The organism is Streptomyces sp. SAI-135 (genome assembly GCF_029893805.1).
Taxonomy (GTDB): domain Bacteria; phylum Actinomycetota; class Actinomycetes; order Streptomycetales; family Streptomycetaceae; genus Streptomyces.
In genome coordinates this window covers 4855664-4911442 of record NZ_JARXYP010000002.1, presented here as the reverse complement: position 1 = coordinate 4911442, position 55779 = coordinate 4855664, and the positions used below count along the sequence as shown (strand labels likewise).

Below are 55779 nucleotides of genomic sequence, written 5' to 3'. Positions count from 1 at the left end.
GCCTCCGCCGGGCAGACCCCGACATGGGTTCGGCGGCGCGGGCTGCCCGCCGACTCGGGGAACCAGGCGTGTTGAGCGGGTGAAGCCTGTGCCCGTGTCCGTGTCCCGGGGCATGCATGAAGCTCCCCGCCGTATCCGGACGAGTCGGCGGACACGACGCGCTGGAGGCGAGTGATGAACCAGAGAGCTGCCCAGGCCGGCCCCGCGACGCACCGGGTCCCGGTCCTCATCGTCGGCGGTTCCCTCGTCGGCCTGTCCACCTCGGTGTTCCTGGGCCGGCTGGGCGTACCGCACACCCTGGTGGAGCGCCACGCGGGCACCTCCATCCACCCCCGAGGCCGCGGCAACAACGTGCGCACGATGGAACTGTTCCGCACGGCCGGCCTCGAACCGATGATCCGTCAGGCGGCCGCCACGCTGGCCGACAACCACGGCATCCTGCAGACCCCCACCCTCGTCGGCGACGCGGGCGAGTGGCTGTTCAAGGAGATCGACGCGGGCGGCGGACTGGCCCGCTTCAGCCCCAGCTCATGGTGTCTGTGCAGCCAGAACGACCTGGAGCCGGTGCTGCTCGACCACGCCGGCCGGCTCGGCGGCGATCTGCGGTACGCCACCGAACTGCTGTCGTTCGAGAGTGACAGCTCGGGCGTCACCGCGGTCCTCAAGAGCCGGGAGACCGGCGAGCACACCACCGTCCTCGCGGACTACCTGGTCGCCGCCGACGGCCCCCGCAGCCCCGTCCGCGAGCAGCTCGGCATCGGCCAGAGCGGTCCCGGTGAGCTGTTCAGCAACGTCAGCATCACCTTCCGCTCCCGCCGCCTGGCCGACGTCGTGGGCGAGCGCCGTTTCATCGTCTGCTATCTGACCGACCCGGCGGCCGACGGCGCCCTGCTGCCCGTGGACAACCGTGAGAACTGGGTCTTCCACGCGCCCTGGCACCCCGAACGCGGCGAAACGCTGGAGGAGTTCACCGACGAGCGGTGCGTCGCCCACATCCGCCGCGCGATCGGTGTCGCCGATCTGGACGTGGAGATCACCGGCCGGGCCCCCTGGCACGCCGCCCAGCGCGTCGCGCGCAGCTACCGGTCGGGGCGCGTCTTCCTGGCCGGCGACTCGGCCCACGAGATGTCCCCCACCGGGGCGTTCGGCTCCAACACCGGTATCCAGGACGCGCACAACCTCGCCTGGAAGCTCGCGGCGGTCCTCGGGGGGTGGGCCGGGGAAGGGCTCCTCGACTCCTACGACGCGGAGCGGCGCCCGGTGGCGGAGGCGACCAGCGCCCGCGCCGCCGCCCGTTCGGCCGAGCACAGCCACCCCGGTTACGCCCCGGCCCCCGGCACCGGCGGCGGCCCGCAGCGCGGCATCCTCAACGTGGCCCTCGGCTACCGCTATCCGCAGGGCGCCGTCGTGGGCGCCGACCCCGCCGGCCCGGTCGTCCCGGACCGCCTGGACCTGTCCGGTGAACCCGGCAGCAGGGCACCCCACATGGCGGTACGTCAGCAGGGTGAGCGGATCTCCACCCTGGACCTCTACGAACGCTCGCTCGTCCTGCTCAGCGGAGCCGGATCGGCCAGTGGCTGGCACGAGGCCGCCGTCCGCCTCGCCGAGGAGACGTCCGTCCCGCTGGTCTCGTACCGGCTGGGCGCGGGACCGCACGCCGAGCTGACGCCCGAGGACGGCACCGACTGGTCGGCCGCGCACGGAACGACGCCCGAGGGCGCCGTGCTCGTGCGGCCCGACGGGTTCGTGGCCTGGCGTTCGCCGGGACCGGTCCCGGACGCGCGGTCGGCGCTGCGTCAGGTCCTGAAGGCCGTGCTGAAGTCCCTCTGACGCGCGCTCGATCCGGGTGGGTTTCACCCGGGTGAACGCCTTGAGTGGTGGTGAACGCCCGCCTGACTGACGGTGGATCACGTCGGGGGCGGGCCATCCCAGCTGACGAAGCACCAGCTGCCCGGCCGTCGACGGAAGGAACATCACATGCGTTCTGCTCGCATCCTCCTGACCACGGCGGCGGCCTCGGCCGTCCTCGTTCTCGGCGCTCCCGGCGCCCACGCGGCCGGGGACGACTGGGACTCGTCGGGCTCCTCCTGGAGCAAGGAGCACAACAACCCCAAGTACGACCCGGAGACCTACAAGGACAAGGACAGTGAGGGCCGGGAGTCCGGCGGCGGCAAGCACGAGGGTGGCGGCTGGAGCGGCAGCCACGAGAAGCCCAGCGGCGGGATGCACACCGGCGGCGGCGGGCTGGCCTCCCCGGCGGTGACCACGGGCGGCCTCGCGATGCTGGGCGTCGCCGCAGCCGGACTGTACGCGGCACGCCGGAAGAGGACCGTCGGAAGCATGGCCTGACCATGCCGGGCGCGATAGCCGCGGCCGCCACGCGCGTGGCGCGTGGCGGCCCGGCCGTCCCTCCCCGTGCCCCGTCCGCCCCGATCGCTGCCATGTCCTGGAGAGGTGGTGTCCGATGGCAGTCAGTCCTTCTCCTCCCCCAGACAGTCCCGGCCCCGACGAACCCGCCCCGTCCGGGGAGGGGTCCCACACCAAGCTGATGCTGGGCGCCGCGGCGATCCTGGTGCTCGCCGTCAGCCTGTTCGGCGGGAACGACGGGGCGTCGGAGATCTCCCGGCCGCCCCTGGCCGCACCCGCCTCGGTGCCGGCCGCGTCGGCTCCCCCGCCCGGACAGGCGGCCGGACAGCCGGCGGGCAGACAGCTCCCGCGTTCCCGACCCGTCCGGCTGCTCGTGCCGAAGATCTCGGTCGACGCCCCCTTCACGGACCTGGCCATCGGTCCCACGGGCCGTCTCGAACCGCCTCCCGCCGACGACGTCAACCTCGTCGGCTGGCACGCCAAGGGCGTCTCCCCCGGCGAGCCGGGCACCGCGATCATCGCCGGGCACGTCGACACGGCCACGTCGGCGGCCGTGTTCGTGCGCCTCGGTGAGCTCGAGAAGGGCGACGTCTTCCACGTCGACCGGGCCGACGGACGCAGGGCGTCCTTCGTGGTCGACAGCGTGGAGACGTTCGAGAAGGACGACTTCCCCAGCCGGCGGGTGTACGACGACACGGCCCGGCCCGAGGTCCGGCTCATCACATGTGCGGGCGACTACGACCGTTCGGCCAAGGACTACACGGACAACCTCGTGGTCTTCGCCCACCTCCTGTGAGTCCCGCCGGTCACCCCCACGGTGCATACGAGTCGCGCGCTTCCCGGGGCGGGCTGACGATCGAGGAACGCCGACGTCACGCCCCGTGGCCGACGTTCGCCCGCCTTAGTCCCCGAAGGAGATGTGCGCAGGATGACCACCACGTCCGAACGTGTTTCGAAAGCGCCTACGCAACAGGCGTCGCAGCGGGTCTCCCAGTCCGTGTTCGACGGCTCCAGGCTCCGTGTCGTCCTGCTGGTGGACGTCTACGACGGGGCCCAGCAGCAGTTCCTGGAGGCGTACGAAAGTCTGTGCAGCCAGGTCGCCTCGGTGCCCGGACATGTCAGCGACCAGCTCTGCCAGTCCATCGAGAACCCCTCCCAGTGGCTCATCACCAGTGAGTGGGAGAGCGCCCCGCCGTTCCTGACCTGGGTCAACAGCGAGGAACACGTACGGATGGTGGAGCCGCTGCACAGCTGCGTCCGGGACACCCGCTCGCTGCGCTTCCACATCGTCCGCGAGACCGGCGGACCGGCGGTGCAGAGCGGACCCGAGGAGCGCCGGCTCCAGGCGGCGCCCAGGATCGGTGACGGACTGATCCGCCACGCGCTCACCTTCACGGTCAAGCCGGGCAGCGAGGCCACCGTCGCCGAGATCCTCGCCGGCTACACCTCGCCGGAACCGCGGGTCGACGACACCACCCGGCTGTGCCGCACCTCGCTGTTCATGCACGGCAACCGGGTGGTCCGGGCCATCGAGGTGCGCGGCGACCTGCTCGCCGCCCTGCGCCACGTCGCCCGGCAGCCCGAGGTGCGGGCCGTCGAGGAGGCCATCAACCCCTATCTGGAGCAGGACCGGGACCTGAACGACCCCGAGTCGGCCCGCATGTTCTTCACCCGCGCGGCTCTGCCCGCCGTTCACCATGTGACGGCCGGTCAGGAAAGCCCGCAGGCCGAACGGCACGCGCTGTACTACCCGGCCCGCGAGGGATGCGGCCTGCAGCTGGCCGAGCTGCTCGCCCGCCAGGACGAGGCGGCGGCGGACGATCCGCGCGGACCGGTGCTGCGCAGCACGATCTTCCAGCGCGACGACGTCGTGATGCGGCTGGTCGACGTGCGTGGCCCGCTCGACAGCGACCCCGGTCCCGTGCTCGGTCTCACGGACCACGGCCGGGCCGCCGAACTGACGGCCCTGCTCGACGCCGCGGCCCTCGGGACGGACGGTCCGGCGCTGCGGGACAGCTCCCCCGCCGACCTCCTCGCGGTCTCCCGCATGGACCTCGTCACCGACCGCCGCGCACCCGGCGCCTGAACCACCGGCTCGGGCCGTGACCGGCCACGCCCTCATGTCGATGCAGCACATGTTCGGAGGAACGTCGTGATCAAACGTCATCCCGGAGTAGTGGATCTCAGCGAGGTCGAGCCCAACACCCGGCGCGGGGGCGATCTGCGCGCCATGCTCACCCCCGCCACGGTCGGCTCCACCAGCGGTTTCATGGGCGTGGCCATCGTGCAGCCCGGCGACCGCATCGCCGAGCACTACCACCCGTACTCCGAGGAGTTCATCTACGTGGTGTGCGGGCAGCTCGAGGTGGACCTGGACGGCGAGCCCCATGAACTGCGGCCCGAGCAGGGGCTCCTGATCCCGTCCCACATGCGGCACCGCTTCCGCAACGTCGGCAACGTGGAGGCCCGCATGGTCTTCCACCTCGGCCCGCTGGCCCCGAGCCCGCCGCTCGGGCACGTCGACACCGAGACCGCCGACGGCATGCCGATCCCGGAGGCGGTCCACGCCGGCGGGGCGGCCGAACGATCCGGGTTGCGCTCATGAGGAGGCGCGTGGCGGTCACCGGCATAGGAATCGTCGCCCCGGGCGGCATCGGTGTCCCGGCGTTCTGGGATCTGCTGACCAGCGGTCGTACGGCGACCCGCGGCATCACGTTCTTCGACCCGTCCGGGCTGCGTTCGCAGATCGCCGCCGAGTGCGACTTCGACCCGGCGGCGCACGGACTGGACGCGGAGCAGATCGCCCGGAGCGACCGGTACCTCCAGTTCGCCCTGGTCGCCGGCGAGGAGGCGATACGGGACTCCGGTCTCGACCTCGCCGCGGAGAACCCGTGGCGGGTCGGGGTCTCGCTGGGCACCGCGGTCGGCGGAACCACCCGGCTGGAGCACGACTACGTCCTGGTCAGCCATGGCGGGCAGCGCTGGGACGTGGACCCCGCGCAGGCCGGCGCGCATCTGCACCGGGCGTTCGCGCCCAGCACCCTCGCCTCGGCGGTCGCGGAGCGGTTCGAGGCCCGCGGGCCGGTGCAGACCGTCTCCACGGGCTGCACCTCGGGACTGGACGCGGTCGGGTACGCCTTCCACACGATCGAGGAGGGCCGGGCCGACGTGTGCATCGCGGGCGCCTCGGACTCCCCGATCTCCCCGATCACCATGGCCTGCTTCGACGCCATCAAGGCCACCTCCCCGAACAACGACGACCCCGCCCACGCCTCCCGTCCCTTCGACGCCCGGCGCAACGGGTTCGTCATGGGCGAGGGCGGCGCGGTGCTCGTCCTGGAGGAACTGGAACACGCCCGGGCCCGCGGCGCGCACGTGTACTGCGAGATAGGCGGCTACGCCACCTTCGGCAACGCCTACCACATGACCGGTCTGACCGGTGAGGGCCTGGAGATGGCCCGCGCCATCGAGGACGCCCTCGGCCAGGCCCGGCTCGACGCCACGGCGATCGACTACGTCAACGCGCACGGCTCGGGCACCGTCCAGAACGACCGGCACGAGACGGCCGCGGTCAAGCGGGCGCTGGGCGCACACGCCTACGACACGCCCATGAGTTCCATCAAGTCCATGGTGGGCCACTCCCTCGGCGCGATCGGGGCGATCGAGGTCGTCGCCTGCACGCTGGCCCTGGCCCACCAGGTGGTCCCGCCCACCGCCAACTACGAGACACCCGACCCCGAGTGCGACCTGGACTACGTGCCGCGGGTCGCCCGTGAGCGCAGGCTGCGCAGCGTGCTCTCGGTGGGCAGCGGGTTCGGCGGCTTCCAGTCCGCGGTGATCATGACCCTGCCGAGGGAGAGAACCGAATGAGCGCACCGCAGCCCCGACGCGCGGCCGTCACCGGAATCGGCGTGGTCGCGCCCAACGGAACCAACACCGAGGCCTTCTGGAAGGCCACCATGGAGGGCGTCGCGGTCCTGGACCGGATCACCCGTGACGGGTGCGAGCACCTGCCGCTGCGGGTCGCCGGGCAGATCCGGGACTTCGATCCGCCGTCCGCGATCGAGGAGCGCTACCTCGTCCAGACCGACCGCTTCACGCACTTCGCGATGGCCGCGGCCGACCTGGCCCTTGACGACGCCGGGCTCGGCCGGTCCGACACCGACGCCGCGCCGTTCTCGGTGGGCGTGGTCACCGCGGCCGGTTCCGGCGGCGGCGAGTTCGGCCAGCGCGAGCTCCAGCAACTGTGGGGCAAGGGCAGCCGGTTCGTCGGGCCGTACCAGTCCATCGCCTGGTTCTACGCCGCCAGCACCGGCCAGATCTCCATCCGGCGCGGCCTCAAGGGCCCCTGCGGGGTGGTCGCCTCCGACGAGGCCGGCGGTCTGGACGCCCTGGCGCACGCGGCGCGGGCGGTGCGGCGCGGCACCGACGTGATGGTGGCGGGCGCGACCGAGGCCCCGCTGGCCCCCTACTCGATGGTCTGCCAGCTCGGTTACGAGGAGCTGAGCACGGTCGCCGAACCGGACCGTGCCTACCGCCCGTTCACCTCCGCGGCCTGCGGGTTCGTGCCGGCCGAGGGCGGGGCCATGCTCGTCGTGGAGGCCGAGGGCGCGGCCCGGGATCGGGGCGTGCCGGTACGGGCCACCCTGGCCGGACACGCGGCGACCTTCACCGGCGCCTCCCGCTGGCAGGAGTCCCGCCAGGGGCTGGCCCAGGCGATCCGGGGCGCCCTGGACGAGGCGGGGTGCGCGCCGGAGGAGATCGACGTGGTCTTCGCCGACGCCCTCGGGGTCCCGGAGGCCGACCGTGCCGAGGCGCTGGCGATCGCGGACGCCCTCGGTGCGCACGCCGCCCGGGTGCCCGTCACGGCGCCGAAGACCGCCGTCGGCCGGGCCTACGGCGCGGCTCCCGTCCTGGACGTGGCCGCCGCGGTGCTCGCGATGGAGCACGGGCTGATCCCGCCCACCCCCAACGTCTTCGACATCTGCCACGACCTCGACCTCGTCACGGTGCGCGCGCGAGCCGCCGAGGTGCGCACGGCGCTGGTCCTCAGCCGGGGACTCATGGGGTCGAACGCGGCGCTGGTGCTACGGCGCGGTGCCGCCGGCGCCTCCTAGCGAGGCCTCGTGACCACCCATCACCACCGCACATCACGACCCAAGGAGAGGAACCCCATGAGTGACCGCATCACCGTGGAAGAGCTGGCCGAGCTCATGAAGAAGGCCGCCGGAGTCACCGTCGCCCCCGACGAGCTGCGGCAGCGCGACGACTCCGGCTTCGACACCTTCGGCCTCGACTCGCTCGGTCTGCTCGGCATCGTGGGCGAGCTGGAGAACCGGTACGGCACCCCGATGCCTCCCGACGCGGAGAAGTCCAAGAGCCCCCGGCAGTTCCTCGAACTCGTCAACAGCGCGCTGCTGGCAGGAGCCTGACATGAGCGGACACACGCAGAACGAGGTCACCATCGCGGCGCCGCTGGACCTGGTCTGGGAGATGACCAACGACGTCGAGAGCTGGCCGCGGCTGTTCAGCGAGTACGCCTCCGCCGAGATCCTGTCCCGGGAGGGCAACAGGACCACGTTCCGGCTCACCATGCACCCCGACCAGGACGGCAAGGTGTGGAGCTGGGTCTCGGAGCGGGAGCCGGACCCCGACACGCTCACCGTGCGGGCCCGCCGGGTCGAGACCGGGCCCTTCGCCTACATGAACATCGTGTGGCAGTACGAGAAGGTCCCCGAGGGCACCCGGATGGTGTGGACGCAGGACTTCGCGATGCGCCCGGACGCCCCGGTCGACGACGCCTGGATGACGGACAACATCAACCGGAACTCCAAGGTCCAGATGGCACTGATCCGGGACCGCATCGAGCAGGCCGCCGAAGAGCGCCGGCCCGTGCAGATGATGTCCGACTGAGCGGGACGGAGGACATGACGATGCACCAGACCCTGATCGTCGCCCGCATGGCCCCGGAGTCGGCCCTGGACATCGCCAAGGTGTTCGAGGAGTCGGACCGCGGCGAACTTCCGCACCTCGTGGGGGTCGCCCGGCGCAGCCTCTTCCAGTTCGACGACGTGTACCTGCACCTCATCGAGTCGGAGCAGGACCCCGGCCCCGCCATCGCGAAGGCGGCCGGACACCCCGAGTTCCGGGACGTCAGCGAGCGCCTCGCGGCGTACGTCAGCGCGTACGACCCGGCGACCTGGCGGTCGCCGAAGGACGCGATGGCGCGGTGCTTCTACCGCTGGGAACGCGACACCGCCTCCTGAACCGCCGTACGCCCGCCGTACGACCGCTGCTCGCCGGGCACGTGGACCACGTGCCCGGCGCGCGGCTGTCCGCGCGACCGCGCCCCGGTCAGGCGGGGACGGTGCAGTCGAACGCGTGCAGATAGGGGTTGACCGGGCGGACGTCCTCGATGACCAGGCCCGCCTCCGTCAGCCTGCCGGTCAGGCTCTCGGTGGTGTGCTTGGCCCCTCCGACGTTGAGGAGCAGCAGCAGGTCCATGGCGGTGCTGAACCGCATCGAGGGCGAGTCGTCGACGAGGTTCTCGATGACCACGACCCGCGCTCCGGGGCCGCCCGCCTCGATGACGTTGCGCAGGGTGCGGGACGTGCTGTCGTCGTCCCACTCCAGGATGTTCTTGATGACGTACACGTCGGCCTTGACCGGGACGGCGACGCGGCAGTCGCCGGGCACCAGGCGCATCCGGTCCGCGAGCGCGCCTCCCGGACGCAGCCGGGGGTCGGCGTTCTCCACGACGCGCGGCAGGTCGAGCAGGGTGCCGTGGAGCGCCGGGTACTTCTCCAGCAGGCTCGCCACCACATGCCCCTGGCCACCGCCGATGTCGGCGACCGACCCGCATCCCGACAGGTCCAGGAACTGCGCGACGTCCCGTGCGGACTGCACGCTGGAGGTCGTCATGGCGCGGTTGAAGACGTCCGCCGACTCCGGGGCGTCCTCGTTGAGGTACTGGAAGAACTCCTTGCCGTAGAGGTCCTCCACGACGTTGCGGCCGGAGCGCACCGCCTCGTCCAGCATCGGCCACGCGGCCCAGGTCCACGGCTCGGTGCACCACAGCGCGATGGCGCGCAGGCTGTTCGGGTCGTCCTCGCGCAGCAGCCGGGACATGTCGGTGTGCGCGAACCTCCCGTCCGGCTGCTCGGTGAAGATGCCGTGGCAGGACAGGGCGCGCAGGAGCCGTCGCAGGGTCCCGGGCTCGGTCTTCACCGCGGCCGCGAGGTCCTCCACGGCCGTCGGGCCGTCCTCGAGGGCGTCGGCGACGCCCAGCCGGGCGGCCGCGCGCAGGGCGGCCGCGCAGGCCGCGCCGAACACCAGCTCCCGGAGCCGCATGGACGGCGGCGGAGCGGTCTGAGCGGTCGTCATGGGCCGCCTTTCTTCGTCGAGTTCCTGGGTGACCATGGCCGGTCAGCACATCCCCGCGGGCTTGGAGGCCCGGCAGACGTTGTGTTCGAAGGTGTTGTCCTTGCCGGCGTCCGTGTTGACGATGTCGGCGGGGGCGTTGCCCTCCAGCGTGTTGTCGGTGATCCGGTTCCGCTCGCTGGTGGTGCCCACGAAGCTCTTGAACAGGACGATGCCGCCCGACAGCGGCGAGTTGCCGGTGTTGCCGATGACGCGGTTCTGCGTCACCAGGGTGTCCTCGGCGCCGGTCAGCACGATGCCGGAACCCTGGAGCGCGTCGAGCCGCGCGGTCTTGGGGCAGGACTTGTTGTTCTTCACGACGGTGTTGTCCCGCACGGTCAGCGCGCCGGCCCGCGGCTTGTTCTCGTCGCCCACGACGAAGACGCCCGCGCAGTTGCCGGTGAGGTGGTTGCCCGCGACGGTGAGGTTCCGCAGGCGCCGGACGGTGATGCCGATCCGGTTGCCCTCCAGGCGGTTGTGCTCGACCACCGTCCCCCGGGTGTCCGCGGCGCCCGCCTCCTCCTTGACGGTGTTGGCGAGGAACAGGCCGGCGTCGCCGTTGTCCCGGGCGGTGTTCTTCCGGAACACCCCGCGCACCGAACGCTCCTGGGCGATGCCCCACACCCCGTTGCGCACCGCGGTCACGTTCCGCACGGTGAGCCCGTCGGTGGCCATGGCGAACACGCCGCTGCCGGTGAACCCGGTGACGGTGAGGGAGGCGACGGTGACGCCCTCGACGTCGTGGTCCTTCGTCCCGATCACACAGATGCCGTTGCCGGCCTCGGCGCAGGGGCTGCCGGCCTTCGTCGTGGCCGGCTCGATGACGGTCTCGCGGCCCGTGCCGCTCAGGGTGATCCCGGGCGTGCTCACCTTGACGCTCTCGCGATAGGTGCCGGGGGTCACCAGGACGGTGTCACCGGGTTCGGCGGCGTCCACCGCCCGCTGGATCGACTGTCCGGGAAAGACCACGTGGGTCATCTGGTGGGCGGCGACGGGCGGGGCGGCCCCGAACACCGCCCCGATGATCGCCGCGAGGCATGCCAGGTGGGAGATATGAAATCTCATCATATTCGGTACGGTATGACCCGAGAGGTCGCACATGAGCGGTATGGGCCGTCCGGGGGCGTGTCACGGGCCCTCGGTTCCCGGTCCGTGGAGGTGATGCCGAGGGTGGTGGCGGGGGTCGTCGGGGTGGCGAGCGTCCGCGTCGACGGCTGTCCGCTCGCTACGGGTTGAGGACGACCTTTCCGGCGACGGTCCCGGACTCGGCCAGCCGCAGGGCCTCGGCGGCGCGGGCGAGCGGCAGCCGGGCGGCGATCTGGGCGGTGACCTCGCCGCGCTGGAGGGCGGCGAAGACCTCGGTGAGGTCGGCGCGCAGGCGGGCCCGGAAGCGGTTCTTGGCCAGGGCGCGCCCGGCCCACACGTTGTAGAAGAAGGCGCGGCGGCGGTTGGGCAGCGCGTTCCACAGCCACACCCGGCCCAGGAGCTTCAGCACGGGCCACTGCCGGGAGCCCTCGGCGTCACGGGTGGCGGCGCTGCCGTACGAGACGAGCGTGCCGCCGGGGGCGATCAGGCGCCAGGAGTCGACGATGCCGCGGCCGCCGACGTGGTCGAAGACGGCATGGACGCCCTCGCGCGGGGCGAGTGCGCGGATCCGGGCGGCGAGGTCGTCGGCGCGGTAGTCGACGGGCACGACGCCCTTCTCCCGCAGGGCGTCGTGGTGGCGGGGGGAGGCCGTACCGATCACGTGGGCGCCCGCGGCCCGGGCGAGCTGGACCAGGACCGAGCCGACGCCGCCGTTGGCGCCGTGCACGACGACCGTCTGCCCGGCGCGGACGCGGGCCTTGCGGTGCAGCATCTGCCAGGCGGTGATGCCGTTGACGACGAGGGTCTCGGCCTCCGCGGCGCCGATGCCGTCGGGCACCGGCACCACGTCCGCCGCGTCGACGAGGACGTGGCTGGCCCAGCCGCCGACCTTGACCAGGGCGGCGACGCGGGTGCCGGCCAGGTGCGGGTCGACGCCCTCACCCGTCGCGAGCACCGTGCCGACGAGGTCGTAGCCGGGGACGAAGGGGAACGGCGGCTGGTCGTAGTAGCGGCCGCGGCGCATCTGCTGCTCGGCGAAGGAGACGCCGGTCGCCTCCATCCGGATCACGACCTGGCCGGGGCCCGCGGCGGGCACCGCTCCGTGCCGGATCTGCAGCCCCTCGGGCTCGACCTTCCCCGGCAGGACGACCTCGACGAGTCCTTCGGTGTTCATGACGACCTCCACACAGACGATTGACTGCCGGCGTTGTTATGCGCCTTCGCTTTCGTTAGAAGTTATAACTACAGAGTACGGAAGTGTCAATAACTTCAGTGATACCCTCTAACCATGGTGAATCCGGAAGCGAAGACCCCGCGCGAGCGCTACCGCGCCCAGGTGCGCACGGAGATCAAGGCGCACGCGTGGGAGCAGATCGCCACGGCCGGCGCGTCGGCGCTCTCCCTCAACGCGATCGCCAAGCGGCTCGGCATGAGCGGACCCGCCCTGTACCGGTACTACGCGGGGCGCGACGAGCTGATCACCGAACTCATCAGGGACGCGTACCGCAGCCTCGCCGACACCTTCCGCGCCACCGCCGCCCGGCCCGGCGCCGACGTCAGCGCACTGGCGGGCGCCCTGCGGACCTGGGCCCTGGAGGACCCCCAGCGCTACTTCCTCCTCTTCGGCACACCGGTCCCCGGCTATCACGCGCCGGACGACATCACCGCGATCGCGTCCGAGGTCATGGCGGCCATCCTGGACGCCATCGCCGGGCAGCCGTCGGGCGGGCCGGTGACGCCGTTCGCCGCCCACCTCGAAGAACACCGGGACTGGGCGGGCGACCACCCCGCCCCCGCCGCGACCCTCCACCGGGCCCTGACCTTCTGGACCCGGCTGCACGGCACCCTGTCCCTGGAGCTCGCCGGCCACTTCACCGGGATGGGGTTCGACCCCGCGCTCTTCTACGCCGCCGAACTGGAGGAGCTGACCGGCGGGGCGGGCCACGAGGGGATGTGACATTCGTCGTGTCGGCGCACTTCCGGCGCGTGCGGGGCGGCGCCGTCCGCCACGCCGGCGACGACCGCGGATCCGCCGTCACCGGAGGTCACAGGGGTGCGGGCGGCCGGCGCGGGAGGTAGGCCGCACCCCGGGCATCGCAATATCTGTGCCCACCGAATGAGATATAGGGCAGGGGTCCGGCGAGTATTCCTGGAAACGCCGACCCACGCCAAATCATCACCCGCGCACGGCCGATCGCAGCGTGCTACTGTCGATCTCAGTTGCAGGTGTGGTTGCCAAAAGGTTCATTTCCGACGGGCTAATCAGCACGGCGACACGGAATTCACGCAGGGTGATTTCCGAAACCGCCTCCGAAGGAGATATGACATGGCTACTGGCACCGTGAAGTGGTTCAACGCGGAAAAGGGCTTCGGCTTCATCGAGCAGGACGGCGGCGGCGCCGACGTCTTCGCCCACTACTCCAACATCGCCGCCCAGGGCTTCCGTGAGCTGCTGGAAGGTCAGAAGGTGTCGTTCGAGATCGCGCAGGGCCAGAAGGGCCCGACGGCCGAGAACATCGTTCCCGCCTGACACCGGCACCGCCGCGCATAATTTCGCAGCTGGGGCCCGCACCTAGGGGTGCGGGCCCCAGCTCGCGCATTTTCGGGCGCATCACACATCACCTCCGGCTCGTTCTCGCGATTCTCAGCGCCGCTCATCGGCTGCGGGAATTCCTTGATACGTGCCGCATCAAGGAAGGCTCCGCAATGAATCGCACACGCTCAAATCCCACCCGAGGCCGCTCCGGCGGTTCGCACCGTGGTCCGAGGACCTACGGGAATCGGCAGACCGTGTCGGGCGAGTTCGCACCGCCCAGGACGACCACGCCCGCGCTGCCCGCGGTCGAGACGTTCGCCGACCTCGCCATGCCCGGACAGCTGCTGGCCACGCTGGGCCACGAGGGCGTGACCGTGCCGTTCCCGATCCAGGCGGCGACCCTGCCGAACTCCCTGGCCGGCCGTGACGTCCTCGGCCGCGGCCGCACCGGCTCGGGCAAGACCCTGGCCTTCGGCCTCGCCACCCTGGCCCGTACGGCGGGACGCCGTGCCGAGCCGCGGCAGCCGCTCGCGCTGGTCCTGGTCCCGACCCGCGAGCTCGCCCAGCAGGTCACCGACGCGCTCACCCCCTACGCCCGCTCCGTGAACCTGCGCCTGGCCACCGTCGTCGGCGGCATGTCCATCGGCCGGCAGGCCGGTGCGCTGCGCGCCGGGTGCGAGGTGGTCGTCGCGACGCCCGGGCGGCTCAAGGACCTCATCGACCGCGGCGACTGCCGCCTGGACGACGTGGCCGTCACGGTCCTCGACGAGGCCGACCAGATGGCCGACATGGGCTTCATGCCCCAGGTCACCGCCCTGCTCGACCAGGTACGGCCCGGCGGGCAGCGGATGCTGTTCTCGGCGACCCTGGACCGCAACGTCGACCGCCTGGTGCGCACCTACCTGCACGACCCCGTCGTCCACTCGGTCGACCCCTCCGCCGGCGCGGTCACCACGATGGAACACCACGTCCTCCATGTGCACGACGCGGACAAGCACCGGACGACCACCGAGATCGCGGCCCGGGACGGCCGGGTGATCATGTTCCTGGACACCAAGCACGCGGTGGACCGGCTGACCAAGCACCTGCTGAGCAGCGGCGTCCGCGCCGCGGCCCTGCACGGCGGCAAGTCCCAGCCGCAGCGCACCCGCACCCTCGCCCAGTTCAAGACCGGGCATGTGAGCGTGCTGGTGGCGACCAACGTGGCGGCGCGCGGGATCCACGTCGACAACCTCGACCTGGTCGTCAACGTCGATCCGCCCACCGACCACAAGGACTACCTGCACCGCGGCGGCCGCACCGCACGCGCCGGCGAGTCCGGCAGCGTCGTCACCCTGGTGACCCCCGGCCAGCGGCGCGGGATGAGCCGGCTGATGGCCGCGGCGGGCATCAGCCCCCGGATCGCCCAGGTGCGTTCGGGCGAGGAGGAGCTGAGCCGTATCACCGGGGCCCAGGCCCCGTCCGGTGTCCCGGTCGTCATCACCGCCCCGCAGCCGGAACGCCCCCGCCGCTCGGCCTCCTCGTCCCCGTCCCGGGGCCGTCGTGGGCGCCGAGGCCAGGCAAGTCAGGGCCGCCCCGTGGGCGAAGCGGCTCGCCGCGGCGCACCGAGGCGGACCGGCTTCGGCTCCGCCGCCTGACGCTGCGCCCCCCCCGGCCATGCACCACACCCCCCTTCCAGCAGGAGGCACCCATGACGCCGACCCGGACGCAGCACGCGGTCCTCGACAGGCAGGGGCCCGGACCCCGGGTCAGTGACGACATGACGGTCGAGGTGGCCCTGTCCCTGATGGCCGGTGCCCGTGTCGACCATCTCGTCCTGTGTGACGGGGACGAGCAGCACACGGGCCTGGTCACCCTGGCCGGGCTCGCCGTCTGGCGGGACAGCGCCGCCTACACGGACCGGCTCACGCTGCGGGACGTCGTCGGCCTCGCCGGCTGAGCCCTCTGGCTGCGGATCCTCCACCAGGCCCACGGGGCCCTGCCGACACTCGTCGGCAGGGCCCCGTCGTCGTTTGAGTTTGCGTTTTCCGAACACCAAAATCTCCTCTTGTCAGAGTAGACATTGGCCTCTGACAGGGTTACTGTTTTTCTCGTAGAGAAGGTCAAGCGAGACCCGGCAGACATGAACTGGCGGGTGGCAGTACCGCAGTACCCGTTCACAGGTAATCGGTTCGGAGCAAGGACGGAGGAGCAGACGCCATCAGGATCGCCCGGCCGAGGCAATCGGCCCGGGTACCGCAAGACCCCGGATTGGATGGTGGTCCCCGGTCACGCAGCCGCGATCCCCGCACCCCTCCCGTCACCGGGCCGGGTAGCGGACACAGAAGGTCGGCACAGCATGAGGGCCGACAGATGGTGTTGAATTCCCTTCGGGGCCCTGGTGCCGCACGGCATCGGGGCCCCTCGACGCGTTGCACAACGAGGTGACATGGCAGCAGATAATCCACTCGGCGATCGCCTGGACGACGACGACTACCCCGCGTACACGATGGGCCGGGCCGCGGAGATGCTCGGTACGACCCCGGGCTTCCTCCGAGCCATCGGCGAGGCCCGGCTGATCACTCCCCTGCGCTCGGAGGGCGGACACCGCCGGTACTCCCGTTATCAGTTGCGGATCGCCGCCCGTGCCCGCGAACTCGTCGACCGGGGCACCCCGATCGAGGCTGCCTGCCGCATCGTCATCCTCGAGGACCAGCTCGAGGAAGCACAGCGCATCAACGCCGAGTACCGCCGCGCCGCGAACGCCGCGGCCGACAACACCGGCTCCCGCGCCGGCTGACCCCGTCGACGGCCCGGCGGGGTGTCACCAGCTGATGGCGTCGTCCATCGACTGCTGCCAGTACGTGACCTTGAGCGAGTCGTCGACGTAGACGCCCTTCGCGGGCAGCGCCGGGTGGGCGCCCGTGCCGGTGCTCCCGTTGCCGGAGCGGCCCTGGAAGTACACGGTCAGGGACTTGGCGGTGCGGCCGTTCCCGGCGCTGCCGTCGGTGGCGGACAGGTTGACCGAGGCGTATCCGGACTCGCCCGGCGCGAGGGTGACCACCGCCTGCGGCTGCGAGGCTTCGATGACCGGGGGCACCGCCTGGGCCTCGCCGAAGCGGACGGCCGGGTAGCCGTACAGGTAGCAGCTCGTGCTGCCGGTGTTGGTCACCGTGAGCAGCATGTGGTTCACCGGGCGGGTCAGCGGGGCCGCGACCGTCCTCGTGGTGGAGCCCTCGCAGGTGACCGGCCTGGCGGCGGCGCCCGGGGTCTTCGAGACCGGGCTGGGCGGGGCGGACGGCGTGGCCCCGCCCACGGAGCCGGTTCCGGAGGAGCCCGTGGAGCCCGCCGGACCCGTGGCACCCGTCGAGGCCGGCCGGTCCGTACCGGCCGAGGGGGCCGGGGAGTGGGCGTCCGTGGCCGGAGAGGAGGCCGCGCGCCCCTCGTCCTGGGTGCCTGTGCCGTCGTTGCACGCGGTCAGCGAGAGCGCGGCGAGAACGGTGGTCGCGGCGGCGGCGACGAGACGGACGCGGGAGGTCTTGGACATGCTGCTGTACCCCTTCGGAGTTCGGGTGGCGGTGGTGATTGGATGACCGAAGCTTGTGAGGTGATCCGTCCCGACCGCCACGCCCAGCGGGCAGTTGGGGACGCTGGAACGCCGAAACGGGCTCTGAACAGGGGGAACGTGCCGACCCTGGAATGCGTGACCGGGATGCGCGGGGTGAGGGGAACGGGTGTCAGGGGCAACGGGGACCGAACGGACCGAGGCGTTCGCACGGCTGCTGCGGGAGCTCAAGGACCGGTCGGGGCTGAGCTACGGAACGCTCGCCAAGCGGCTGCACATGAGCACGTCGACGCTGCACCGCTACTGCAACGGCACCGCCGTGCCGGTCGAGTACGCCCCGGTGGAGCGACTCGCGCGGGTCTGCCGGGCCACACCGCAGGAGCTGGTGGAGCTGCACCGGCACTGGATCCTGGCGGACGCGGAACGGGGGCGCCGACCGGACCGGAGCGCGGCCGAGGACCCGGCGCTCGGGGCCGGTACGGACAAGGGCGGGACCGAGGGTGAGGGTGGGGGCGACACCGAGGCCGTCACCGGCACCGGCGAGCCGGAGGCCGAAGCGCCTCGTGCTTCCGCCGCCTGGCTCCGTCGTCGCCGCACCGCGCTGATCGCCTCCGTCGCTGTGGTCGCCGCACTGGGATCCGCCGTGTACGTCCTGCGTCCGATGGTCTTCCTGGCCGGGGACACCACCGTGCCGGCCGCCACCGGCACCCTGGACAGCCCGACCCCGGACACCGGTGTCGCCGGTCGGTCCTCCGCCACCCCGTCCGCCGACGGGAGCACACACGGACCGTCCGCGTCGGCCACCGGCTCCCGGCCCGCGACCGCCCGTCCCGGGGGCACCGGCACCGCGAACGGGGGCGGCAGGCAGGACGCGGACCGGCCCGCCGACGCCGTCCCGCTCACCGTCGGTGTCCGCCCCTACGTCTACGAGAATCCGTGCAGCCAGCACTTCCTCGTCGACAGCGAACCCGAGCAGGTCGGCCCGCCGGCGACCGAGCAGGACGCACGGCGCTGGGCCGGTGCGTACGGGGCGGTCTCCTCGGGCGAGCAGCGGATCGCGCTCACCGTCCAGGGCACGGGTGACGGGACCGTCGTCCTGAACGCCCTGCACGTCCGCTTCCTCACCAAGGGCGCGCCGCTCGCCTGGAACGACTACTCGATGGGCGTCGGCTGCGGGGGCGGGGTCGGCACCAAGTCGTTCGACATCGACCTGGACAACGGCAGCCCCACGGTCACCGTGAAGAACGGCCAGCGCGACTTCCCGTACAAGGTCAGCGAGTCCGACCCGGAGGTCTTCTACATCACCGCCCACAGCGCGGCGCACGACGTCCGCTGGGACCTCAGCCTCGACTGGTCCAGCGGCGGCCGCAGCGGCACCGTCCACATCGACGACGCGGGCCGGCCGTTCCGCACCAGCGCCGACGTGGGCCGCCCGGGCTACGACTATCCGCTGGGCGGCAGCGAGTGGATCGAGCGGGTGGGCGGCTGATCCGGACCTCCGCCGCGGTTCACAGCAGTTCGGGCTGCGGCTGCGGGGACCGCGTCGGCACGGTCGCCGGCTCCCACCGGGCGACGGTCCGCAGATAGCCGTAGATCACCGAGCCCATCGCCAGCAGGAGCAGCGGCCCGGCCAGCCAGGGGTACTCGGCCATCCGCACCGGCAGGAAGCGGTACGACACCAGGAGCGCGGCGAAGACCGCCGTGCCGTAGGCGGTCAGTTGGAGCCCGGACCGGTCCCAGCCGCGGTCGAAGGAGCGCACGCCCGCCTCGATGGTGAGGGTGAAGACCACACCGGCGACGAGGTCCACGCCGTAGTGGTAGCCGAAGCCCAGCGTGGCGGTCAGGGTGGCGATCAGCCAGAAGGTGCCCGCGTAGCGCAGGGCACGGGGGCCCGTGCGGGAGTGGATGAAGATCGCGACGGCCCACGCGGTGTGCAGGCTGGGCATGCAGTTGCGGGGGGTGATCCCGTCGAAGGGTATGGAGTGCGGGGCGGATATCGGCGGCGGGGTCTGCGGCCACAGGTTCGCCACCGCCCAGTGCCCGTCGCTGGGTATCTGCGGCGACCACAGGGCGATCGGCGCCCAGTGGTCGGTCCCGGTGCCGTAGGCGAAGACCGGCCCGACCACCGGGAAGATCATGTAGATGGCCGGTCCGAGGAGGCCGATCAGCAGGAACGTGCGCACGAGGTGGTGACGCGGGAAGCGGCGCTCCGCCGCCACGTCGCGCAGTTGGTACAGCGCGACGACCACCGCGGCCACCGCCAGCTGGCCGTAGATGGTGTCGAGGAAGTTGAAGCCGATCGCTCCGGTGGCCGTGACGATCCGGCCCATGATCCACGAGGGGTTGCCCAGGGCGTGGTCGGCGTTGGCCAGATAGGGGTCGAGGACCAGGTGGCGGCTCTTCGCGGTGATGAGGAGCCAGGTGTCACCGGTCTTGCGGCCGGCCACCAGCAGCAGGCCCAGGCCGACGCCCTTCAGCAGCAGGACGCGTTCCGGGCCGGTGCGGCGGGTGAGGGCGACGACCGCGCAGCCCACGATCACCCACAGCGCGCCGTTCCCGAAGGGGTGGCCGTGGGCGACCTCGATGTCGAACAGCCACCGGAACAGGGCGAAGGCCAGGTCGATGCCGATCGCGGTGCCGATCGCGACGAACCGCTGTCGCCAGGTCAGCACCACCATCATCAGCGCCAGGCCGGCGTACAGCAGGGGGCCCGACTTGGGCGGGCACACGAACTCCCGCGCCTGGACGGTGAGCGGCCCGGGCAGACCGTAGCCGCGCGCGACGCACTCCATCGCGACGAAGAACCCGAGGGCCACGACGGCCGCCACGGCCCAGAGTCTCGCCCGCGATCGAACCCGCGGTGGCATTTCCATCAATTTCAGCCAGTTTCACTAGATGCCCGTCAGAGAACCGCCCGCCCGACTGGGGAAGAGGGAAGGATCGCGGTCCGGGTTCCTGTGTCCCCCCTGAGACCCGGCTCACCGAAGATGCAGGGTATGACATGGCGGCGGTAATCGAACACCGCGCTGCGGTGGTGGGTTGGGTGCGCGTGTGGCGGATCACGATGCACGGCGGGGGTGATCCTCGGGAGCTTCGGGCGGATTCAGAAACCTGATGTCGTGGCGATATATTTTCTCACTTCTCGACGCCAGAACTGCACCCCTGCCGTATCGTCGTCCCGGAGGCCAGGCCTGTCGGGGCCCTCCGCCCGGACCCGTTCGGACGAGGAGACGCGCCGCGCGCCGGACGAATAACTGTCACGGCCGCGACAGAATCGCGGGCAGGGCGCGGCGAAGTTTTCGGGCCGGTCGCCGCCAGGATTCCGGACAGCGTAGATCCGCCCACCTACCGTGTGTTACCGTGATAAAAGTTGCAGTTTTGGTTTCCGGAGAATTTCTCTGAAGTTCCTCGGCGTCTTTCCGGGTCTTCCGGAGGGGAGTCCATCGCGGCGACTCGGGGTCCGTACAGTGCGGGTCCCGGCACTGCCCCCTAGGGAGATTCAATATGGCATCTGGCACCGTGAAGTGGTTCAACGCGGAAAAGGGCTTCGGCTTCATCGAGCAGGACGGCGGCGGCGCTGACGTGTTCGCGCACTACTCGAACATCGCCACCTCCGGCTTCCGCGAGCTTCAGGAAGGCCAGAAGGTTACCTTCGACGTCACGCAGGGCCAGAAGGGCCCGCAGGCCGAGAACATCGTTCCCGCCTGACGCTGACGCGTATCTTCACGGCTGGGGCCCGCACTCTTGGGGTGCGGGCCCTGTCCATTGCTCGGAAGCATCCGATTGACTCGAACAATCTGATTGTCTTCGTTTCTCCCCGGCTCTTTCTTGCGAATTCTCGTGCGGTTTCGCCGCGCCCCGGAGGAATTCCTCGACACGTGCCGCACGCATCGAGGAAGGGTTCCCCTCCCATGAATCGCACCCGCCGTACCGGGAACAACGGCACCACCACCGGCCGCCCGCGCTCCCGCGCCGTGAGCCACCAGCGCTCCCGCCCGGCCGCCGCGCCCCGCGGCGAGTTCACCCTCCCCACCACCCTCACCGAGGCCCTGCCCGCGGTGGAGGCGTTCACCGACCTCGACCTGCCCGCGCGCATGCAGGCCGCGCTGGTCGCCGAGGGAGTGACCACTCCCTTCCCCATCCAGGCGGCGACCCTGCCGAACTCCCTGGCCGGCCGTGACGTCCTCGGCCGCGGCCGCACCGGCTCGGGCAAGACGCTCGCCTTCGGTCTGCCGCTGCTGGCCCGCCTGGACGGACAGCGCGCCGAGCCCCGGCACCCGCTCGCCCTGGTCCTCGTCCCCACCCGCGAGCTCGCCCAGCAGGTCACCGACGCGCTCACCCCCTACGCGCGGGCGCTGCGCCTGCGCGCGGCCACCGTCGTCGGCGGCATGTCGATCGGCCGGCAGGCATCCGCACTGCGGGCCGGCGCCGAGGTCCTCGTGGCCACTCCCGGCCGGCTCAAGGACCTCATCGAGCGCGGCGACTGCAGCCTGAGCCAGGTCACCATGACCGTGCTCGACGAGGCGGACCAGATGACCGACATGGGCTTCATGCCCCAGGTCACCGCCCTGCTCGACCAGGTGCGCCCCGACGGCCAGCGGATGCTCTTCTCGGCCACCCTCGACCGCAACATCGACCGGCTGGTGCGCACCTACCTGCACGACCCGGTGGTGCACTCGGTCGACCCGTCCGCGGGCACCGTCACCACGATGGACCACCACCTCCTGCACGTCCGGGACGACGACAAGCACGCCACCGCCACCGAGATCGCCGCCCGCGACGGCCGCGTGATCATGTTCCTGGACACCAAGCACGCGGCGGAGCGCCTCGCCAAGCACCTGCTGTCGGTGGGTGTACGGGCCTCGGCGCTGCACGGCGGCAAGTCGCAGCCGCAGCGCACCCGCACCCTCGGCCAGTTCAAGGACGGCCAGGTGACCGTCCTGGTGGCCACCAACGTGGCGGCCCGCGGCATCCACGTCGACGACGTCGACCTCGTCGTCAACTTCGACCCGCCCGCCGATCACAAGGACTACCTGCACCGCGGCGGCCGGACCGCACGTGCCGGCGAGTCCGGCACGGTCGTCACCCTGGTCCTGCCGCACCAGCGGCGCGCGGTGGACCGTCTGATGTCCGACGCGGGCGTCACGGCGCGGATCACCCGGGTCCGTCCGGGCGAGGCCGAGCTGAACCGCATCACCGGCGCCCGCACCCCCTCCGGTGTGCCCGTCACCCTGCCCGCGCCCGCGCCCGCCGAGGCCCCGAAGCGCTCCGGGTCCGCGGGACGCAACCGCAGCAGCCGCTCCGCGCGGGGCCGCCGCCGCTCCACCCCCACCAGCCGATAGCCGTACGACCGACTGACGGGGCCGGTGGCCCGGCCGCCGGCGTCCCGTCGAGAAGGAGACGAGCAGGGCCGCACCCTGGCCGTTCTCACCGTCACGTCCCGACCGCTCCCCGTGGAGGCACCATGCGCATCGTCATCGCACGTTTTCCCTTCGACCTGACCATGAGCGAGGTCGAGAGGTCGATGGACGGCGTCCAGCCCGAACCCGCCACCGGCCTGTGCGTGACCGTCGGCCCCCACGTCTACCCGGTCAAGCAGGTCGGCCAGGTCATCACCCGGCAGGACCGCCGCGACTTCACGGCCAGCGAGGTCGGCCGGGCCCTGACCCGGCTCGGCTTCACCTGCCACGAGGTCCAGCCGCCCCGCCAGGAAGCCTTCAACGACCCGGCGGCCTCCCTCCCCTGGGCCGACACCCCGCTGGGCTGACGTCACCGGGCGCACGGCGGCGGTCGCGGCCACCGCTCCCGCCCGCCGCCGTGCGGTGCCCGGGATCATCCCGTTCCGCTGCCCGCGCCCGCCGCCTCGTGCAAGACTGCGGCTCCTCACGGCAGCGCCGCCGTGTTCCTCCCCTCATCGCGCGCCGGCGACCGCCGTCGCTCGTCATCGCTTGAGCGGGGAGCCGCGCGGCGCGACGCTGGGAACATGCACATCAGGGGCGGCACACCCGGAGGCACCGTGAAGGGACGCGTACCCGAGGACCTCGCGGTCGTCGTCGACGCCGACGGGACCATCGCGGTGTGGAGCGCGGGGGCGCATCAGCTGCTCGGGTACGAGGCCGAGGACGTCGTGGGACGCCGGGCCGCCGGACTGCTCGCCGCCGAGCTGCCCCTGTCCGCGCGCCGCCATGTCGCCGAGGGCCGGCGCTGGGCCACCGAGGTCGCGCTGCGGCACCGGGACGGCGGCCGGGTCGTCGTACGGCTGAAGGGGACACCGCTCGCGGACGGCGAGGGCAGGCGGCCGTGGCTGGTGACCGCCCCCGCCCCCGAGCACATGGCCGGGCCCGTCGAACCGGACGCGGAGGCCCTGTGGGACCTCACGCTCGCGCAGCTGCCCGTGCCGGTGGCGGTCTACGACACCGAGGCCCGGCTGGTGTCGGCCAACGAGGCCATGACCCTGGTGATGGGCCGCAGCGTGGCCGAGATGCGCGGACTGACCTTGTGGGAGATGGAGCCGAAGCCGCCCTTCGACGAGTACGACCGTCTCCAGCGGGAGGTGCTGCGCACCGGCGAGCCGATCTTCCACGAGAACTACGGACAGGCCCCCGGCGAGGTGCGGGGCCACGCCTGGTCGATGTTCCTGTCCCCGCTGAAGGACGCGAGCGGGGCGGTGCGGGGCTTGTCCGCGGCCGTCTTCGACACCACCGAGCAGTACTGGGCCCGCCGCCGACTCGCCGTCCTCAACGACGCGAGCCTGCGCATCGGCAGCACCCTGGACGTGACCCGGACCGCCGAGGAACTGGCCGAGGTGGCCGTGACGGGCTTCGCGGACTTCGTCACCGTGGACCTGCTGGAGTCGGTGGCGCTCGGCGAGGAACCGGAGCCGGTGCCGCCGGACCGGGCGGTCACGGTACGCCGTACGGCACAGCGGTCGGTCCTCGACGGCTGCCCGGAGTCGGTGGTCCCCACCGGTGAGCAGACGTTCTACCCGGTGGACACGCCCCCGATGCGGGCCCTCATCGGGGGTCGCGGCACCCGTCCGGCGGCCGGGGACCCCGGGATGCGGGAGTGGGTGGAGTCCTCCCCGGCCCGTGCCGAGACCGTCGCCAAGTACATGATCCACTCGGTGATGATGGTGCCGCTGCGGGCCCGAGGGGTCACCCTGGGCCTGGTGCACTTCCTGCGGCACCGCACGGCGGAGCCGTTCAGCGAGGACGACCTGCTGCTCGCGGAGGAGATCGTCGCGCGGGCCGCCGTCAGCGTGGACAACGCCCGCCGCTACACCCACGAACGCCGTACCGCCCTCACCCTCCAGCGCAGCCTGCTGCCCGAGCGGCCGCCGGACCTCGCGGCCATGGACGTGGCGTACCGCTATCTCCCGGCGGGCTCCGGGGCGGACGTGGGCGGGGACTGGTTCGACGTCATCCCGCTGTCCGGCGCCCGGGTCGCCCTGGTCGTGGGGGACGTGGTGGGCCACGGCATCCACGCCTCGGCGACGATGGGCCGCCTGCGCACGGCCGTACGGACCCTCGCGGACGTGGACCTCGCCCCCGACGAACTCCTCACCCAGCTCGACGACCTGGTCGTCCGGCTCGACCGGGAGGAGGGGCCGGACACCCGCGACCGGGCGGGGGAGGCCCCGGCACCCGGTGAGGTGGGGGCCACCTGCCTCTACGCGGTCTACGACCCGGTCTCCCGCCGGTGCACGATGGCCCGCGCCGGCCATCCGCCGCCGGCCGTGGTCACCCCGGACGGCGAGGTCCGTTTCCTGCACCTGCCGACCGGCCCGCCCCTCGGCCTCGGCGGCCTGCCGTTCGAGTCCGTCGAGGTGGAGCTGGCGGAGGGCAGCCTGCTCGCCCTCTACACCGACGGCCTGGTCGAGACGGCCGACCGCGACATCGAGGTCGGGCTGAACCTGCTGCGCGGGGCGCTGGCCGACAGGGCGGGTCCGCTGGAGGAGACCTGCGACGAGGTCCTGCGGGCGGTCCTCCCGGCCCGCCCCGCCGACGACATCGTCCTGATGCTGGCCCGCACCTCCGCCCTGGACGCCTCCCAGGTCCGCACCTGGGACCTCCGGCGCGATCCGGCGGCGGTGGCACGGGCCCGGAAGGCGGCGAGCGAGCAGGTTACGGCGTGGGGCCTCGGGGAGGCGTCCTTCGCGACGGAGCTGATCGTCAGCGAACTCGTCACGAACGCCGTCCGCTACGGCGAGGACCCGGTGGTCCTCCGGCTGATCCGTGACTCGGCGCTGATCTGCGAGGTCTCCGACGGCAGCAGTACCGCTCCGCACCTGCGACGGGCGCGGGCGTTCGACGAGGGCGGACGGGGACTGCTGCTGGTCGCGCAGATGGCGGAGCGGTGGGGGAGCCGGCAGACGGCCGGCGGCAAGACGATCTGGGCGGAGCTGGGGCTCGCGGACGATTAGCTCGTGCGGGTTGCCCGGTTCCCCGGGGCCGGCAAAACGGAACGGTGCATTCACCCGCCTGTGCGACGATGCGCCCGTGAACGCACCCTCCAGCCCTTCCGCCGGCGCGACCCCCACGGAGCCGGCCCCCAAGTCCCCCGGACTCACGGCGGAGTTCAAGGACGCCGTGACGTTCCGGGCCTTCGGCCTGGTCCTCGGCGGCCTGCTGGTCCAACTGGCCTTCATCCTCTCGTACGTCGGCGCCTTCCACTCCCCCGTCCCCCACCGCATCCCCGTGGCCGTCGTGGCCCCCCAGCAGGCGTCCGCGAAGATCGTCGCGCAGCTCAACGCGCTGGACGGCGACCCGGTGACGGCAACGGCGGCGGCCAGTGAGGCCGTTGCGCGCGAGTGGGTCATGACGCGGCGCACGGACGCGGCCTTCGTGTTCAACCCGAAGGGCACCGAGGACACCCTGCTCGTCGCCTCGGCGGGCGGCCCGTCGGTCTCCCAGACGGCCACTCAGATCGCCCAGAAGATCGAGGCCTCGGAGAAGCGCCGGATCACGGTGACGGACCTGCGCGCCCCCAACTCCGGCGACGGCCGCGGCATGACGTCCTTCTACCTGGTCCTCGGCTGGGTGATCGGCGGCTACCTCACCGCGACCATCATGGGCATGGCGTCCGGCTCCCGCCCGGCGAACCGTCCCCGCACCCTGATCCGGCTGGCGGTCCTGATCCCGTACGCGGTGGTGTCGGGCCTGGCCGGGGCGGTGATCGTGGGGCCGGTGTTCGACGCCCTGGGCGGCCACTTCTGGGCGCTGAGCGCCATCGGAACCCTGACCGTCCTGGCCTCGGCGACCACGGCACTGGCCCTGCAGACCCTGTTGGGCCTGCTCGGCACGGGTCTGGTCGTCCTCCTCTTCGTGGTCCTCGGCAACCCGAGCTCGGGCGGCGTCTACCCGGCCCCCCTCCTCCCCGCCTTCTGGAGCGCGATCGGCCAGGCCCTGCCGCCGGGCGCCGGCACCACCCTGGTCCGCAACACGGTGTACTTCTCGGGCCACGCGACGGCTTCGGCCCTTTGGGTGCTGGGCGCGTACGCGGTCGGGGGCGCCGTGCTGGCCTGGGGGGCGTCCTGGTGGCGGGAAGGACGGGGGGCTGCGGCGGGGGCGCAGCCGACGGTGACCGTCTGAGGGGCGGCACGGCTTTGGGCACGGGGTGCCGCGCATGACGGCATGCGCCGACACGCCGTCCGTCACCGGCACCGCGCGGCAGCGTCCCGCAGGCCCGTCCCCGGCGGTTCGGCGCGGACGCCTTCCCGTAGTCTCCAGGCGGCCCGGAGTCGAGTCGGATTGCGGCCGGGACGACGGCCGGCCCGTACAGGCCGTACGGGCGGTCAGTGCGGGCCGGGCTTATGTCGCCGTCGCCAGTGCCGGGCTCAGGGGCCTTGTCGGGTGGGCCCTTTTGAGGAACGGCTTTTCGATGGCGTAGTGCGACAGAAGGGCCATCAGCAGGGTCAGTACAGCCGTCGCCGCCAGTCGGCCCTCGTTGACGCCGAGGGAGGCGAGGAGGCGTACGACCGGGTAGTGCCAGAGATAGATGCCGTAGCTGAGGTTGCGGCCCACCCAGGACAGGGGGGTGAGGGCCAGCAGGCGGGACAGGCGGTCCTCGGGGCGCAGTTCGAGGGCTGTGACCAGGCCGGCGGAGAGGACGGCCACGGCGAGGAAGCCGATCGTGTACCACGCGGTCGTCCAGGCGCCGAGGTCCTCGGTGACCGGTACCTGCCAGGCCACCAGGCCCAGCAGGGCGAGGGCAGGCCAGGCGAGACGGGCTGACCAGGTGCGCAGGAGGGCCAGACGGGGGTCGTCGGCACGCAGGCGGGCCAGGGCCACGGCCACCAGGGCGCCCGCCAGGAGCTGGTCGGCGCGGGTGTCGGTGCCGTTGTAGATGCGGTGGGCCGCGTCCGGGTTCCACAGCACGCAGCGCCAGAGCAGCGGAAGCACGCACAGGGCCGCCGTGCACAGCAGGACCGTACGGGCCTTCAGGCGTCGCAGGAGCAGCAGCAGGACCAGCGGCCACAGCAGGTAGAACTGCTCCTCCACGCCCAGTGACCAGGTGTGCGCGAGCGGAGCGGTGAGCTCGGAGTAGGGGCCGGGTTCCATGGCCCGTACGACGTTGGTGAGGAAGGCGGCCGTGAGGCCGGCGGCCTGGAGGGAACCCCGGAAACCCCACAGGGTGGTCGTCGACGCGATCAGCACGCAGAACGCGCACACGGCCAGCATCGCGGGGACCAGTCGCAGCCATCGGCGGCGGTAGAAGGAGGTGAGGGAGATACCGCCGCGGCGCACGTACTCGGCGATCAGCAGCCGGGTGATGACGAAGCCGCTGATGGTGAAGAAGACGTCCACGGCGACCGCGCCGCCGGGCAGCAGGTCGGGCTCCACGTGGTGGACGACGACCAGCGCGACCGCGAGGGTGCGCAGTCCGTCCAGGCCGCTCACCCGTCCGGTGCGGGACACCGCGGACGGAAAGCCCCGGCTCGCACGGGGTGCGACCGGGGCGGGTGGTCTGCGGGCGCCTGCCTCCGGGTCCGCTCCTCCCTGTCCTTCCTGCTCCGTTTCCGCCGCGGCCGTCGAGTCCGGTGCCTTCGCCGTGAAAGAGATCTCTGCTCACCTGCCCGCTGAATCGAGTGATCCCGGTGCGCCTAACCGGAAATCACGCTCGCATGCGTCGCTGGGCGTCGGCTGTGCCGAATCACCGCTGGAGCACAGCGGGAACACAGGAGAACAGGGGCACCGGCCCCGGGCGGGTGGAGGAGCTAGGCCGCTTCCGGCCGCGGGAAGGTCTCGTCCTCGTCGTCCCCGAAGTCCGGGGCCTTGAAGGGGTTCGTGGTGGGGGGCGGCAGGGCCGCGGGGGTGTGCTGGGGCTGCCCCTCGGGGGCGGAGAACAGCGAGGTCAGATCGATGGGAGGGTCCTTTCTCCTACAGCTTGGTCATCTTCGAGTACGGGCTCAGGATCCGCATCTGCGACGAGCCGAAATCGACGAGCACCGCGATTCCGTCCTCGACGCCGATCACCCGGCCGAGTCCGTACATGTCGTGTGTGACCTGGTCGCCCACGGCGAAGTGCTTGGGAGCGGGTGCGACCGGTGCCTTGAAGGGGCTGGTGGGCAAGTGACGCTTCGGTGCAGCAGGCTTTGTCATCCTCCTCAGTATGCGCCTACGGCCGCCCGGCCCGCGCCGTCTGTCCAGGACCGATACGAACACGCAACGGGGCCGGAGGCCGCGGGACGCGTCGCGAAGATCGCCGTAGCGGGTCCGGCAAGGGGCACCGCCGGCGTCCCCCAGGGAGCCCGCTGATCAAGAGGCAGGTAAGAACCCGCTGGCCAGGGGCAACTTTCGGAGCGGGGGCGCGGTCCAACTCGCGGCCGGTCCCGATCAGGGGCCGGGGTCCTTCTGTCCCATGTGGGGGATGTCATGAGTTCTGTGTCCGTCGGGCGCGTGGTCGCGGGCGCGTTGGTTCTCGCCGGGCTGGGGAGCGGGGTCGCGGTGGCCGACGACGCGCCCGGTGACGGGCTGGAGATCCAGGCGCCGTACGAGCAGGCGGTCGTTCTCGCTCCCGGCGACGGCGGCGCGGCGCAGTACCGGTCGATGGCGCTCGGGCTCCAGCACTACAACAGCGACTACACCGTGACCGACGGGCGGCTGACCGTCGACGCCTCCGGGCTCGCCGGGGTCGCCGAGATCGCCTGGCCCGACAACTGCGCGCCCGACGCGGCCGGCACCGTCGCCGTCTGCGACACCGGTGACGTGCCGGTCCGCTACAGCCCGCAGGTGCAGCTGAGGCTGCGGGCCGCGGCCGGAGCCGCCGTGGGCGCGCAGGGCGCGATCGAGTACTCCGCCACGGCCACCGGCGGCCCCGCCGGCACGCTCACCGCCGAGAAGTACTCCGCGGAGACCTTCGTGACCGTCGGCTCCGGCCCCGACCTCGGCGTCAGCGCCCCGCAGGACGTCTCCCAGGTCACCCCCGGCACCGACCTCACCGTGCCGTTCTCCGTCACCAACACCGGCAACGAGACCGCGCACGGCTTCACCGTGCAGATGTGGGCGACGTACGGCCTCGACGTCACCACCCGCTACCCGCAGTGCACCTACACCGGCCCGGACGACGCCGACGCCCCGTACCCGTCGATGACGTACGTGACCTGCTCCTTCGGCACCGACGTGGCACCCGGCGCCAGCGTGGAGCTGCCCGAACCGCTGCGGCTCGCGGTCACCGGCCACGCGCTGCACGAGCGGTTCGACTACGACGTGGCGCCCGGCGGCGCGGCCACCGACCTGGACAGCTCGGACAACGGCCGCTCCTGGCACATCGACGCCGTCAACACCGCCGACTTCGCCGTGCACGGCACCGACCCGAGCGGCGCGCAGGGCGAGACCGTGGCGGCCGGGTTCCGCTTCGTCAACCGCGGGCCGGCCTGGGTCGCCGACGTCGCCTCGGGGGACCCGGTCCCCGCGATCGACTACTACCTCCCGCCGGGCACCACCGCCACCTCCGTGCCCGACACCTGCCGCACCGTCTCGTCCTCCGCCGGCGACCCGGCGGTCCCGCACTACGTCTGCACCCTGCCGACCTGGACCCGTCCCGACCTCAAGGTCGCCTTCCCGTTCCGGCTGCGCGTCGACCAGGTGATCCCGGACGCCGAGGGCCGGGTCGTGGTCCGTCCCTACGACGGCAGCGCCGCCTTCGCCTTCGACCCCGACACCCGGAACAACACGGCCGAGGTCGTCGTCAACCCGTCCGCCTGACGACGGCGGCCCCGGTGAGGGGGCGGGCTGGAGCCGGCCCCCTCATCCCCGTACGCTGCCCATCTCCGCCATGAACCCCGCGGGGTTGCTCTCGAAACCCCGGATCAGCGGCGCGAAGTGCCAGGCCCCGGAGGCGTCCCTGGTGAACTCGGCGATCGTGGCTGCCGTGGCGTCCGCGACGCCCGCGAAGTCGTCTTCCAGCAGATGCCGGTAGCCCTCGACGACGAGCACCCCCGCGTGGGAGAGGTCGGCGAAGGTGCGGGGGCCGCCGGTCTGGTGGATGGCGACACCGACCACCACCCGGCCGTAGGCGGACGACAGGCGCTCGAACTCCAGCTCCATCACCTCGACGTAGCCGAGGCCGAGGCCGGTCTCGCTGTGCCGGGTCATGTTGATGGTGCCGTCCGGTGAACGGCTCTCGGTGTGCACGACGTACGCGGGCCGCCCGTACGGGTCATCGGTCGCGTAGGTCGCGGCGACGATGTCGAGGTGCCGGGCCGGTTCGCCGTAGGGGCTCGGATCCCACTTGAGCCGTACCTGGACCTTGCCGAGTCCCGCACCACCGGCATGCATCGAACCGCTCCCCGTCGGAGTTCCCCGGGCCCCGTCTGCCGAGCCCGCTCGCCGAGCCCTTGCTGAGCCCACTTGCTGAAGTATGTGCTCCGGCCGGCTCCTTGATGCCTTCCTGACGGTTGTCTCCTGGTCACGTCTCGCCCAGGAAGCCGTCAGCCGGCCGCCGCTCCCGACCTGCGCCAGATGTCCGCCGTCTCCTCGGCGGCGCCGGGCGCCACGAGCAGCAACGGCTGGTTGTGGGAGGGCAGTTCGGGCAGGGCCACCGCTCCTGCCTCACGCGCGATCAGCAGTGCCGGGAGCCCGTCGACCGCGTGGAAGCCGCCGATGGCCGCCGCGGTGGCCCGGCCCGCCGCGACCTGCGCGAGGGAGAGCGCCGTCGACCCCATCACGCGCACCGTGCAGTGCCGGTCGGCGAGTTCGGCGAGGAGGGCGTCCATGCCGGGCCAATGGGCGTGCGCGGCCCACTCGGTGAGGAAGACATGGCCGGTGAGGGTGGTGTGGGCGGCCGCGTGCACCCGGGTGCCGTTCAGATACGCCCCGCGGCCCCGGACGGCGGTGAACGTCTCGCCCCGCCACGGGTCCGCCACCACGCCGAGCAGCGGGGTGCCGTCGGCGGCGGCCAGACCCAGCGAGAAGGAGCACCAGCCCAGCGAGTGGGCGTAGTTGGTGGTGCCGTCGACCGGGTCGACCACCCAGTGCGGGGCGCCTGGGGTGCCCTCCGTGGTGCCGTACTCCTCACCGACGATCCCGTGGTCGGGGAAGGTCCGCCGGAGCACCTCGCGGGTGCGGGTCTCCACCGCCTCGTCCGTGGCGGTCACGATGTCCGCGGGCCCGTCCTTCTCCCGCACCTCGGCACCCGGGTCGCGGGGGCGCCGGATCGTCTCCGCCGCCCAGGCCGCGAGGTGCGTCGCGACCTCCAGTGCCCGGTCGAGATCCACGTCAGCCATGCCGGCCACCCTACGGGCCCGGGACCCGGCGGCCGGCGACCTCCCGGTGAACCCCGGACGGACCCAGTCCTACGGGGAGGTCCCGCCCCTCAGGCCGTCTCCTCCCCGCTGCTCACCGACGGTTGCAGCGGCAGGGCCGTGCGCACCTCGAAGCCGCCCTCCGGGCGCGGTCCCGCCCGCAGTTCACCCCCGATGGAGTGGGCGCGTTCGCGCATGCCCATGACGCCGAAGCCCTTCGGGGGCACGACCGGTCCGGGGGCCGCGGTGGGCGGGCCCTCGTCGGTGACGGTGATGAGGAGACGGGAGCCGTCGTAGACGAAGCGGACGTGCGCGGTCTGGGTGGCCGCGTGCTTGGTGACGTTGGTGAGCGCCTCCTGCACGATCCGGAACGCGGTCAGGTCCACGCCCGGGGACAGGGGCTGCGGCTCGCCCTCCGTGGTGACGGTGACGGTGATCCCGGCGGAGGCGCACGAGGAGACCAGTTCGGGCAGCCGGGCCAGGCCCGGGGCCGGTTCCAGCGGGGCGCCCTCGTCGTCGGTCTGCCGCAGCAGGCCCAGGGTGGCCTTCAGTTCGCGCAGTGCGGAGGACGTGGTGCCGGTGAGGTCGTGCAGGATCTGCTGGGTCTGCCGGGGGTTGGCGAGCGCGAGGTGTTCGGCGGTGCCGGCCTGGGCGTTGGCGAGGGCCAGGTGGTGGGCGACGACGTCGTGCAGCTCCCGCGCGATCCGCATGCGTTCCTCGGTGACCCTGAGGCGCGCCTCCTCCTCCCGGGTGCGCTCGGCGTGGTCGGCGCGGGCCTGGGTGGCCTGGAGGTAGGCCCGCCGCAGCCGGGTCATGGTGCCGGCGGCGAGCGGGAACAGCAGCCAGAAGACCGGGCCGATGGTCCTCAGGAGCAGCGACACGTGGTCCATGGAGTCGGAGAAGGCCGCCGCGAGGGTCAGCACCAGCATGGTCGGCAGGCCGTAGGTGCGGAGGGTGGTCCGGTCGGTGAGGGTGGCCAGCCAGTACAGCGAGGCCATGACGGGGCCCAGCAGCAGGGGGGTGAGGAGGTACCCCTGGGCGATCACGATCGTGGCGCAGAGGGCGTTGACGACGACGGTCAGGCGGGGGTGGGTGCGGTGCAGGAGCAGGGCGAGGCAGGACACGCCCATGAGGACCACGGCCAGCCTGTCGTCGTCCGGCGGCGCGGCCCCGGGGAGGGTGAGCGAGGCGCCGAGGGACGCGGACCCCATCAACGCGAGGACCAGTGAGAGGTCGACGAGGAAGGGATGGCGCGCCGAGAACTCCTCCAGGCGGTGCGTGTAGCGCCGCTCCGGGCTGCTGGTCATCGTGCTCTCCGGTGGGTGGGCCTGGGCCCCATGGTGATCGAAGGGGGCCGCCCGTGTCGTGGTGGGGGATGGGAGTGCCACGGCTACGACCTCCTGCTCGGCGAACCCGAACCGGCCACGTGCGGCTCCGCTCGGCGGACTCGGACGGTACGTGCGGCTCCTACTCGGCGAACCCGGACGACTACGTGCGGCTCCTGCTCGGCGGCCTCACACCGGGTGCGTGCGGCTCCTGCTCGGCGGCCTCACACCGGGCGCGTGAGGCTTCGATCGGCGGCCTCACACCGGCCGCGTGAGGCTTCTGATCGGCGGACGCGAGTCGGCCCGCATGCGGCTCCTGGGCGGCGGGCGGGAGGCGGCCGCGTGCGGCCCTGCTCGGCGGGCGGGAGGCGGCCGCGTGCCGCTCCTGCTCGGGGGCGCGTGGCGGATCAGACGCGGGCCGCCGCCTGGTCGGGGGGCTCGCCCCGACCAGCCGGTGCCGCCAGCCGACCGACGAACAGGGACCAGACCAGCCCCCTGCCCCACCCGACCGGCGGGCGCCGCCCCATCAATCGGGTGCCGTCGCCCGGTCGAGGGGGCAGCCGGATCGGCCGCGTGCCGCCGGCCGACCGATGGACACGGCACGGACCAGACCCGCGCCATCTCTGGCTGGCGGGGGCGCCTCGACCAACAGCCCGCTGACTCCTGGCCGGCGAGCGCGGCCCGACCAACCGCCTGCCCACTACTGGCCGACGGCCGCGGCGCGAGCAATCGCGGGTCGCCACCCAGGCGACGGTTACAGCCCGCATCAGACCTGTGCCGACACCTGGCCGACAGGCCCCACCCCGTCCACCGCGAGCCGCCAGCCGGGCGACAGCCACGGGCCGGGTCAGACGTGAGCCGTTTCCTGGGTGGTGGGTGTGGGCTCGGGGGTGGTGGGGGGCCTCGTGAGGGCCTCGCCCTCGACGTCCACGTGGGGCAGGGTCCGGTCCAGCCACTTCGGCAGCCACCAGGCCCTGTCGCCGAGCAGGGCCAGCACGGCCGGTACGAGGGCCATGCGGACCACGAACGCGTCGAGCAGGACGGCCGTGGCCAGGCCGAACCCGATCATCTTGATCATGGAGTCGCTCTCGCCGATGAACCCGGCGAACACCGCGATCATGATCAGCGCGGCGGCCACGACCACCCGGGCGCTGTGCCGGAAGCCGGAGGTCACCGCCTGGGCGGGCGTCTCCCCGTGGACGTAGGACTCGCGCATCCGGGAGACCAGGAAGACCTCGTAGTCCATGGCGAGGCCGAAGACGATGCCGACCAGGAAGATCGGCATCAGGCTCATGATCGGGCCGGTGGTCTCCACGCCCAGCAGCGAGGCGCCGTGCCCCTGCTGGAAGACCACGACGACCGCGCCGAGGGAGGCCAGGACGGAGAGCAGGAAGCCGAGGGCCGCCTTCAGCGGGACGAGCAGGGACCGGAAGACCACCAGCAGCAGCACGACCGCGAGGCCCACCACGACGACCAGGTACGGCACCAGCGCGGACTGCACCTTCTCGGAGATGTCGATGTTCAGCGCGGTGGTGCCGGTGACCTCGAAGGTGGCGCCGGTCGCGGACTCGACGCCGGGGCGCTCGCCGCGGATCGTGGTGACCAGGTCCTTGGTCCTCTCGTCGGTCGGCGCGGTGGACGGCACGACCGAGAAGACGGCGGTGTCCCCGCTCGCGTTGAAGCGGGCCGGGGAGACGGACACGACCCCCTCGGTCGCGCCAATCTCGCGGGCTATCGTCGAGGCCGCACCCTTGGCGTCGTCGTCGCCCTTCGCGTCCACGACGACGGTCAGCGGGCCGTTGAAGCCCGGCCCGAAGCCCTCGGCGAGCGCGTCGTAGGCCCGGCGTTCGGTGGTGGAGGTCGGCTTGGCCTCGTCGCCGGGCATGCCCAGCTGGAGGGAGGTCATCGGCAGCGCGAGCGCGCCGAGGCCGACCACGCCGAGGATCAGCACGGGCAGCGGGCGGCGCAGGACGAACCGGGCCCAGCGGGTGCCGCCGTTGTCCTTGGTCTCCTCCTCGACGCGGCCGCTCCTGCGGGCCTTGCGCCTGAGGACCGCGTTGGGCCAGAACCCGAGGAAAGCGGGGACCAGGGTCAGCGCGACGAACACGGCCACGACGACCGCCCCGGCCGCGGCCAGGCCCATCTTGGTGAGCATCGGGATGCCGACCACCGAGAGCCCGGCGAGGGCGATGACGACGGTCAGACCGGCGAAGACGACCGCGGAGCCTGCCGTGCCGACGGCGAGGGACGTCGCCTCCTGGGGCGTCCGGCCGTTGGCGCGTTCCTCTCGGTAGCGGGAGACGACGAACAGGGCGTAGTCGATGCCGACGGCGAGGCCCAGCATCATCGCCAGGGTGCCGGTCGTGGTGGACAGTCCGAGCGCGTCGGACAGGGCGAGGATCGTGGCCATGCTGACGCCGACTCCGATGATCGCGGTCAGCAGCGGGAGTCCGGCGGCGGCCAGGGAGCCGAAGGTGACGAGCAGGACGACCGCGGCGATGGCGACACCGATGATCTCGGCCGCGCCGCCCGCGCCACCGCCGTCGTCCATGGCGGTGCCGCCGGCGTCGACGGTCAGTCCGCTGTCCCGGGCCCGGTCGAGGGCCTGCTCCAGGTGGTGTCTGCTCGCGTCGGTCAGGTCGTTGGAGGCGACGTCGTAGGTGACGGTGGCGTACGCCGTGGTGCCGTCCGCGCTCACCGCCTTCGCCTGGAACGGGTTCACGGCGGACGCCACCTGTGAGCCGTCGGCCAGGTCGGCGACGGTGTCCTCGACGGCCTTCCTGTTGCCGGCCGCGGTGACCTTCTCGCCCTTCGGCGCGACGAACACGACCCGCGCGGTGGCGCCGTCGGCCGTGGCGCCGGGGAAGCGCTCCTCCATGAGGTCGAACGCCTTCTGGGACTCGATGCCCGGCATCGAGAACCCCTCGTCGGCCGCGCCGGGCGCCTTCAGGGCGCCCAGTCCGACGGCGGCCAGGACGGCCGCCCAGACCAGGGCGACGTACCAGCGTCGCCGGAAGGCCAGGCGGCCCACGCGGTAAAGGAAAGTAGCCACGGCGGGGGATCTCCACATCTGGTGCCGAACGGTCCGTCCCAGGCTGTCGGGACGAGGGCGGCGATGTCGTCGTGCGCCTGCCGACAATCCCCCGTACTCGGAACGCAGTACGCGGCCCTGCCCGGGTAGGCCGCCGGGACGACGGCGAGGGGGCGGGAACCGGCGCGCGGGTTTTGCTGTGTTCTCTCTGTGAGACAACCAGTTCTTTGAGGCTTGACCAGCCCAAGGGGGAACAAGAGCAGTGAAGTTCAGACGACTCAGACTCACCGGAGCCGCGGTCGGCGCGCTCGCCGTGGCCTGGACCGCGTCCCCGGTCCCGGCGGCCGCGCAGGACACGACCGTGCCGACCCCGACCGTGCCGACCCTGACCTGGTCGGACTGCCAGGGCGGCTTCGAGTGCGCGAACGCCCAGGTGCCCCTGGACTACCGGGATCCGCAGGGCAGGACCATCACCCTGGCCGTCATACGCAAACCGGCGGCCGACCCCTCCCACCGCAAGGGCACGCTGTTCCTGCAGCCCGGCGGCCCCGGCAACTCCGGCGTGGACTTCGTCCGCAACAACCACGCGGACCTGCCGGCCGAACTCCGCGACGACTTCGACGTGTTCGGCTACGACGTGCGGGGCGTCGGCCGCAGCTCCCAGGTCGTGTGCTGGGACGACCCCACCTACAGCGGGGCCGTCACCGCCGCCAAGGGCGTGCCCGGCCCGGACGCCTACGAACCGGCCGTCCGGCAGGCCGCCGACTTCGACCAGGCCTGCCAGGACAACGCGGGCGACCTGCTGCCGTACGTCGGCACCCAGTACGTGGCCCGGGACATCGACCTGCTGCGCCAGGCGCTCGGCGAGCAGCAACTGACCTACTACGGGCGCTCGTTCGGCTCCTACATCGGTACGGTCTACGCCGCGATGTTCCCGCAGCGGGTCCGCGCCCTCGCGCTCGACGGGGCGTACGACCCGGAGAAGTACACGAACCGGCCCTACTCCTACGACCGGCCGCAGTACCTCGCCCTGGACGGGGCGATGGGCCGCTTCCTGGACTGGTGCCAGGCGAACCAGTCGACCTGCGGCTTCGGCGACGGCGACCCGCGGGGCGCGTTCGAGAAGCTGAAGGCCGACCTGGACGCCAACCCGGTACCGACGGCGAACGGCGGCCGGGCGAACGGTTACACCCTCGTCTACCGGCTGATGTTCAACATCAACGAGGGCAAGGTCATATGGCCCTCGTTCGGGGAGGCACTGCGCAAGGCGCAGCTGCGCGACAACACCTCGTTCCTGCTGCGGCCGCCGTCCCCGGCCAGCTTCGACTTCCTCAACCCGAACGTCGTGGTCGAGTGCGTCGACAAGAAGTACCCGTCCGACCCGGCCCTGCTGAAGCGCCAGGTCACCACCAACGCCCGGCTCGCCCCGCTGCTGGGCCCGGCCATGGCGTACGGCCCGCCCACCTACGACCACCAGCACGCCACGGCGTGCGTGCAGTGGAAGGGCGAGCACACCAGCCGCTACGGCGGCAGCTTCCACGCCAAGGGCTCCGCGCCGATCCTCGTCATCGGCAACACCGGTGACCCGGACACCCCGTACCAGGACGCGGTGGCCCTGTCCCGTCAGCTCGACAACGGCCGTCTGCTCACCTTCAGGGCGGAGGGGCACACCGCCTTCAACCGCAGTGCGTGCGCGACGGACGCGATCACGGACTACCTGGTGGACCTGAAGGTCCCGGCCCGCGGCACGACCTGCGCGGACGAGACCCAACCGCCCACATCCGAGCCCACGGTGGCGCCGCCCGGCACCACGCTCACGGAACTGCGCAACGGCGTGAGCGAGCGCGTCGACCACATCGGCTCGCTGCGGTAACAGGGTGCGGGCCCAGGTCTCGGGGAGGCCTGGGCCCCATGCCCCGGTGCGAAAACCGTCGGTCGATTCTCGTGGAAGTTTCGTGGATACCCCCCGGTAGATCACCCGGTGCACTCATTGCGGCCATAGCGGACTGATAGCTTCCGCGGCACCGGCCCGGGGGAGCGGCACGGCCGGTACCCCCACCCTTCTCCTTGAACGACCGGACGGATTCGTTGCGTACTTTCCGTGAAAGCGCCGGCGGAAGACACCGCTGGCGCGTCCCGAGAAGCCGGCGCGGCCGGATAGCGGCGGCCGGCGCGATGTCCGTGCTCGCGCTGGCCCTCATCGCCCCGCTGGCCTCGGCGGCCCTGACCGACCCCGCCGACCCCACGCCCGCCCCGACGGCGGACCACGTCACCGACACCTCCCGACTCCCCTCCGGCTGGCAGAAGTCCGGCGACCGGATCGTCACCTACGACGGCGACGGCACCGGACTGCACGTCCTGGTCGCCGACGCGGCCGACGCCTACAAGTGGCACACCGCGGCGACCCTGTCCGAGCCCGGCATCGACACCGACCAGTGGATCGGCCAGACCTGTGTGACCGGGTCCGGCGACCGCGCCGTCGTGGTCTACGCGCCCCGGCAGGCCGTCAACGACCAACAGGGCTTCCAGCAGGGCGCGTTCGCGGCCGTGGTCGACCTGGCGGACGGCCGGGTGACCAAGCTGCCGGAGCTGGTCTCCCTCGCTTACTTCAACCCGGGCTGCGGCGCCGGCGAACAGGCCGTGCTGACCCGTCCGCAGGGCGACGGCACCCAACTGCTCACCGTCGACGCCCGCAAGGCAGAGCTGGTCCGGCAGCAGACGGTCGCCGGACAGCTCACCTCCGCCGTGCCCTTCGGGAACGAGATCGCGGCCGCCCTGGGCGACTCCGTGGTCGCGGTGGACGCCAAGGGCACGACCAGCACCCTGGCCAGGACCGGCGGCACGCCGTTCCGGCTGGTGCCGGACGCGCACAACGGGCTCGCCTACCAGGTTCCCGCGGGGAAGAAGGTGCAGGTCCGCCGGGTCACCTCGACGGGCTCCGACCAGTTCCTCGGCTCCGGCGCGCTCGGCGCCCTCGCCGTGCACGGCAACGGCGGCCGGGTCTTCGTGACCGGCACGGACGCCGAGGACACCGTACGGACCCTGCCGAAGAGCTGGCGGTCTCTCGACGTGCCGGCCTCCGCCGAGGTCTCCACCACCGGTGTGCTCGCGCTGACCTCCGTCGGCAACGGCACCGAGGCCGCGGGCGGTCGCAAGGCGGCCGCGGACATCGTCCCGTCCGTCGGGATCGGCGCGGTGCTGCCCGGCAGCGACAGCAGCGTCGAGTTCACGGTGCAGCCGAGGATCTCCGCGAGGTCGCAGGGAGCCGAACAGTCCCCGGCGCTGTCCGACGGCGTTCACACCGACAGCGTCACCCCGGGCGACGACGACCCGTCGACCTCCACCACCGACCCCGACCGCGCCTGCGCCGTCACCCGCAACGACCCGACCCTCCAGTCGCTCCAGCCCTCGACCGCGCAGGCCGAGTGGGCGACGGACCTCGCCGTGCAGGGCAAGCTCGACGTGCGCCGGCGCAGCGGCTGGAACGGCAGCGAACTCCCGTCATACACCCCGCAGGGCCTGTTCCCGTCCACCCCGCTCAAGGGCGGCGGCCGGGTGCCCGCGCAGATCATGCTCGGGGTGCTCTCCCAGGAGTCCAACCTGCTCCAGGCGAGCTCCCGCGCGGCAGCGGGCGAGAGCGGCAACTTCATCCAGGGCGGCTACTACGGCAACGCCGGCAGCGTGCACACCGTCAACTGGGCCGCCGCCGACTGCGGTTACGGCATCGCTCAGGTGACCAGCGGCATGGCGAAGGCCGACACCGCCTACACCGCCGAGCAGCAGCAGGCGCTCACCGTGGACTACGCCGCCAACATCGCCGCGGGGCTCCAGATCCTCCAGGACAAGTGGAACCAGCTCCACGACAAGGGTCTGCTCGTCAACGGCGGTGACCCGAAGTACCTGGAGAACTGGTGGCTCGCGCTGTGGGCCTACAACAGCGGCTTCAACCTGCCCAGTTCGACCGACGCCACCGCCCCCTGGGGTCTGGGCTGGTTCAACAACCCGGCCAACGGCCTCTACCCGGCCGACCGCAGGATGTTCCTGTCCTCCGGCTACGACGACGCCCGCAACCCCAATCTGTGGACGTACCCGGAGCGGGTGCTGGGCTGGGCGGCCTACTCCCAGCAGAAGACCGACCCGGCGACCGGGGCGACCGTCCGGGCGTTCACCGTCGGCGACTGGCCCGCGGGCGCGCCGGCCGCGGAGCCCGCGCACGACACGTTCTGCAAGCCCGCGGTCAACGACTGCGACATCACCAAGCCCCGCAAGGTCGCCGGCTCCAGCCAGCCCGAAGGGCCGTGCCAGCGGGACGACTTCAAGTGCTGGTGGCACCAGCCGGTGAACTGGACCGACTGCGCGGCGACCTGCGGCACGGAGGTGCTGAGGTACCAGGCCGGTGACCCCGAGCCGAAGGTCGCGGCCCCGCACCCGGCCGCCTGTTCATCCGCCCTCCCGGCGAACGCCCTGATCGTGGACGACGTGCCGAACACGGTGAAGTTCCGGGTGGGGTCCGCCAACCCCTGTGCGGGCAAGCGGAACTGGACCAGCCGGGGCACACTGACGTTCACCTTCGGGTCGGCACAGCAGAACGGCGCGACCGTCTACCCCTCGAAGATCGACTTCCACCAGCTCGGCGCCGGCTTCGGCGGGCACTTCTGGCTGACCCACACCCGCGTGCCGAGCTACACCGACTCGGTGGTCACGGGCACGTGGACGCCGGACCGCGAGGTGATCGGGTCGGCGGAGGTGATGGTGCACCTGCCCGACCACGAGGCCAACACCCCGTCGGCCACGTACCGCATCGACCTCGGTGACGGCACGGTCGTGGAGAAGACGATCTCCCAGGACACCGGGGGCAGGAACGCCTGGGTGTCGCTGGGCTCGTACGCGTTCAAGGGCACGCCGAGTGTGTCGCTGAGCTCGGCCACGGCTGACGGGACGGGGGATGCGTCGATTGCTTGGGATGCGTTGGCTTTCGTTCCCGTGAAGGGGTAAGCGAGCGCCACGACGGTCGTCTCCCGGCTGACGCGCCGTCGTGGCTGGTCGCGCAGTGCCCCGCGCCCCTTCAGGGCGTTGCCGAACCGGAAGAGTTCCTGAGCCGCCCGTCGTCAGTCCCCGGACTGACGGCGGGCGTTCCCGTGCATGCACTCCTGGACGTGCAGAAGCCGACGTGGCGCTGCCCCGGCCCCACACCGGCGGTACCGCCGGGGGACTCACCCCAGAGCGGTCCCCGCCCGCGCCGCCGCCACGAAGGCCGTGATCAGGGCCGGGTCCTTGACGCCCCGGCTCGACTCCACGCCGCTGGAGACGTCCACGCCCCAGGGGCGGGTGACGGTCACGGCCTCCCGTACGTTCTCCGGCGTCAGACCCCCGGCGAGCAGCCACTTCTCGCCCGCGCCCGCGACCTGCTTCCTCGACCAGTCCCAGGCGATGCCGGAGCCCGGCACCGGGGCGTCCAGGAGGAGCAGGTCCTCGCCGAACTCCCCGCAGCGCGGCACCGAGTCACCGAAGGCGGCGGCGCGGATCAGGGTCCAGTCGCCCGTCGCGAGGGAGGCGTAGTAGTCACGGTCGTCGGGGCCGTGCAGCTGGACGGCCCCGATGCCGGACTCGGCGGCCACGGCGCGTACGTACTCCAGGGGCTCGCGGCGGAACACCCCCACCGTCAGGACGCTCTCGGGGACCCTCGCGGCCAGCCGTGCGGCCAGGGCGGGCTCGATGCGGCGCGGGCTGTCGGAGAAGACGAACCCGATGGCATCGGCACCGGCCTCGACGGCCGTCTCGACGTCCTGCTCGGTCCTCAGGCCGCAGATCTTCACGAAGAGCGTCATGCCGCCCACCGTATCCAATTCGCATCCATGAACAACGATCACATACGTAACCGTTGACGCGACCATGGCAAGCGCTTACCTTCCGAACGATACGTGCCCCCGTCGCCGCACACCATGGAGACGAACGATGCACCTGAGACCAGTCATCGCATCCGTCGGCCTCATCGCCGGCACGCTCGTCGCACTGTCCGGCACCACCGCCCAGGCCGCCACCACCCGCTACGAAGCGGAGACCAGCCCCGCCATCTGCACCGGAGCCGTCGAGACCGAGTACGCCGGCTACTCCGGCAGCGGCTTCTGCAACGGCACCAACGCCACCGGCGCCTACGCCCAGTTCACCGTGTCCGCCTCCGCGGCGCAGTCGGCGACCCTGAGCGTCCGGTTCGCCAACGGCACCACCACCGCCCGCCCCGCGGACATCATCGTGAACGGCTCGACGGTCTCGTCGGCCTCCTTCGAGTCCACCGGAACCTGGACCGGCTGGACCACCAAGACGCTCACCGTCCCGCTGACCGCGGGCAGCAACACGATCCGGCTGAACCCCACCGGCGGCAACGGGCTGCCCAACGTCGACTACCTGGACGCCGAGACGTCCGGCACCACGACCCCGCCGTCGAGCAGCGCCCTGTACGTGTCACCGAGCGGCACCGACAGCGCGGCCGGCACGGTCACCGCGCCCACCACGCTCGCCTCGGCGATCAGCCGCATCTCCGCCGGCGGCACGATCTACCTGCGCGGAGGGACGTACGCCTACTCCTCGACGGTGACCATCCCGGCCGGCAACAACGGCACCTCCGCCGCCCGCACCACGATCTCCGCCTACCCCGGCGAGACCCCGGTGCTCAACTTCGCCGCGCAGAGCGAGAGTTCCGCCAACCGGGGCATCCAGCTCAACGCCGACTACTGGAAGATCTACGGCCTGGTCGTCGAGCGGGCCGGGGACAACGGCATCTACATCGGCGGCAGCAACAACGTCGTCGAGCGCACGGTGACCCGCTTCAACCGGGACACCGGCCTCCAGCTGGGCCGGATGACCTCCTCCACCCCGGCGAGCCAGTGGCCGGCCAACAACCTGATCCTGAGCGCCGAGTCCCATGACAACGCCGACTCCGACGGTGAGGACGCCGACGGCTTCGCCGCGAAGCTCACCACCGGCACGGGGAACGTGTTCCGGTACGCCGTCTCGCACAACAACATCGACGACGGCTGGGACCTCTACACCAAGACCGACACCGGTGCCATCGGCCCGGTGACCGTCGAGTACTCGCTGTCGTACGACAACGGCACCCTCAGCGACGGCTCCCAGGCCGGCAACGGCGACCGCAACGGCTACAAGCTCGGCGGCGACGACATCGCGGTCGACCACGTGGTGCGCCACAGCATCGCCCACGCCAACGGCAAGCACGGTTTCACGTGGAACAGCAACCCGGGCACCATGGCGGTGTCGAACAACGTGTCCGTCGACAACACCGAGCGCAACTTCAACTTCGACGGCGGGACCTCGGTGTTCCGCTCCAACACCTCCTGCCGCTTCAGCAGCGGGACGAACGACCGGGTCATCGGCGACGCCGACAGCTCGAACCAGTTCTGGTCCGGCACCAACGGGTCGCGCTGCTCCTCGTACTCCGGCGCGCTGGGCTGGTCCTTCGCCTCGAACGGCAGCCTGGTGGTCACCTTCGGCGGCCGGCAGGTCACGCTGTAGGGACACGGGACCCCGGGCCGCATGCCCGGGGTCCGCTCAGGTCACTGCCGGGGCGCGGCCTGCTGCACGACCTCGAAGCTCCACAGCGTCGCCCCGGAGGCGGCGGGCCGGGGGCGCTCCCCGCGCTCCCCCTCGCCGCCTCCCCCGTGCGCGGCCTGCGCCATCCCGGACATCCACTTCTGGAACGACTCCTCGTCCCGCCAGCGGGTGTACACCAGGTAGGTGTCGGTGCCCTCGACGGGCCGCAGCAGCTCGAACCACTCGAACCCGTCCGAGTTCTCCACGGTCCCCGCCCGGGAGGCGAACCGCTTCTCCAGCGTCTCGCGCTGCTCCTCGGGGACCGTGAGTACGTTGATCTTGACGATGCTCATGCCGCAATTGTGCGCCAAGGGGCATCAGCGGGACATCAGCGGGCGGCGTTCCGCGCGGGCACCTCGCCCTTCCCGTCGACCACCGCGGTCCGCATCACGGCACTGGTGCCGGCCAGCGTCTCGGTGGTGATGCCCCGCTCCGGGTCGGTGAGGTAGAAGCGGGAACCGAGCAGCGCCAGGGTCCGCCTGTCGAAGATCCACTCGTCACGGGTCGCGAAACCCGTGTCGTCGAGGGTGATGGCGATACCGTGCCGGCCGGCCGCGTCGACGGCGTCGGGGATCTCGCGCACGCCGGGCAGCTTCGCGGCCGCCCGGTAGAACGCGGCGGCGTTGGCGGGCGGCATGATCGTGCCGCTGATCAGGCTGCCGATCAGGGAGAAGACCGCCTGGTCCGTCGTCTCGCCGTCGACCGGCCTGGCCTCCTTCCGCAGCCGGGCGAGCAGGGCGTCGGGGTCGGTGGGCAGGGACGCGAGCCACCGGTAGGTGGGATGGTCGACACCCTCCGGGACGGGCTCGCCGGCCTCGACCGGGATGAGCTGTCCGGGCATGACCGCGTCCTTGCCGCTGGCCCTGAGCCATCCGGTGGTCCGCAGCGGGCCCGGCTCCTGGGCGGTCCAGTGCTCCTCGGTGTGCAGTGCGCCGAGCTCGACCGGCCCGGTGAAGGTGCCCGTGTTCGAGCGGTCCAGGGTCCGCACGTACACGAACTGGTCGTCGCGCACGGGGATCGCGTCGCTCGCCATCGCGGCCGTCGCGATCCGGCCGAGGGTGCCGGAGGCGCTGGAGGCACGGGCCCGAGGCGGCTGCCCGTCCGTGGTCAGCGTGGCGAGCAGGGCTCCCGCCAGGGCCGCCGAGACCAGGGGGACCAGCACGGCCGGCCGGATGAGCCGACGCCGTACGGAAGGCTTCCCGGCTCGGTTGTCGTCGTCGATGCGCTGCATCAGTACGTCCTTGAAGTGATGGTGACGCTCCGGCGGGAGGTCCCATTCCGCCGGGGTCGACAGCAGTTCCTCGGCCTCGCTCATCGGGTCTCCTCCCGCAGGAACAGGGCCGCGAGCGCGGCCTCACTCTCCATCTCTCCGTGGCCCGTGGGCGGTTCCGCCTGCGCGCTCAGCCGGGCCAGCCGGGCGCGGGCCCTCGACAGCCGGGACCGCACGGTGCCGACGGGGACACCGAGGGCCTCGGCGGCCTGCCGGTAGTCCAGACCGGCCGACACGCACAGCGCGAACACCTCGCGGTCCTGCCTCCGGAGCCGCCCCAGGGCCTGGTGCACCACCGCGAGCCGCCGGGCGTCGTCGATCCGGCCCGCGGTCTCCTCGGCGAAGTCCTCGACCGGGCGCGGCTCCGGACTGCGCGCCAGGAAGGCGAGCCTGCGCCGCACGCCCCGGTTGGCGTTGTACGCCTTGTGCGTGGCGATGCCGAGCAGCCACGGTTTCAGCGAGCCGCCCTCCGGCTCCACGGTCCGTCTCGTCCGCCAGGCGGCGAGGAAGGTCTCGGACATCGCCTCCTCGGCCTCCGCCCAGTTCCCGGTCAGCCGCAGGGCGTGGTTGTAGACCGCTCGCGCATACCGGTCGTACAGTTCGCCGAACGCCGCCCGGTCGCCGGCCCGTATCCGCGCCCGCTCCGGTTCCGCCACCTCTGATTCCCTCACACCCGTAACGCTCCGCTCCCCGGCACCGAGTTCCTGTGCACTGGATCACATGACGCCTTCCGTGGAGCACCTACGCTGCGGTGTCATGGAACAACGCGAGGTCATGCAGAACGTCGTCGGCATCCTCACCGAGGCCCTGGAGATGCGTCGCCAGGTGCGGGAACACCCGGGCCGGCAGGCCTCGTTGACCGGGGCCGTCTCCGCTCTCCTCGTGGAGACCCTCCCGCGGATCCACCTCCCCGCCGACGCGAGCGGGCACGCCGCCGCGGACGCCGTGGTCGAGGAGCTGGGCCCCGCCATCGCGAGCATCGCCCACTGCTTCGCCTTCGCCTTCGTGCAGCTGGCCGAGGTCCACGACGAGGGCCGTACCGACACCTCCGCCGCGGACGTCCTGCGCCGCATCTCGCTCCAGTTCGCGAACGGGTCCGGAAAGGAGGCCGGCGAGTCCGGCTGAAAATTCCCGTGCCCCGACGACATCCGATCCGCCGCGAGCGACGAACAGTCCCCGGGGATGCACCGACGGGCTCCCGGGGCGACGAGGGAGGCACCGGGAGCCCGTGACGGAGTGCGGGGCGTGATCACCGCCTGGGCAGGCCCAGCCGCCCCCGGGTCGCGACCAGCAGGACCAGCGCGGCCGCCGTCGCCGCGAGCAGCACCGACCGGGCCGCGTCGCTCTCCTTCAGCGAGGGGAACATGCCGGACCAGGCGATCGAGAGGTAGTTGTTGACGCCGGTGTGCAGCAGCATGACCAGCGGCATGCTCTCGCCGGACCGGTTGAACACCCAGGTCATCACGCAGCTGAACGCGACCGTCATCGCCATGAACTGCACGGGCACCGTCCAGGACACCTGCGGCCCGCCGCCCCACTCCGTCAGGAACAGCGGCAGGTGCCAGGAGCCCCACAGCGCGCCGACGACGAGGGTCGCGGTCAGGGGACCGTACCGGCGCTGCATCCGCGGCATCGCGAACTCCCGCCAGCCGGGCTCCTCGGCGAGACCGGTGGTGATCATCTGGACGAGCAGTCCGGGCAGGTAGGCGGCCAGGACCGTCAGGGACGGCAGCGCGGGTCCGCGGCCGGCCAGGGCGACGGAGGCGAGGGTCAGCGCGGCCGGCACCGCGAGCAGGACGACCAGGTACCAGCGCAGGCCCACCCTGAACCTGGTCATCCTGGCCCGCCAGGTCCGCAGGCCCGCGCGTCCCTCCGTGATCCCGGTGACCAGCAGGGCGGAGGCGATCGGGCCGAGATAGGCGCCCGGCAGGACGCCGGTGAGCTGGCCTCCCGCGCGGCCGCCGGGGAAGACGAAGTGCCAGACGCCGAGGCCGTTCCCGGACAGGACGTACGGCGTCCAGGCCGCCCAGCTCAGTGCGAAGGCCAGAGTGAAGAACCAGGTCAGGGGGTTGCGACGGATACTGCCGCGCAGGCCGACGGTCTCCTGCGGAGCCGGTCGGGTCTCGATGCCGACGGACGCTTGGACACTCACCGCGGGGTCCCTTCCGAGGGGGCTGATGTGATGTGTCCAGCACACCGTCGCCGGGCCCGCGAATCATTGCCGCACAGGGCCCGATCGCTGTGCAGCAGGCTGTACTACGACCGTCGCCGCGCGTCCTCCAGATAGTGCAGGACGGCCGCCACGCGCCGGTCGACCTGGTCCGTGGGCGAGAGATCGAGCTTCGCGAAGATGCTCCGGATGTGCTTGTGCACGGCCCCGTCGGTCACGAACAGCCGCTCCGCGATGGCGCTGTTGCCGAGCCCCTCGGCCATCAGGGCGAGCACGTCCTTCTCGCGCGGGCTCAGCCGCTCCAGCCGCACGTCCGCACGGGAGCGGGTGAACAGCTGGGCGACGACCTCGGGGTCGATGGCGGTGCCTCCGGAGGCCACCCGGCGCAGCGCGTCGAGGAACTCCTCGACCCGGCCGACCCGTTCCTTGAGCAGATAGCCCAGCCCGCCGACCCCGCCGGTCAGCAGCTCGGTCGCGAAGCTCTGCTCGACGTAGGCGGACAGCACGAGGACGGCCAGGCCGGGCCTGCGCCGCCGGGCCTCGACGGCCGCGCGGACCCCTTCGTCGGTGTGCGTGGGCGGCATCCGGACGTCGAGGATGGCCACGTCGGGCTTGTGGGCGTCGATGGCGTCGAGCGCCCCTTCGGCGGTGTCGGCTGTGCCCACCACGTCCAGGCCCTCGGCCCGCAGCAGCAGCGCGAGCCCCTCGCGCAGCAGGGGATCGTCCTCGGCGATCACGATCCGCATGGCAACTCCGCTTCCAGGATGGTGGGGCCGCCCGGCGGGCTCGTCAGGCGGAGGGTGCCGTCGTGGGCGGCGACACGGCGGCGGATGCCGCTGAGCCCGGAGCCGGCGTGCTCGTCGGCGCCGCCCCGGCCGTCGTCCGTGACCCGCAGCAGCAGCCGGGCACCGGGGGCGCGGACGGTGACCGTGGCCCCGGACGCGCCGCTGTGCTTGGCGATGTTGGTGAGCGCCTCGGCGACGACGAAGTACGCGGTCGCCTCGACGGACGCGGCACACCGGCGCGGCACCTCCACGTCGACCGTGCAGGGCACCGCGCTCTGGGCCGCGAGCCCGGTCAGCGCGCCCGCGAGCCCCCGGTCGGCGAGCACCGGCGGGAGGATGCTGCGGGAGACGGTCCGCAGTTCGGCCAGCGCCTGTTCGGCCGCGGACTGGGCCCGCTCCAGGAGTTCGTCGGCGCCGGCCGGGTCGCGGGCGACCATCCGGCGGGCGGCACCGAGCAGCACGGTCACCGTGACGATCCGGTTCTGGGTGCCGTCGTGCAGCGACCGCTCGATGCGCCGCAGTTCGGTGGCGTGGGCGTCCAGCGCGGCGGCCCGGGTCGCGGTCAGCGTCGGCGACCCGCAAGGAGAGGTCGGCGTCGGGACCGGCCGACAGGAGCCGGCGTCCCGGGTCCGCCTGGAGCCGTGCCATGCCGGGGGTGAGCCCCAGCAGGATGGCGATCCAGCCCACGCCGAGCAGGCACACCGCGAGGGCGTCCGGCCAGGAGTGGGCGACGCCGATCCCGATGGAGGTGGCGGTGGCGTCCTTGGGGGCGAGGCGCCAGTACAGCGGGAACATGGTGTCCCGCAGGGCGAGCACCGGCAGGATGAACCCGAGCAGGCCCAGCGGCAGGCCCACGGCCAGGTGCCGGACCAGCCACAGCAGTTCGCGCCGGGTCGTGGGGTCGCGGAGGGCGGCCCGCAGCCGCGCCGGTGGTGGCGCGGGGGCGATGACCTCGGGGCCCCAGCGGGCGAGGCGTACGCGCTCCATGCCGGCCAGGGCGTGCAGCACGCGCACCCCGCCGGGCGCCAGCAGCAGCCACAGCAGCACGAACGGTGCGAGGACCGCCGTACCCAGTCCGGAGACCAGCTGGCCGAGCGCGGCGGCCGCGGTGGTCACGGTGCCCACGACAAGGCCCCTGAGGTCGGCGGTGGTCATGCGAACCCTCCTCGGGCCGGAGAACAACGACCCTAGGCGGACGGCGGGTGCGCGGACAGGCCGGGAGGCGGAAAGTACAGCCTGCTGTACCCCTGACCGGGCGGAACGCTGGATCGTGCGGACCGGGTGCCGGCTCGTAGCGTCGGTACCACCGAGACCGACCCGTCCACCTGGAGCGCACCGTGAAGCTTCTTCTCTGGCCCCTGCTCGTCCTCAGCGTGCTCGGCAACGCAGTGGCGTCCTTCACCCCGGCCGACACCGCCGTCCACCTGGCCTTCGGCACGGTCACCGCGCTGACGGCCACCGCTCTCGTCGTACGGCGTCTGCGCACCGATTCCTGATCACACGCCGGACGGCAGGCGGGGCGCCTACTCGAGGCCGATCGCCGCACAGTCCGCCGCGTACGGGGCGGTGCAGATCTGCTGGACGGTGTAGACGTCGTCCTTGATCACCGTCTGCTTGATGTTGTCCTTGGTCAGGGCGACCACCGGCACCAGCAGCGAGGGGATGTCCTGCTGGGTGGGGCTGTCCACCTTGTCGCGGATCAGCGCGTCGAACTGCAGGCCGCGGCCCTGGACCTTGTACACCGCGATCTGCGCCGCGTTCGTCGCCTCCAGCAGGAACGACTTGTACACGGTCATGTACTGCTCGCCCGAGACGACCCGCTGCACGGCGGCGAGGGTCGCGTCCTGCCCGGTCACCGGCGGGATCCTGGTGGCCCCCGCCTCCTTGAGCTCCGCGATGACCGCGCCCGCCATGTCGTCGTTGGCGGAGTACACGGCGGCGATGTCGTTGAGCCCGACGGAGGCGATCGCCGCCTTCATGTTGGCCTTGGCGACCGACGGCAGCCACTCCCGGGTGTCGTACTGCTTGGCTATGACGACCTTGCCGTTGAGCTCGTCCAGCGCGCCCTTCTTGAACAGGGCGGTGTTGGGGTCGGCGGGCGAGCCGTTCATCATCACGACCTTGCTGGTCTCGGCCTTGTCGCCGAGCGCCTCGGTGATGGCCCGGCCCTGCACCTCGCCGACGAGTTCGTTGTCGTGCGAGACGTAGGCGTCGATCGGGCCCTGGGCGAGGCGGTCGTAGGCGATGACGGGGATGCCCGCGTCCTTCGCCTTCTGTACGTCAGGACCGATCGCTTCGGCGTCGACCGCGTCCACCAGGATCACGTCCACCTTGTCGGCGACCATCTGCTCGAACTGCCGGCTCTGCCGCTTCGCGCTCGCCCCGGCGTTGGCGTAACTGACCTTGCCCTTGCCGTGGGTGAGGGTCGCCACTTCCTTCTTGATGAGGGGGTAGTCGAACCGGTCGAAGCGGCTGGTGTCCCGGTCGGGCAGCAGCAGGCCCAGGGTGATGTCGTCGCCCTTCTCGGGGCTCACCGCGGTGTTGCTGTCGCCCACTCCGCAGGAGGTGAGCACGAGGGCCGACACGCAGACGGCCATGACGGCGGGGACGGTACGCATGGCGATCCTGTGGGGGTGGGGGGCTGTCACGTAGGCGCAACAGTAGGTGCCCTCAATCCCGATCAAACGCCCTGACGGTTTCCTTCAAGGGATCACCACCCGGCGTCCTCAACTGGGCTCCGATGTGCACAAGTTGTACGTCGGTCAGGGCGCGGACCATGAGGATCCCGGCCACGGCCGCGCCGACCACGGCGAGGTCGGCGACCAGCAGTGTGCCGACGTCGTGGTAGGCGCGGGCGACGACGTCGTCCGTGTCTCCGTCGTACATCAGCCCCACCCCGGTGACCATGCCGACCAGCCACAGCGCCCACCACACGTTCACCACGACGGGCAGTCTGCGGCCCGGGGCGCTCTTGTGGTGGATGTCGGCGACGATGCCGCGCGGGATCCACAGGTTGGCGAGGGGCACGATCCAGGAGACGTACACCCAGACGCCGGCGTAGCGCGGGGGCTCGCCGGACAGGGCGCGCGCGTTGTCCCGCATCCGTCCCAGCCAGCCGATGAACAGAGCCGCGCACAGCAGGGTGAGGACGCTTCCGGCCGTGCTGACCAGGTGGTACGAGTCCTCCAGGGAGGTCGGCGGCCGGTGCCGGCCCTCGCCCTGGTCCGGCGGCCCCGAGGCGGGCTCCCCGGCCACGGCGAGCCGGACGTGCCACACGGCCCGCACCGCCCAGGCCGCGCCGGCGAGCCCGAGTCCGGCGACGGCGAGCCGGGCGGAGCCGCCCACACTGCACAGAGCGGGCCGGACGGTGTTCTCACTCACGGGGTCCCCCTTCGGAAGCATCACGTCACCCGGTCATCGTCGCGGACCCGGTGATCGGTTCACGCCGGAGGCGTCGAGGTCTCGAAGCCCTGCTGCCGTGAGGCCGCTTTGCCGTGAAGAAGGCCCGCGGGGCGAGGATCGTGGGAGCCATGGACGAACAGCGATACGACGTGTGGGCGTCCGGTGCCGCCTACGACCGTTACATGGGCCGCTGGAGCCGGGCGGTCGCGCGCGCGTTCACGGCGTGGCTCGGGCGGCCGGACGGGCTGCGCTGGCTGGACGTGGGATGCGGGACCGGGGTGCTGTCGGCGGTGGTGCGGGAGCGGTGCCGGCCCCGTCTGGTCGTGGGCTGCGACCGCTCCGAGGGATTCGTCCGGGCGGCGGCCCGGACCTCGGTCGTCGCGGACGCGATGGCACTGCCCGTCCGGGACGGCGCCTTCGACGTGGCGGTCAGCGGTCTGACCCTGAACTTCCTGCCCGACCCCGCGGCGGCCGTCGCCGGGATGGCCCGCGCGGTCCGGCCGGGCGGCGCTCAGGTGGCCGCGTACGTGTGGGACTACGCGGAGGGGATGGGCCTGCTGCGGCTGTTCTGGGACACCGCCGCCGAACTCGACCCGGCCGCAGCCGAGTTGGACGAGGGGATCCGGTTCCCCGGCTGCCGTCCCCAGCCGCTGCACGACCTGTGGACGGCCGCCGGACTCGCCGACGTGGTCGTGCGCGCGATCGAAGTCCCCGTCGTGCTCGCCGACTTCGCCGACCTGTGGGGCCCCTTCCTCGCCGGCCAGGGCCCCGCCCCGGGCTACGTCACCGCCCTCCCCCCGGCCGCCCGCGACGAACTGAGAGAGGCCCTGCGCACGGCGGCCCCCACCGCCCCCGACGGCACGATCCCCCTCTCGGCCCGAGCCTGGGCCGTCCGCGGCCGCACCGAATGACACCCGCGCCGCATCGGGAACCGCCCCAACTCCCCCCGCGTCTGAAGGAGTTCGAAAGGCCGAGGAGTTCGGCCGCACTCTCAGGGGGACTGTATGAGCACGAAGAGCGGGCCTCAGCGCTATCCCGGCGCGAGCCGGGCGAACTGGTACCAGGACGACTTCGGCGGGGACGCGATGGAGGTCAACGTCGTCGTCCTGCACACCACCGAGGGGCGCACCCTGCCCACGTACTCCGGCGGTGCCCTGGCACCCAACCTCACCGCGGTGCCGGACCTCGCGGCGAAGAGGCTGCACTGGTACCAGCACTTCGACATCGAGACCTCGTCCCGTGCCCTGGCCAACCTGCGCGGCGGCGTCGAGACCAACACCCTCAACGTCTGCCAGGTCGAACTGGTCGGCACCTGCGACCCCGCGATCCACGGGAAGTGGAAGACCGCGGGCAAGGCCCACATCTACTGGCCGGACGCCCCCGACTGGGCCCTGCGGGGAGTCGCCCGGTTCCTCGCCTGGATGCACGAGGAGCACGGCGTACCCCTTGCCGGGCCCGGCGCGTGGCCCGCGTACCCCTCGTCGTACGGCAGCAAGCACGGCCAGCGCATGTCGGGGAGGAAGTGGGAAGCGTTCAAGGGCGTGTGCGGACACATGCACGTGCCCGAGAACAACCACGGCGACCCGGGCGCGATCGACTTCCCCCGGCTCCTCAAGTACGCCAAGGCCGACCTCGACGTCGACGACGGCAACACCCCCGAGACGCCCACCAAGCCGAGTGTCCCGGCCTACCCGGGCCGCAAGTACTTCCGCGCGGGCGCCACCAACGACCATGTCCTGCGGCTGGGGAAGCAGCTCGTCAAGCGCGGTTTCGGGGACCACTACAAGGTCGGGCCGAGCCGCGAGTGGGGCGAGGCGGACCGGCTGAACGTCCGGGACTTCCAGAAGTCCCGCCCGGAACTGCGCGGGGACGCCGACGGCTACCCCGGGCCGCTGACCTGGCGCCTGCTGTTCTCCTGACCGCGTGCGTGATCCGGGGCGGCCGCACAGCACCTCACGCCCCGGTTACGTTTCGCTCAACCTCTGGTTGCGGAGCGGTGAGCGGGCGACGATGGGCGCATGACTCTGGCCGAGCGTGCCCTGGAGCGCCTGGAGACGTGGTCCGACCTCAGCACGGGCCTGCCCAGCTGCGGAGCGGGCCTGGCGCTGCGTTCCGCACACAGCGAGATCGTGCACTTCCACCCGGGGCGGGACGTGGACCTGCACCTCACCGAACCGGCCATCCGCCGGTTCCACGACGACCTCCTGGAGTCGACGGCGGTCCGGCTGCTGCCGGGTTCCCGCTGGGTCACCGTGCACCTCGACTGCGAGACCGACGTCGACCTGCTGATGAGCCTGGTCAGCATGGCGCTCAAGGCCCACCAGGCGGCTCCCCGGCCCGCCGGCCCGGCCGCGTGCAACTTCCACCGGGTCACGGTCGTCCCCCGGGAGGTCTCATACGCGCCGATCCGGTGCCAATCGGCGATAATCGGACCATGAGTACGGCGACGTTTGTCCTGGCGGCCTCGTCGAGCGAAGTACTCAACGTGATCGCCGCCTTTGCCGGTGGGCTGTTCATCGCCGGCGCGTTGGTGTGGGCCGTGCAGTTCGGCATGCGGGTCCAGGAACGGGAGCTTCCACGGCCGCTCAGTGACGAGCAGCCGCATCTCCCGGAGACCGGACCGATCCGTGAGATCCGGGAGATGCGGGAGCCGGACGAGCTGCCGGCCCCCGTCGAGGGGCAGGAACGGCTGATGCCGTACCAGCTCCATCACTCGGGAAGCAGACGAGGAAAGGACCAGCACCGCAAACGCTGGCTGCCGGGCTCCAGCGGCGGCTTCGGCAGCGGCGGCCTCGGACACGTGTGACCCGGCCGGGCCCCCGGGGGCCCGGCAGGCCACCCCGGCGGGTCAGGCCCGCATATCCGGCCGGTAGACCGCGAGCGCCCAGATGACGAAGAAGTCGATGCCGATCATGATGACCGACCACACCGGGGCGTAGGGCAGGAAGAGGAACTGGGCGAGCATGCTCAGCGAGGCGAGGAAGATGCCGGTCATCCGGGCCCAGCCCGCGCCCCGGAGGATGAACGCGCCCGTGACGGCGGCGAGGGCGCCCAGGCAGAGCAGGATCACACCCCAGCCGGTGTGGTTGATCTTGTAGACGTAGTCGCCCACGCGGGCCCAGACGTCGTCGTCCGCGAGCAGGGAGATGCCCTGGAGGATCGCCAGGATGCCGTTCATCAGCATCAGCACACCGGCGAAGACGACTCCGCCCGCGGCCCACGCGGCCTCGGTGGGCGTGGGCCCGGGGCCCGGAGCCGGGGTCGCGGTCGCGCCGGCGGACGACTGTGTGGTGTGCGGTTGCTGCGTCATGGCCGTGTCCCACCTCTCGTGGTCGATGTGCTTCGACCATCAGGTGCGGCGGGTCCGGCCACCACGGGAGTGGGCCGTACGGGTGACACGGGGCGTGCGGCGGCGGCGCGCGGGACCTTCACTGGAGACACCTGCACCCGGGAGGCGAGATGACCCGCTGGACGACGGCCGCGCTCGTGGCGGCCCTGGCCCTGACCGGCCTGACCGCCTGCTCCGACGACGACAGCCCCTCGTCGGTGGCGAGCAAGGTCGCGTCGGCCGCCTCCCGTGCCGGGGACGCCGTGGCGTCGGCTACGGCGGAGGCGGGCCGGAGGCTCGACGGGATCAAGAACGGGGTCGACGCCAAGGACGACGTACGGCTCGGCAGTCCCGCGACCGCCTCCGACGGCCGTACGACGGTCGCCGTCACCGCCGCGAACAGCGCGGGCTCGGCGAAGTCCTTCGCCGTCCAGGTCGACTTCACCGACAGGGCGGGCAAGCTGGTGGACGTGGTGGTGCTGACGGTGCCGGACGTCCCGGCGGGCGGCTCCGGGAAGGGCACCGCCCGCAGTACGCACGACCTGCCTGGGGACGTGCGGGCGAAGGTGTCGCGGGCGGTGCGCTACTGACGCGCCCCCGACCCGCGGCGGCCGTCACGCCATCCAGAAGAAGACGGCCGTCATGCGCTTCTCCTCCAGCGTGCCGCCGCAGTAACCGGTCGCACTGTGCACGAGGGTGGCGTTGTAGAGGAGCAGCCGGTTGTACTTGTGCGGCACCCTTACGTCCTCCTCGAAGGCGTCGGGTGCGACGAACCGGGTGCCGAGGGCCTCGACGAGGTTGTTGTGCGGGGCCTGCACGACATTGCCGCCGAGCCGCCCGCCGGGCAGGGCCTGCCGGTAGAAACTGGTGCCGCAGTCCTTGGGGACGCCGGGGTTGAGGTACAGCACGGCGGCGTACCGGCACAGCGCCCGGGAGTCGGTGTGCGGCCGGGGTTCGCTCTCGCCCGCCCCGACCACCTGGACGCAGTTGTGGTTGAGGGTGCCGCCGCCGGGCGTCCGCTGCACCCACAGCTTCCCGGCCCCCGTCGCCTTCCGCACCAGCCGCTCCACCACGGCGAGTTCGGCGGGTTCGAGCCCGGGCATGGCCCGCAGCCCCGGCCAGGTCTCGGAGGTGTACGGGTGTCCCCGCACCCAGTCGTCCTTCG

The 55779-nt window shown here is 72.1% G+C and carries 53 protein-coding genes and 1 pseudogene (1 of these 54 running past the window's edge); 32 read left to right on the top strand and 22 right to left on the bottom strand.

Annotated features, from left to right (window positions below):
• Nucleotides 1-174 precede the first annotated feature (174 nt).
• The 10 genes from M2163_RS26715 (at nt 175) to M2163_RS26670 (ending at nt 8633) form a co-directional block, all read left to right on the top strand.
• A complete protein-coding gene (locus tag M2163_RS26715) occupies nt 175-1830 on the top strand; it encodes an FAD-dependent monooxygenase (protein ID WP_280850331.1) in 1656 nt (551 codons plus the stop codon).
• 147 nt (nt 1831-1977) lie between these two features.
• Nucleotides 1978-2349: a hypothetical protein gene (locus M2163_RS26710; RefSeq protein ID WP_280850332.1), complete on the top strand. Its 372-nt coding sequence runs from the start codon at nt 1978-1980 to the stop codon at nt 2347-2349.
• Nucleotides 2350-2548: 199 nt separating this feature from the next.
• Nucleotides 2549-3163 (top strand): class F sortase, encoded by a 615-nt coding sequence (locus tag M2163_RS26705; RefSeq protein ID WP_280897319.1) that lies wholly within the window; start codon nt 2549-2551, stop codon nt 3161-3163.
• 132 nt (nt 3164-3295) lie between these two features.
• Nucleotides 3296-4453, top strand: coding sequence for a SchA/CurD-like domain-containing protein (locus M2163_RS26700; RefSeq protein WP_280895234.1), 1158 nt, complete (start codon nt 3296-3298; stop codon nt 4451-4453).
• 66 nt (nt 4454-4519) lie between these two features.
• Nucleotides 4520-4972, top strand: a complete 453-nt coding sequence (locus M2163_RS26695; RefSeq protein ID WP_280850334.1) for a cupin domain-containing protein — start codon at nt 4520-4522, stop codon at nt 4970-4972.
• The gene (locus M2163_RS26690; protein WP_280850335.1) at nt 4969-6237 is read left to right on the top strand and encodes a beta-ketoacyl-[acyl-carrier-protein] synthase family protein; all 1269 of its coding nucleotides are present in this window, start codon (nt 4969-4971) and stop codon (nt 6235-6237) included. Before M2163_RS26695 ends, M2163_RS26690 begins: the two co-directional genes overlap by 4 nt.
• Nucleotides 6234-7484 (top strand): ketosynthase chain-length factor, encoded by a 1251-nt coding sequence (locus M2163_RS26685; RefSeq protein ID WP_280895233.1) that lies wholly within the window; start codon nt 6234-6236, stop codon nt 7482-7484. Before M2163_RS26690 ends, M2163_RS26685 begins: the two co-directional genes overlap by 4 nt.
• A 57-nt stretch (nt 7485-7541) precedes the next feature.
• Complete coding sequence (locus M2163_RS26680; RefSeq protein WP_280850337.1) at nt 7542-7799, top strand: acyl carrier protein; 258 nt, start codon at nt 7542-7544, stop codon at nt 7797-7799.
• Nucleotide 7800: 1 nt separating this feature from the next.
• The gene (locus M2163_RS26675) at nt 7801-8280 is read left to right on the top strand and encodes an SRPBCC family protein (protein ID WP_280895232.1); all 480 of its coding nucleotides are present in this window, start codon (nt 7801-7803) and stop codon (nt 8278-8280) included.
• A gap of 20 nt (nt 8281-8300) precedes the next feature.
• Nucleotides 8301-8633, top strand: a complete 333-nt coding sequence (locus tag M2163_RS26670) for a TcmI family type II polyketide cyclase (protein WP_280854138.1) — start codon at nt 8301-8303, stop codon at nt 8631-8633.
• Nucleotides 8634-8721: 88 nt separating this feature from the next.
• Here M2163_RS26670 and M2163_RS26665 read toward each other — a convergent pair whose 3' ends face one another.
• The 3 genes from M2163_RS26665 to M2163_RS26655 form a co-directional block, all read right to left on the bottom strand.
• Nucleotides 8722-9750: a methyltransferase gene (locus tag M2163_RS26665; protein ID WP_280850339.1), complete on the bottom strand. Its 1029-nt coding sequence runs from the start codon at nt 9748-9750 to the stop codon at nt 8722-8724.
• Nucleotides 9751-9792: 42 nt separating this feature from the next.
• A complete protein-coding gene (locus M2163_RS26660; protein ID WP_280895231.1) occupies nt 9793-10854 on the bottom strand; it encodes a right-handed parallel beta-helix repeat-containing protein in 1062 nt (353 codons plus the stop codon).
• 157 nt (nt 10855-11011) lie between these two features.
• The gene (locus M2163_RS26655; protein ID WP_280850341.1) at nt 11012-12046 is read right to left on the bottom strand and encodes a medium chain dehydrogenase/reductase family protein; all 1035 of its coding nucleotides are present in this window, start codon (nt 12044-12046) and stop codon (nt 11012-11014) included.
• Nucleotides 12047-12160: 114 nt separating this feature from the next.
• Here M2163_RS26655 and M2163_RS26650 point away from each other — a divergent pair, with 114 nt between their 5' ends.
• The 5 genes from M2163_RS26650 to M2163_RS26630 all read left to right on the top strand — a co-directional run bounded on the left by M2163_RS26650 (nt 12161) and on the right by M2163_RS26630 (nt 16187).
• On the top strand, nt 12161-12829 hold the full coding sequence (locus M2163_RS26650; RefSeq protein WP_280850342.1) for a TetR/AcrR family transcriptional regulator: 669 nt from the start codon (nt 12161-12163) through the stop codon (nt 12827-12829).
• A gap of 369 nt (nt 12830-13198) precedes the next feature.
• Entirely contained in the window at nt 13199-13402 is a 204-nt protein-coding gene (locus M2163_RS26645; RefSeq protein WP_280850343.1) for a cold-shock protein, read from the top strand.
• A 176-nt stretch (nt 13403-13578) separates the two neighbouring features.
• On the top strand, nt 13579-15045 hold the full coding sequence (locus M2163_RS26640) for a DEAD/DEAH box helicase (protein ID WP_280850344.1): 1467 nt from the start codon (nt 13579-13581) through the stop codon (nt 15043-15045).
• A 53-nt stretch (nt 15046-15098) separates the two neighbouring features.
• On the top strand, nt 15099-15347 hold the full coding sequence (locus M2163_RS26635; RefSeq protein ID WP_280850345.1) for a CBS domain-containing protein: 249 nt from the start codon (nt 15099-15101) through the stop codon (nt 15345-15347).
• Nucleotides 15348-15836: 489 nt separating this feature from the next.
• A complete protein-coding gene (locus tag M2163_RS26630; RefSeq protein ID WP_037706885.1) occupies nt 15837-16187 on the top strand; it encodes a MerR family transcriptional regulator in 351 nt (116 codons plus the stop codon).
• A gap of 24 nt (nt 16188-16211) precedes the next feature.
• Here M2163_RS26630 and M2163_RS26625 read toward each other — a convergent pair whose 3' ends face one another.
• The gene (locus M2163_RS26625; RefSeq protein ID WP_280895230.1) at nt 16212-16934 is read right to left on the bottom strand and encodes a DUF4232 domain-containing protein; all 723 of its coding nucleotides are present in this window, start codon (nt 16932-16934) and stop codon (nt 16212-16214) included.
• A gap of 187 nt (nt 16935-17121) precedes the next feature.
• Between M2163_RS26625 and M2163_RS26620 the strand changes: the two genes are divergently transcribed.
• Nucleotides 17122-18441: a helix-turn-helix transcriptional regulator gene (locus M2163_RS26620; RefSeq protein WP_280895229.1), complete on the top strand. Its 1320-nt coding sequence runs from the start codon at nt 17122-17124 to the stop codon at nt 18439-18441.
• A gap of 19 nt (nt 18442-18460) precedes the next feature.
• Here M2163_RS26620 and M2163_RS26615 read toward each other — a convergent pair whose 3' ends face one another.
• On the bottom strand, nt 18461-19780 hold the full coding sequence (locus tag M2163_RS26615; protein ID WP_280895228.1) for a phosphatase PAP2 family protein: 1320 nt from the start codon (nt 19778-19780) through the stop codon (nt 18461-18463).
• 676 nt (nt 19781-20456) lie between these two features.
• Between M2163_RS26615 and M2163_RS26610 the strand changes: the two genes are divergently transcribed.
• The 5 genes from M2163_RS26610 to M2163_RS26590 all read left to right on the top strand — a co-directional run bounded on the left by M2163_RS26610 (nt 20457) and on the right by M2163_RS26590 (nt 26542).
• Nucleotides 20457-20660 (top strand): cold-shock protein, encoded by a 204-nt coding sequence (locus M2163_RS26610; RefSeq protein ID WP_007383480.1) that lies wholly within the window; start codon nt 20457-20459, stop codon nt 20658-20660.
• A gap of 203 nt (nt 20661-20863) precedes the next feature.
• Nucleotides 20864-22294, top strand: coding sequence for a DEAD/DEAH box helicase (locus M2163_RS26605; RefSeq protein WP_280895227.1), 1431 nt, complete (start codon nt 20864-20866; stop codon nt 22292-22294).
• A 122-nt stretch (nt 22295-22416) separates the two neighbouring features.
• Entirely contained in the window at nt 22417-22719 is a 303-nt protein-coding gene (locus M2163_RS26600) for an SCO5918 family protein (RefSeq protein ID WP_053852860.1), read from the top strand.
• A gap of 216 nt (nt 22720-22935) precedes the next feature.
• Nucleotides 22936-25374, top strand: coding sequence for a SpoIIE family protein phosphatase (locus M2163_RS26595; protein ID WP_280895226.1), 2439 nt, complete (start codon nt 22936-22938; stop codon nt 25372-25374).
• Nucleotides 25375-25450: 76 nt separating this feature from the next.
• On the top strand, nt 25451-26542 hold the full coding sequence (locus tag M2163_RS26590) for a DUF3533 domain-containing protein (protein ID WP_280850351.1): 1092 nt from the start codon (nt 25451-25453) through the stop codon (nt 26540-26542).
• 219 nt (nt 26543-26761) lie between these two features.
• Here M2163_RS26590 and M2163_RS26585 read toward each other — a convergent pair whose 3' ends face one another.
• Nucleotides 26762-27868 (bottom strand): acyltransferase, encoded by a 1107-nt coding sequence (locus M2163_RS26585; RefSeq protein WP_280850352.1) that lies wholly within the window; start codon nt 27866-27868, stop codon nt 26762-26764.
• Between the two features lie 462 nt (nt 27869-28330).
• Complete coding sequence (locus M2163_RS26580) at nt 28331-28552, bottom strand: hypothetical protein (RefSeq protein ID WP_037706913.1); 222 nt, start codon at nt 28550-28552, stop codon at nt 28331-28333.
• Nucleotides 28553-28825: 273 nt separating this feature from the next.
• On the opposite strand from M2163_RS26580, the gene M2163_RS26575 reads away from it, so the two are divergent.
• Nucleotides 28826-30157: a hypothetical protein gene (locus M2163_RS26575; RefSeq protein WP_280895225.1), complete on the top strand. Its 1332-nt coding sequence runs from the start codon at nt 28826-28828 to the stop codon at nt 30155-30157.
• A 42-nt stretch (nt 30158-30199) separates the two neighbouring features.
• Here M2163_RS26575 and M2163_RS26570 read toward each other — a convergent pair whose 3' ends face one another.
• The 4 genes from M2163_RS26570 to M2163_RS26555 all read right to left on the bottom strand — a co-directional run bounded on the left by M2163_RS26570 (nt 30200) and on the right by M2163_RS26555 (nt 36072).
• A complete protein-coding gene (locus M2163_RS26570) occupies nt 30200-30730 on the bottom strand; it encodes a TerD family protein (RefSeq protein WP_280895224.1) in 531 nt (176 codons plus the stop codon).
• Nucleotides 30731-30882: 152 nt separating this feature from the next.
• Nucleotides 30883-31677 carry an inositol monophosphatase family protein gene (locus M2163_RS26565; protein WP_280895223.1) on the bottom strand — a complete coding sequence of 265 codons (795 nt, stop codon included), beginning with the start codon at nt 31675-31677 and terminating at the stop codon, nt 30883-30885.
• Between the two features lie 89 nt (nt 31678-31766).
• On the bottom strand, nt 31767-33002 hold the full coding sequence (locus M2163_RS26560; protein ID WP_280850356.1) for a sensor histidine kinase: 1236 nt from the start codon (nt 33000-33002) through the stop codon (nt 31767-31769).
• Nucleotides 33003-33867: 865 nt separating this feature from the next.
• Nucleotides 33868-36072, bottom strand: coding sequence for an MMPL family transporter (locus M2163_RS26555; RefSeq protein ID WP_280895222.1), 2205 nt, complete (start codon nt 36070-36072; stop codon nt 33868-33870).
• Nucleotides 36073-36313: 241 nt separating this feature from the next.
• On the opposite strand from M2163_RS26555, the gene M2163_RS26550 reads away from it, so the two are divergent.
• Together M2163_RS26550 and M2163_RS26545 are read left to right on the top strand one after the other, a co-directional pair.
• Nucleotides 36314-37924, top strand: a complete 1611-nt coding sequence (locus M2163_RS26550; protein ID WP_280850358.1) for an alpha/beta hydrolase — start codon at nt 36314-36316, stop codon at nt 37922-37924.
• Between the two features lie 302 nt (nt 37925-38226).
• Nucleotides 38227-41046, top strand: coding sequence for a transglycosylase SLT domain-containing protein (locus M2163_RS26545; RefSeq protein ID WP_280895221.1), 2820 nt, complete (start codon nt 38227-38229; stop codon nt 41044-41046).
• Between the two features lie 218 nt (nt 41047-41264).
• Here the strand turns inward: M2163_RS26545 and M2163_RS26540 are convergent, their stop codons facing one another.
• On the bottom strand, nt 41265-41879 hold the full coding sequence (locus M2163_RS26540; protein ID WP_280895220.1) for a phosphoribosylanthranilate isomerase: 615 nt from the start codon (nt 41877-41879) through the stop codon (nt 41265-41267).
• Between the two features lie 127 nt (nt 41880-42006).
• On the opposite strand from M2163_RS26540, the gene M2163_RS26535 reads away from it, so the two are divergent.
• Entirely contained in the window at nt 42007-43581 is a 1575-nt protein-coding gene (locus tag M2163_RS26535) for a carbohydrate-binding protein (protein ID WP_280895219.1), read from the top strand.
• Nucleotides 43582-43622: 41 nt separating this feature from the next.
• On the opposite strand, the gene M2163_RS26530 is transcribed toward M2163_RS26535, so the two are convergent.
• The 3 genes from M2163_RS26530 to M2163_RS26520 are packed head-to-tail and all read right to left on the bottom strand — an operon-like array spanning nt 43623 to nt 45600.
• Entirely contained in the window at nt 43623-43952 is a 330-nt protein-coding gene (locus M2163_RS26530; RefSeq protein WP_280850362.1) for an antibiotic biosynthesis monooxygenase, read from the bottom strand.
• A 35-nt stretch (nt 43953-43987) separates the two neighbouring features.
• Entirely contained in the window at nt 43988-44974 is a 987-nt protein-coding gene (locus tag M2163_RS26525; RefSeq protein WP_280895218.1) for a CU044_5270 family protein, read from the bottom strand.
• A complete protein-coding gene (locus M2163_RS26520) occupies nt 44971-45600 on the bottom strand; it encodes an RNA polymerase sigma factor (RefSeq protein WP_280895217.1) in 630 nt (209 codons plus the stop codon). Before M2163_RS26520 ends, M2163_RS26525 begins: the two co-directional genes overlap by 4 nt.
• Before the next feature lie 85 nt (nt 45601-45685).
• Here M2163_RS26520 and M2163_RS26515 point away from each other — a divergent pair, with 85 nt between their 5' ends.
• Complete coding sequence (locus M2163_RS26515) at nt 45686-46054, top strand: hypothetical protein (protein WP_280850364.1); 369 nt, start codon at nt 45686-45688, stop codon at nt 46052-46054.
• Between the two features lie 124 nt (nt 46055-46178).
• Here the strand turns inward: M2163_RS26515 and M2163_RS26510 are convergent, their stop codons facing one another.
• From M2163_RS26510 to M2163_RS26500, 3 genes and pseudogenes are all read right to left on the bottom strand, one after another.
• The gene (locus M2163_RS26510) at nt 46179-47081 is read right to left on the bottom strand and encodes a type II CAAX endopeptidase family protein (RefSeq protein WP_280895216.1); all 903 of its coding nucleotides are present in this window, start codon (nt 47079-47081) and stop codon (nt 46179-46181) included.
• A 104-nt stretch (nt 47082-47185) separates the two neighbouring features.
• A complete protein-coding gene (locus tag M2163_RS26505; RefSeq protein ID WP_280850366.1) occupies nt 47186-47845 on the bottom strand; it encodes a response regulator transcription factor in 660 nt (219 codons plus the stop codon).
• Nucleotides 47833-49039, bottom strand: a pseudogene (locus tag M2163_RS26500) (sensor domain-containing protein). Before M2163_RS26500 ends, M2163_RS26505 begins: the two are co-directional and overlap by 13 nt.
• Nucleotides 49040-49221: 182 nt before the next feature.
• Here M2163_RS26500 and M2163_RS26495 point away from each other — a divergent pair.
• Complete coding sequence (locus M2163_RS26495) at nt 49222-49380, top strand: hypothetical protein (RefSeq protein ID WP_280850368.1); 159 nt, start codon at nt 49222-49224, stop codon at nt 49378-49380.
• 27 nt (nt 49381-49407) lie between these two features.
• Here the strand turns inward: M2163_RS26495 and M2163_RS26490 are convergent, their stop codons facing one another.
• Entirely contained in the window at nt 49408-50502 is a 1095-nt protein-coding gene (locus M2163_RS26490) for a substrate-binding domain-containing protein (RefSeq protein WP_280850369.1), read from the bottom strand.
• Between the two features lie 52 nt (nt 50503-50554).
• Nucleotides 50555-51265 (bottom strand): DUF4328 domain-containing protein, encoded by a 711-nt coding sequence (locus M2163_RS26485; RefSeq protein ID WP_280895215.1) that lies wholly within the window; start codon nt 51263-51265, stop codon nt 50555-50557.
• 149 nt (nt 51266-51414) lie between these two features.
• Between M2163_RS26485 and M2163_RS26480 the strand changes: the two genes are divergently transcribed.
• From M2163_RS26480 to M2163_RS26465, 4 genes are all read left to right on the top strand, one after another.
• The gene (locus M2163_RS26480; RefSeq protein ID WP_280850371.1) at nt 51415-52197 is read left to right on the top strand and encodes a class I SAM-dependent methyltransferase; all 783 of its coding nucleotides are present in this window, start codon (nt 51415-51417) and stop codon (nt 52195-52197) included.
• 93 nt (nt 52198-52290) lie between these two features.
• Nucleotides 52291-53205 carry a peptidoglycan-binding protein gene (locus M2163_RS26475; RefSeq protein ID WP_280850372.1) on the top strand — a complete coding sequence of 305 codons (915 nt, stop codon included), beginning with the start codon at nt 52291-52293 and terminating at the stop codon, nt 53203-53205.
• A 99-nt stretch (nt 53206-53304) separates the two neighbouring features.
• Complete coding sequence (locus M2163_RS26470) at nt 53305-53724, top strand: luciferase family protein (protein ID WP_280895214.1); 420 nt, start codon at nt 53305-53307, stop codon at nt 53722-53724.
• Nucleotides 53721-54092 carry a DUF6479 family protein gene (locus tag M2163_RS26465; protein ID WP_280850374.1) on the top strand — a complete coding sequence of 124 codons (372 nt, stop codon included), beginning with the start codon at nt 53721-53723 and terminating at the stop codon, nt 54090-54092. The genes M2163_RS26470 and M2163_RS26465 overlap by 4 nt, the downstream gene beginning before the upstream one ends.
• Before the next feature lie 42 nt (nt 54093-54134).
• Here the strand turns inward: M2163_RS26465 and M2163_RS26460 are convergent, their stop codons facing one another.
• Complete coding sequence (locus M2163_RS26460; RefSeq protein WP_280895213.1) at nt 54135-54596, bottom strand: hypothetical protein; 462 nt, start codon at nt 54594-54596, stop codon at nt 54135-54137.
• A 149-nt stretch (nt 54597-54745) separates the two neighbouring features.
• Here M2163_RS26460 and M2163_RS26455 point away from each other — a divergent pair, with 149 nt between their 5' ends.
• On the top strand, nt 54746-55204 hold the full coding sequence (locus M2163_RS26455; protein WP_280895212.1) for a hypothetical protein: 459 nt from the start codon (nt 54746-54748) through the stop codon (nt 55202-55204).
• A gap of 24 nt (nt 55205-55228) precedes the next feature.
• Here M2163_RS26455 and M2163_RS26450 read toward each other — a convergent pair whose 3' ends face one another.
• Nucleotides 55229-55779, bottom strand: partial view of a DUF6445 family protein gene (locus tag M2163_RS26450; protein ID WP_280895211.1) — the 3' portion only. Its footprint extends 130 nt past the window's final position; only the last 551 of its 681 coding nucleotides appear in the window; its start codon lies off the right edge, out of view; it ends in the stop codon at nt 55229-55231.

Bases quoted from the DNA above. Each gene is read 5' to 3' on its own strand.
- M2163_RS26715 (WP_280850331.1), top strand. From the start codon at position 175: ATGAACCAGAGAGCTGCCCAGGCCGGCCCCGCGACGCACCGGGTCCCG.
- M2163_RS26710 (WP_280850332.1), top strand. From the start codon at position 1,978: ATGCGTTCTGCTCGCATCCTCCTGACCACGGCGGCGGCCTCGGCCGTC.
- M2163_RS26705 (WP_280897319.1), top strand. From the start codon at position 2,549: ATGCTGGGCGCCGCGGCGATCCTGGTGCTCGCCGTCAGCCTGTTCGGC.
- M2163_RS26700 (WP_280895234.1), top strand. From the start codon at position 3,296: ATGACCACCACGTCCGAACGTGTTTCGAAAGCGCCTACGCAACAGGCG.
- M2163_RS26690 (WP_280850335.1), top strand. From the start codon at position 4,969: ATGAGGAGGCGCGTGGCGGTCACCGGCATAGGAATCGTCGCCCCGGGC.
- M2163_RS26685 (WP_280895233.1), top strand. From the start codon at position 6,234: ATGAGCGCACCGCAGCCCCGACGCGCGGCCGTCACCGGAATCGGCGTG.
- M2163_RS26680 (WP_280850337.1), top strand. From the start codon at position 7,542: ATGAGTGACCGCATCACCGTGGAAGAGCTGGCCGAGCTCATGAAGAAG.
- M2163_RS26675 (WP_280895232.1), top strand. From the start codon at position 7,801: ATGAGCGGACACACGCAGAACGAGGTCACCATCGCGGCGCCGCTGGAC.
- M2163_RS26670 (WP_280854138.1), top strand. From the start codon at position 8,301: ATGCACCAGACCCTGATCGTCGCCCGCATGGCCCCGGAGTCGGCCCTG.
- M2163_RS26665 (WP_280850339.1), bottom strand. From the start codon at position 9,750: ATGACGACCGCTCAGACCGCTCCGCCGCCGTCCATGCGGCTCCGGGAG.
- M2163_RS26660 (WP_280895231.1), bottom strand. From the start codon at position 10,854: ATGATGAGATTTCATATCTCCCACCTGGCATGCCTCGCGGCGATCATC.
- M2163_RS26655 (WP_280850341.1), bottom strand. From the start codon at position 12,046: ATGAACACCGAAGGACTCGTCGAGGTCGTCCTGCCGGGGAAGGTCGAG.
- M2163_RS26650 (WP_280850342.1), top strand. From the start codon at position 12,161: ATGGTGAATCCGGAAGCGAAGACCCCGCGCGAGCGCTACCGCGCCCAG.
- M2163_RS26645 (WP_280850343.1), top strand. From the start codon at position 13,199: ATGGCTACTGGCACCGTGAAGTGGTTCAACGCGGAAAAGGGCTTCGGC.
- M2163_RS26640 (WP_280850344.1), top strand. From the start codon at position 13,579: ATGAATCGCACACGCTCAAATCCCACCCGAGGCCGCTCCGGCGGTTCG.
- M2163_RS26635 (WP_280850345.1), top strand. From the start codon at position 15,099: ATGACGCCGACCCGGACGCAGCACGCGGTCCTCGACAGGCAGGGGCCC.
- M2163_RS26630 (WP_037706885.1), top strand. From the start codon at position 15,837: ATGGCAGCAGATAATCCACTCGGCGATCGCCTGGACGACGACGACTAC.
- M2163_RS26625 (WP_280895230.1), bottom strand. From the start codon at position 16,934: ATGTCCAAGACCTCCCGCGTCCGTCTCGTCGCCGCCGCCGCGACCACC.
- M2163_RS26610 (WP_007383480.1), top strand. From the start codon at position 20,457: ATGGCATCTGGCACCGTGAAGTGGTTCAACGCGGAAAAGGGCTTCGGC.
- M2163_RS26605 (WP_280895227.1), top strand. From the start codon at position 20,864: ATGAATCGCACCCGCCGTACCGGGAACAACGGCACCACCACCGGCCGC.
- M2163_RS26600 (WP_053852860.1), top strand. From the start codon at position 22,417: ATGCGCATCGTCATCGCACGTTTTCCCTTCGACCTGACCATGAGCGAG.
- M2163_RS26595 (WP_280895226.1), top strand. From the start codon at position 22,936: ATGCACATCAGGGGCGGCACACCCGGAGGCACCGTGAAGGGACGCGTA.
- M2163_RS26580 (WP_037706913.1), bottom strand. From the start codon at position 28,552: ATGACAAAGCCTGCTGCACCGAAGCGTCACTTGCCCACCAGCCCCTTC.
- M2163_RS26575 (WP_280895225.1), top strand. From the start codon at position 28,826: ATGAGTTCTGTGTCCGTCGGGCGCGTGGTCGCGGGCGCGTTGGTTCTC.
- M2163_RS26570 (WP_280895224.1), bottom strand. From the start codon at position 30,730: ATGCATGCCGGTGGTGCGGGACTCGGCAAGGTCCAGGTACGGCTCAAG.
- M2163_RS26565 (WP_280895223.1), bottom strand. From the start codon at position 31,677: ATGGCTGACGTGGATCTCGACCGGGCACTGGAGGTCGCGACGCACCTC.
- M2163_RS26560 (WP_280850356.1), bottom strand. From the start codon at position 33,002: ATGACCAGCAGCCCGGAGCGGCGCTACACGCACCGCCTGGAGGAGTTC.
- M2163_RS26545 (WP_280895221.1), top strand. From the start codon at position 38,227: ATGTCCGTGCTCGCGCTGGCCCTCATCGCCCCGCTGGCCTCGGCGGCC.
- M2163_RS26540 (WP_280895220.1), bottom strand. From the start codon at position 41,879: ATGACGCTCTTCGTGAAGATCTGCGGCCTGAGGACCGAGCAGGACGTC.
- M2163_RS26535 (WP_280895219.1), top strand. From the start codon at position 42,007: ATGCACCTGAGACCAGTCATCGCATCCGTCGGCCTCATCGCCGGCACG.
- M2163_RS26530 (WP_280850362.1), bottom strand. From the start codon at position 43,952: ATGAGCATCGTCAAGATCAACGTACTCACGGTCCCCGAGGAGCAGCGC.
- M2163_RS26525 (WP_280895218.1), bottom strand. From the start codon at position 44,974: ATGAGCGAGGCCGAGGAACTGCTGTCGACCCCGGCGGAATGGGACCTC.
- M2163_RS26515 (WP_280850364.1), top strand. From the start codon at position 45,686: ATGGAACAACGCGAGGTCATGCAGAACGTCGTCGGCATCCTCACCGAG.
- M2163_RS26505 (WP_280850366.1), bottom strand. From the start codon at position 47,845: ATGCGGATCGTGATCGCCGAGGACGATCCCCTGCTGCGCGAGGGGCTC.
- M2163_RS26490 (WP_280850369.1), bottom strand. From the start codon at position 50,502: ATGCGTACCGTCCCCGCCGTCATGGCCGTCTGCGTGTCGGCCCTCGTG.
- M2163_RS26480 (WP_280850371.1), top strand. From the start codon at position 51,415: ATGGACGAACAGCGATACGACGTGTGGGCGTCCGGTGCCGCCTACGAC.
- M2163_RS26475 (WP_280850372.1), top strand. From the start codon at position 52,291: ATGAGCACGAAGAGCGGGCCTCAGCGCTATCCCGGCGCGAGCCGGGCG.
- M2163_RS26470 (WP_280895214.1), top strand. From the start codon at position 53,305: ATGACTCTGGCCGAGCGTGCCCTGGAGCGCCTGGAGACGTGGTCCGAC.
- M2163_RS26465 (WP_280850374.1), top strand. From the start codon at position 53,721: ATGAGTACGGCGACGTTTGTCCTGGCGGCCTCGTCGAGCGAAGTACTC.
- M2163_RS26460 (WP_280895213.1), bottom strand. From the start codon at position 54,596: ATGACGCAGCAACCGCACACCACACAGTCGTCCGCCGGCGCGACCGCG.
- M2163_RS26455 (WP_280895212.1), top strand. From the start codon at position 54,746: ATGACCCGCTGGACGACGGCCGCGCTCGTGGCGGCCCTGGCCCTGACC.